Consider the following 54,227-nt stretch of genomic DNA (forward strand, 5'->3'; position numbering starts at 1 on the left):
TGCCAGCACCTCGAGCTGGGCAGACAGCGCCCATTCCGCGTTGTAGTGCCGCTCGACGATCCACTGGCTGGCGCTCCCGGTCAGGGCCTCGTCGTGCAGCAGCATCAGGTGCACGTCCAGCAAGGCCGCGAGTTCGTGGGGCGCGTCGCCTGGCAGTTCATCCCTCAACGTCTCCAGCTCCAGCACGACGGCGTCGCGTGCGCGCAGCAGTCGCCCAATCTCGGGCTGGACCTCGTCGGGCGTCACGAAATAGTGGGCGACGTCGACGCGGCTGGAGGCGATCAGCACCGCGCGACCGATGGCCACACCACGTGAGACCGCAATGCCGAACACCTGAAAACTCATCAGCACCCTCCGCAGATCAATCCCCAATGTAGCTTGAGCCACAGGGCTGCCGCGTCATGGTTTTTTCATAGGGCCTTCACCGCTGCGTCAAACCGCCGCCCCAGCATGCCGGGCATGAACCGCAGTTTGATCGTCACGCATGCACAGCCGCATGCCCCCGCCCTGCACCGCCCGGCGCGCGCCTCTTCCCCCCGCCTCAGCGTCAGCTGGGCACGCAGCGAAACGGAAGTTCGCGAAGCCCAGGCGCTGCGCTACCAGGTCTTCGCCGTCGAGATGGGCGCCCGCCTGCCCACACCCAAGGGTTCACCGGCCGGGCTGGACGTCGACCTCTTCGACGCCTATTGCGAGCATGTCCTGGTGCGCGCCGGGGGCGAGGACGACGAGCCCGGCCCTGTCGTCGGCACCTACCGCGTGCTGACGCCGTCCGCCGCCAAACGCRCCGGCGGCCTGTACAGCGACACCGAGTTCGACCTGACGCGCCTGCGCGGCCTGCGTTCCCGGGTCGCCGAGATCGGCCGCTCCTGCGTGCATGCCGACCACCGCAGCGGCGGCGCCATCATTGCGTTGTGGGGCGCGCTGGCCGAGTTCATGGCCCGCAACGGTCTGGATACCGTCATCGGCTGCGCCAGCGTCAGCATGCGCGATGGCGGCCACTTCGCGGCCAGTCTGTGGAAGCAGATCGCCGCCAACCACCTCGCGCCCATCGACTGCCGGGTGCGCCCGCGCCTGCCGCTGCCCATCGAGCACCTGCGCCAGGATCTGGTGGTGGAACCGCCGGCCTTGATCCGCGGCTATCTGCGCTGCGGCGCCAAGCTGATGGGCGAGCCGGCCTGGGACCCCGACTTCAACACCGCCGACCTGCCGCTGCTGCTGCGCACGGCCGATCTGCCGGCGCGCTTCAAGCGCATCCTCGGCTGATCACTGGCCTTCGCCGAACTTGTCGTTGACGAGGGCGGTGATCTGATCCTGCGCGGCTTGTTCGTCCTCGCCATCAGTCTCCAGTTCGACTGTCGCGCCGATGCCGGCGGCCAGCATCATGACGCCCATGATGCTCTTGGCGTTCACGCGCCGGCCGTTGCGGCTCATATAGACCTCGCACTTGAAGCTGCCGGCCAACTTGGTTAACTTGGCCGAGGCACGCGCGTGAAGACCCAGCTTGTTGCTGATGGTGAGGGTGGACTTGATCATTCGTCGGGGGGCAAGGGAGGCATGGCGACGATGCCCGTGACCGCGCCCTGCATGGCGCGCCGTGCCAGCTCGGTCAAAGGCTTCTGGCTGGCATAGCAGAGGGTGCGCCACAGCATGGGCACGCTGACACCGCTGAGCACCTGCACCTGCTCTCCCGCCAGGCGCTGAGCACCGTTGCTCGGCGTGGCGCCGAACACATCGGTCAGCACCAACCACTCGGGCTGGTCGGCCCGGGCCATCAGCGCGCGGGCAGCTGTCTCGACGTCGTCCGCGCTCATGCCAGCATCAACATCCAGCACGGTCAGCGTCGGCGCACAGTCGGGGAAGGTGTGTTCGGCCACCTGCCGCAGGGCGGAGGCCAGCGGTGCGTGGGCGATCACAAGCAGGTTGGGCATGGGGCAGGATGTTAGCGGGCGGTCTCCATGGCCAGCCCGGCACGGAAGCTTTCCCACGCGGCCGGGTCGTCCTGCGGCAGCGTCATCAGCGCCTGGTAGACACGGCCACCGTGAGCGAACACGGCCACGCGAGTGATCCCGCCCGCACCGGTCAGGCGGTACTCGGCAGCCTCCGGCAGCGGCGTCATGCCCGGCACCAGCAGCGGCTGGGCCGGCGGCAGCGGCTGGCCGAGCTTGGTGGCCAAGGCCTGGGGCATGGCCTTGAGGGCTGGGCCGGCCTGGGTCGGGTCGGGCCCATCAGCCCAGGACAGCGCGAAGCGCCCGCCGCCCGCTTCGCACTGGGCCAGGCCCATCGCACCCTGGCCGGCGTGAGCGGGGCGCTGCTCGATGTCGGGCTTGCAAGGGAAGAGGGCCACGGCGCCCGATCCGGTCGGCCTGACCTCGCGCCAGTTCAGCGTCGGCTGGCAAGCCGCCAGCAAGCTCAGCATTAGGGCAAATCCGGCAGTCGTGCGGCAGGGCATGGGCGAATTATCGACAGCGGCCCGAGGACAATTCCGCAATGCAAGAAATGCCCTCTCCCCAAGCCCCTCAGGCGCTGTCCGGCGTGCGCGTACTGGACCTGTCACGCGTGTTGGCCGGCCCCTGGTGCACGCAGACCCTGGCCGACCTCGGCGCCGACGTCATCAAGATCGAACGCCCCGGCAGCGGCGACGACACGCGCGCCTGGGGCCCGCCCTATCTGAAGGATGCCGACGGCCAGGACACGTCCGAGGCCGCCTACTTCCTCGGCGCCAACCGCAACAAGCGCTCGCTGGCCGTGGATCTGGCCATGCCCGAAGGTCAGGCCATCGTCCGCAAGCTGGCGGCCCAGGTCGATGTGCTGGTGGAGAACTTCAAGGTCGGCGACCTGGCTCGCTATGGCCTGGACGCGCAAACCCTGCTCGCCGAGCACCCCGGCCTCGTCATCTGCTCCATCACCGGCTTCGGCCAGACCGGCCCCTATGCCGAGCGCGCCGGTTATGACTACGCCGTCCAGGGCATGGGCGGGCTGATGAGCGTGACCGGCGAGCGCGACGACCTGCCCGGCGGCGGGCCGCAGAAGGTCGGCGTGGCCGTGGCCGACCTGTTCACCGGCATGTATGCCACCGTCGCCATCCTGGCCGCGCTGCGCCACCGCGATGCCACCGGCCAGGGCCAGGTCATCGACATGGCCCTGCTGGACACCCAGCTCGCCATGCTGGCCAACCTCGGCAGCAACTACCTGTGCAGCGGCAAGGCGCCGGGCCGCATGGGCAACGCCCACCAGAACATCGTGCCCTATCAGGTCTTCGAGGCCAGCGACGGCTATCTGATCCTGGCTGTCGGCAACGACCGCCAATTCGCCAAGTTCTGCGACATCGCCGGCCAGCCGGGATGGGCCACCGACCCACGCTTTGCGACCAACTCCGAGCGCGTGCGCCACCGCGCCCTCCTCGTGCCTCAGTTGGAGGAAGCCATGCGGCAGCGCCCTCGCGCCGACTGGCTCGCGGCGCTGGAGGCTGCCAAGGTGCCCTGTGGCTCGATCAACTCTATTGGTGAGGCGCTCGCCGACCCGCAAGCGCAAGCTCGCGGTGCCGTGGTTGCCATGCCCCATCCCTTGACGCCCGATCTGCGCCTCATTGCCAGCCCAATGAAGCTGTCGGCCACACCCGTGGCCTATCGGTTCGCGCCGCCGCTGCTCGGCCAGCACAGCGACGAGTTGCTGCAAGAAGCCGGCTGTTCTGCGGAAGAAATCACAAACTGGCGCAACAGTGGTGTCATTGCGTGAGGGCTAACCCACCCCCAAACCCAGGGTTTCCCCCTGGGTGGGGGATGGAGATGGCGGCGCGCTGTCCGCAGCATGCGCTCACGCACCGAGGCGGGCCAACCACCTAGAACCATCCGCCTCGGGTCCGCAGCCACCGGGTCATGTCCACACCGCCTTCTTCCGCGCCAGCAAGTGCCGCCAACGATGTCATGCCTGAGCCTTCACCGGTCCAGTGGGCGGACATCGTCCAGCAGCTGGGCGCCGAGATCGCCGGGCCGCTGAGCGCGGCGCTGGAGCAGATCCAGAACCTCGCCACCACCGGCCAGATCGACCGCCGCGGCCTGCGCCTGTTGAAGCGCAGCGTGGACGACGCTCGCACGGCCGGCATGCTGGGCCAGCAGCTCTCCCGGCTGGCCTCCGGCCGCCTGCGCCTGAACCGCGAGCGCCAGCACCTGACGCAGATGCTGCGCAGCGTGCTCGCCCAGCGCAGCCGCGAGACCCAGGCGCGCGGCGTGCAGGTTCGCCAGTCGCTCAAGCCCGTCGAGATCTGGGCCGACGGCGCCCTGCTCTTCGGCCTGCTGAATGCGCTGATGGACTGGGCGCTGGCCAATACGCACTCCTCCGTCGACCTGCGACTGGATCTGACGCCCTGGCCGGTCAAGGCGCGCCTGAGCTGCCGCTTCGCCCACCGCTCGCTGGAATTGCTCAGCGACGACGCCGACCCGCACGCACCGACGCCCGGGCTGGACTCGCTGGCCTGGCGGCTGCTGGAGCAAACGGCCATCACGCTGGGTGTGCTGCCACTGCGCGAGCAGGAGGCCGGCATCACGCTGCTGACGCTGGAGTTCAACCAGCTCGCGCCGGACGAAGCGCCGCCGCCGGACAGCACCAATGCCCGGTTGGAAGCCGAGGCCGAACGCATGGGCGGCAATTCGCGGCCGCTGGCGGGCTGCCAGTTGCTGATCGTGTCGGCCCACCGCGACATGCGCACCGAGGCCCAGGCCGCCGTGCGCCACATGGGCATGCTGGTGGATGTGGTCGGCAGCGTGGCCGAGGCCGAGCAGTTCTGCCGCGAGGGCCTGCCCCACGCCATGCTGTTCGACGCGGCGCAGATGAGCGAGCCGCTGCTGCAGCTGATCGCCGGCGTCATGCGCGACGCGCCGGACTTCGCCTTCGTCGAGATGTTCGATGGCGAGCACCGCACCCAGCTGTCCACCGCCACCGGTGACGGCGTGGCCCGCATCTCGCGCCGCCACCTGCCCGACGCCCTGCCCTCGCTGCTGATGTTCGAGCTGGCCAAAAGGGTTTAGCGGCTTCTCTAGAATCCGGGCCATGCTGACCCGCCGCGCCCTTGCCTCTGCCCTGATCTGCGCCGCCGCGCTGACGGGCTGTGCCCGCGAGCAGGCACCCGCCGTCGACTATGTGCTGCTGAACGGCCAGAAGGCCAGCTCGCGGGACTGGACCGGCAAGGTCATGCTGGTCAACTTCTGGGCCACCAGCTGCGCGACCTGCGTGAAGGAGATGCCGCAGATCGTCGCCACCCACGACAAGTTCAAGGCCCGCGGCCTGGACACTGTCGCCGTGGCCATGAGCTACGACCCACCGGCCTTCGTCGCCAAGTACGCCGAGACGCGCAAGCTGCCCTTTGGCGTGGCCATCGACAACACCGGCAGCGTCGCCCAGGCCTTTGGCTCGGTGCAGATGACGCCGACCACCTTCCTCATCAACAAGCGCGGCGAGATCGTCAAGCGCTTTGTCGGCGAACCCGACTTCGCCGCCCTGCACGGCCTCATCGAGCAGCTGCTGGCTGAGGCGTAAGCCCGTCGATGAAGACGGCCATGCGCGCCGCGATGAAATCGACCTCTTCCTCCAAAGCGAAGTGCCCCGTGTCGAGCAGATGCAGCTCGGCCTCGGGCAGGTCGCGCAGATAGGCCTCGGCGCCCGCCGCCGGGAAGAAGGCGTCGTTGCGACCCCAGACGATCAGCGCCGGCGGCCGATGTTCGCGCAGCCAGGCCTGCCAAGCCGGGTAGCGCGCCACGTTGCGGTGGTAGTCCAGCGCCAGGTCCACCTGGATGGCCTTGCGGCCGGGCAGGTCCAGGAAATGCTGGTCCAGCAGCCAGCCCTCGGGGGCGATACGCGCCGGCTCGCGGGTGCCGCCCTCGTATTGCATGCGCGTGACCTCGGCCGTCAGGATGCCCGTGACGGCTTCCACGGCACCTGGCCGGCCGGGCTGCAGCGCAACCATGTCACGTGCCATCGCGCTCAATCCCTCCTCGTAGGCATTGCCGTTCTGGATGACGAGACCGGCAATCCATTCTGGGTGGCGCTCGGCAATGCGCAGGCCGATGGGCGCGCCGAAGTCGAACAGGTAGGCGACGAAGCGGTCCAGGCCCAGCGCCTCGCAGAACCCCTCGACGACATCGGCCAGGCGGTCGAAGCTGTAGCCAAACTCGGCGGCCGGCGGCGCGTCGCTGAGGCCGAAACCCGGATAGTCGGGCGCGATGAGGTGGTAGCGATCCGCCAGCAGCTCCATCAGCTTCACGTACTGGCGCGACGATGACGGGAAGCCGTGCAGCAGCAGCAACGTCGGCGCATCCACCGGGCCGGCCTCACGGTAGAAGATGTTCAACCCGTCGATTTGGATGTTGCGATGGAAGATGGGGTGATTCATGGCGATCTCCTCTGGGATGGCTCCAGTGTGCTTTCCGGGCAGACCGCCCGGTAGCCGCGCTATGCTGCAAACACCTTGCACTTTCAGTGGAAGATGGCCATCAACGCCCTCGCCAACGTCAACCTCAACCGCCTGGCCGTCTTCGTCGCCGTCGTCGAAACCGGCTCGCTGAGCGCAGCCGCCCGCCGGCTGGGTATCGCGACGACCATGGTCAGCGCCCACATGCAGCGCCTGGAGCGCGAGGTCGGCGCCAGCCTGCTGTTGCGCACCACACGCTCCCTGCGCATGACCGAGGCGGGTGAGGGCTTTTTCGATGCTGCGCGCCAGATCGTGGCCGACACCGAGCGGGCCATCGCCGCTGCCGCCGGAAACACGGCCGAGCCACGTGGCCGGCTGCGCGTGACGGCGCCGGTGGACTATGCCGAGCGCGTGCTGGCGCCCGTCGCCGTCGCACTGACGCAGCGCCACCCGCAACTGCAGATCGATGTGCTGGCTGTCGACCGGCTGCTGGACCTTGTGGCCGAGCAGATCGACGTGGCCATCCGCATCGGCCAACTGGCCGACTCCGAGCTGCGCGCGACGCGCATCCGGTCCTTCAGCGCCTACGTCGTTGCCAGCCCGAGCCTGCTCGAGGGACGCGCCGCACCCGCTCATCCGGGCGAGCTGGCAGCCCTGCCGCTGATTGCGCTGACCGTGCTGCCCCAGCCGCTGCAATGCCGCTTCAACGCCGACGGCGAGGCCGAACAGGCGGTGCGCTTGCAGTCCGTGCTGTCCTTCAACACCGCCTCGGCGCTGCGCAGCGCGGCATTGGCGGGTGGCGGCATGGCCATGCTGCCGGACTATCTCGTTGCCGACGACCTCGCCGCCGGCCGCCTCGTGCGCCTGCTGCCGGGCTGGCATCTGCCCGAAGGCGGCATCCACGCCCTCTATCCGGCCGCCCAGCAGCCACCTCGCAAGACGCGCCTGCTCATCGAGGCGCTACGCGCCCAGGCCAGCGAATCCTGACGTTATGGACGTCCCACAAGCTCTCATGACCACCGAGGCGCCGCTGGACTGACACTGCGGCGATGCAAAAGACGCTTGCCGCCCTCGCCATATCCCTGCTGCTGGCTGGCTGCGCCCACCMGCCCCCGCCCCCGCCGCCACCCCGCATCGAGCCCACGGCCACACAGCTGGATGCCGCTCGCCGCGCCAGCCTGGACGCCACCGAACTGGCCAGCCTGCTCAACAAGCCGCTCTACCAGATGCAGCCGCGCGAGCTGGGCCGCTACCTGGCCTGGCAACAGCAGGACCAGCCGGCCCTGCGCCAGCGCATCGCGGCGCTGGCACGCAAAAACATCGGCCAGCCCTACGAGCTCTTCCTGCTGGGCGAGTTCCCCTACGAGACCTACGACGCCCAGCCGCTGTTCGACCTGAGCAAAAGTGACTGCGTCGTCTTCGTGGAACATACCTATGCGATGGCGTTGAGCGCGTCCTGGGAAGAGTTCTTCTGGATGCTGCAGCGCATCCGCTATCGCGACGGGGTCATCGGCACCGCCACGCGCAACCACTACACCGAAGCCGACTGGAATGTCGCCAACCGCTGGTTGGTGCAGGACGTCACCGCCACCCTGGGCGCGCCGACCCAGCCCTACCGCCAGCGCATCGACCGTCAGGCCTTCCTGCTCAAGCAGTTCAAGATCCGCCGCGACATCCCGGTGCAGAACTTCGACGATGTCTACGTTGCCAAGCAGGACGTGGCCGCCGTCGAGGCCCAGTTGCAGGACGGCGATTTCGTCAACGTCATCTCCAGCCGCGGCGGCGAGTCCTGGGCATCGCATGTCGGCCTCATCGTCACCGGCGCGGATGGCTCCCGTCGCCTGCTGCATTCAGCCGAGCCGCAGGTGCGCGAGGAGACGCTGCAGGGCTTCATCGCCCGCATGGCCGAACGCGATGCGCGCCAGGCGGGGCAGAACAAGGCGCAGCTGGCGGGCTTCAAGTTCCTGCGCCTGAACGAGGCGCCAGAAGTGCCGCCAATGGCGCCCCAGCCCCGCCCTGGGCGCTCCTGATCAGGCCGCCGTCGGGCTGACCGTCGGGTTCAGCGCCGCGTGGGCCTGCTCGTCCGCGTGGTAGCTGGAGCGCACCATGGCGCCGACGGCCGCGTGCGTGAAGCCCAGCTCGTAGGCTTCCTTCTCGAACTGCTTGAAGGCGTCAGGCGTCACATAGCGGCGCACCGGCAGGTGGTGACCGGACGGCGCCAGGTACTGGCCGATGGTGATCATGTCGATGTCGTGCGCCCGCATGTCGCGCATGACCTGGCGGATCTCGTCGTCCGTCTCGCCCAGGCCGACCATGATGCCGCTCTTGGTCGGCACGCCCGGCACTTCCTGCTTGAAGCGCTTGAGCAGGTCCAGGCTGAACTGGTAGTCGGAACCCGGGCGCGCTTCCTTGTACAGGCGCGGCGCGGTTTCCAGGTTGTGGTTCATCACATCCGGCGGCGCGGCCTTCAGGATGTTCAGCGCGCGATCGGCGCGGCCACGGAAGTCGGGCACCAGCACTTCAATCTGCGTCAACGGGCTCAGCTCGCGGACGCGTGTGATGCATTCGGCGAAATGGCCGGCGCCGCCGTCCTTCAGGTCGTCGCGGTCGACGCTGGTGATGACGACGTACTTGAGCTTCAGCGCCGCAATCGTCTTGGCCAGGTTCAGCGGCTCGTCGACGTCCAGCGGGTCGGGCCGGCCGTGGCCGACGTCGCAGAACGGGCAGCGGCGCGTGCACTTGTCACCCATGATCATGAAGGTGGCCGTGCCCTTGCCGAAGCATTCGCCGATATTGGGGCAGCTGGCTTCCTCGCAGACCGTGTGCAGCTTGTGCTCACGAAGGATCTGCTTGATCTCGTAGAAGCGGGTGGTCGGCGAGCCGGCCTTGACGCGGATCCAGTCTGGCTTCTTCAGCACCTCGGCCGGCACGATCTTGATCGGAATGCGCGAGGTCTTGGCCTCGGCCTTTTGCTTGATCGTCGGGTCGTAGGTGGTCGTGTCGGGCATGGTCAAGGCGTCGAGACTTCAAATTGTGCCGAGAGCCGCTCGGCGAGCCGCCCGGCCGCGGTCGACCAGTCGGTGAAAACCCCGAGTTTATCGAGGGATGTGGTTTCCAGGCCTTCGTATCCGCACGGGTTGATGCGCAGGAAGGGTTCCAGGTCCATCGCGACATTCAGCGCGAGGCCGTGATAGGTGCAGTGGCGGCTGACCTTGATGCCCAGGGCGGCGATCTTGGCCAGGCCCTTGAAGGCGTCCGCCGGATCGGCCGGGCCGGCCAGGGCCGCATGGCTGCCAGGGTCGGCCGGGCGCACATAGATGCCCGGCGCGCCGCCGACGCGCAGGCCGGTCACGCCATAGCTGCCCAGTGTCTGGATGATCGCCGTCTCCAGGCGGAAGACGTATTCCTTGACGAAGATGGCAAGGCGCCGCAGGTCGACCAGCGGATAGGCCGTCACCTGGCCGGGGCCGTGATACGTCACCTGGCCGCCGCGCTCGGTGGCGACGACGGGAATGTCGCCGGGCAGCAGCAGGTGCTCGGGCTTCCCGGCCAGGCCTTGGGTGAAGGTGGGCGGGTGCTCGCAGAGCCAGAGCTCGTCCGGCGTGTCTGCATCGCGCGCCGCCGTGAAGGCGCGCATGGCCTCCAGCGTGGGCAGGTAATCGACCCGCCCGAGGGTCTTGACGATCATGCGGGCATCATAGGCAGCCGCTGTAAGCCTTCGCTTAGCCAGGACGACTCGACCCGATGAAGACGCCACTGATTGCCGTTGCCCTGCTGCTCACCGCCTCCCTGGCCCGGGCCGCCTCACTGCCCGACGCGCTGGCCGCCTACGACGAGGGCGACCTCAAGGCCGCGGCCAAGGGCTTTGCCGAATCAGCCAGGCGCGGCGAGGCGCTCGGCCAGTTCAACCTCGCGATGATGAATCTGCGCAAGGAGCTGCCCGGCGCCAGCGACACCAAGGCCTGGCAGTGGCTGCAGCGTGCGGCGGCGCAGAAGCTGGCCCTGGCCGAGAACGCCCTGGGCGAAATGATCGAGCAGGGCCGCCATGGCAAGCCCGACCCGAAAGCCGCCTGCGGCTGGTTTGAGCGCGCGGCGGAGCAGGGCAACGGCGATGGCGCCCTCGCCACCGCCACCTGCTACTACCTCGGCCGCGGCCGGTCCCAGGACCTGGCCCAGGCCCACCGCTGGTATCTGGAAGCGGCCAAGGCAGGCAACGTCGGCGCCCAATACATCGTCGCGTCGATGTTCGAGACGGGGTCGGGCGTCGAGGCCGACGCGCGCCTGGCGCGCTATTGGTACGACATCGCCGCCAAGAACGGCGATGACGCGGCCAAGGCCAAGATCAAGGCCATGCAGGCCGGCGACGCGGCGACCTGATCAGAGCACGACCTTGACCATGGGATGCGTGGTCAGCGTGCGGTAGATCTCGTCTAGCTGCTCGCGGCTGGTGGCCGTGATGGTGATGGTCAGGCCGAGGTAGTTGCCGCCCTTGCTCGGGCGCTGCTCGATGGTGGCGGCATCAAAGGCTGGGTCGAACTGTCGCGCCACATGGGCGATGGCCTCGACGAAGCCCTCGACATGGGCGCCCATGACCTTGATCGGAAACTGCGAGGGGTATTCGATGAGCGATTGCTCGGGCGGAATGTCGGGCGGCAGGTTCATCGTGACCTCACTTGATCCACAGGCGCAGCGAATCCCAGGCACGACCGAGCAGGCCGGAGCCGGGCACGGCTTCCTGCACGATCAGCGGCACCTCGGCCACCGGCGCGCCGGCCGTCGTCGTCACGCGCAGGGTGCCGACGCGCTGGCCCTTGCTGAGCGGCGCCACCAGGRGGTCGGTGCGCTCGACCTGGGTTTGCAGCTTGGTGCCGTCGCCATGCGGCACGGCGACGAAGATGGCGTCAGCCGCACCGAGCCTGGCTTCCTTGGCCTCGCCCTTCCAGACCGGCACGGTCGCAATCGCCTTGCCGGCGTCAAAGATCTTGACCGCATCGAAGGCCGTGTAGCCCCAGTTCAGCAGCTTCTGGCTCTCGCTGGCGCGAGCTTCCTTTGACGCCGTGCCCATGACAACGGACAACAGGCGGCGCTTGCCGTTGGGGAAATCGCGGTTGGCACTGGACACCAGGCAGTAGCCGGCGGCCTCGGTGAAACCGGTCTTCATGCCATCCACCGTCGGGTCGCGACGCAGCAGCAGGTTGCGGTTGTCCTGGCGGATCTTGTTGAAGGTGTAGTCGCGCTGCGAGTAGTAGACGTAGTACTCGGGGAAGTCCGTGATGATGTGTGAAGCCACCACCGCGATGTCGCGCGCACTGCTCTTGTGGCCGGGCTCGGACGTGCCGGTCACGTTCTTGAACTCGGTGTTCTTCAGGCCCCAGGCCTGGGCCTGGCGGTTCATCAGCTGCACGAAGTTCTCGACCGAACCGGCCGCGCCTTCGGCCAGGGCCACTGCAGCGTCGTTGCCGCTCTGGATGATGAGGCCGTGCAGCAGCTCATCGACCTTGGGCGTCATCGTCGTGTCGATGAACATCAGCGAAGGATCACCCTTGCGTTCATCCCAGGCGCGCTTGGACACGGGCAGGGTCTGCTCCAGCGTCAGCTTTTTCTCCCGCAGCGCGCCGAAGACGACATAGGCCGTCATCAGCTTGGTCAGGGACGCCGGGTCATTGGCCGTGTCGGCATCACGCTCGGCCAGGGTCTTGTGCGTGGTCAGGTCGATCAGCACATAGTTGCGCGCCGCGAGTTCCGGTGGCTGGGGGGCCTGGGCCAGGGCAGTCAGCGAGAGCGCGGCGAGGAGGAAAGCAAGCAGTCGTTTCATGGATCTGTTCAGACGCAGCGACTAGATCTTCGTGGGATCGAACGCGCGCACCACAAGGGACTTGAGCAGCGGCAACTGCCCGTGGAAGAAATGGCCCACGCCGGGGACGACGGTCACGGGAAGGCTTTGCGGCCGCGCCCAGTCGAGCACGGCGGCGAGCGGCACAACGTCGTCGACCTCGCCATGGATGACCACGGTGTCGGCAGGCACCGGGGCGGTGTCAAAACGACTGGTCGCMGGGCCGACGAGGACGAGGCGCCGGGCCGGTTCGGCCAGGCGTTGGGCAGCGCGGGAGGCCACGTAGCCGCCAAAGGAGAAGCCAGACAGGATCAATGCCTCGCCGGGCGCGCGAACAGCGTCGAGCACGGCCAGCGCGTCATCAACTTCGCCACGGCCTTCGTCCCAGCCACCTGCCGATTGGCCGATGCCACGGAAGTTGAAGCGCACGGCCCGCCAGCCGAGTTGAATGAAAGCCCGCGCCAGTGTCTGCACGACCTTGTTGTCCATGGTCCCGCCCTGGGTCGGGTTGGGATGGCAGATCAGGGCCGTGCCCAGCGGCGGCGTGCCTGAATTGGAACCAGGCGGCAGGTCGATGGCAACTTCAATCTGCCCGGCCGGGCCGGGGACGAGGCGCTTCTCGGTCTGCGAATTCATCGGCCGACGGAATCCGGCAGCACCAGGCGCTCGACCACCTGGCCGTCGCGCAAATGGCGCTCAACGATCTCGTCCAGGTCGCTCTTGTCGACCCAGGAATACCAGATGGCTTCCGGGTAGACGACAGCCACCGGGCCGCCGGCGCAGCGGTCCAGGCAACCGGCCTTGTTGACGCGCACGCCACCCTTGCCGGCCAGGCCGAGTTGCTTGACGCGCGACTTGCAGTGGTCGAAGCCGCCTTGCGCGTCATGGTCAGCGCAACTGGCCTCGCCATTGGTGCGCTGGTTCAGGCAGAAGAAGACGTGGCGCTCGTAGTAACTCATCGCCGCGGATTGTCTCACTGGGGCTTTTGCACCAGCCGGGCGGCGAGCCAGACGAGGGCGATGAACGGCCAGGTCCAGGCCACCCAGCGCGTCAGCCCATAGAGGTTGATGAAGCGGCCCTGCTCCCAGGCCTGCATGTTCAAGGCCAAGTAGGGGTCGCTGGGCGCCAAGCTGATGAGGCCGATCAAGGCGCACAGCACGAACAGGCCCAGGGCCGCCGCGACACGCGAGGGCAGCAAGCAGGCCACCAAGGCCAGCACGACGCCCAGGCCCACGCCGGGGCGTGTGGCATCGCTGAGCCAGGCCCATGCATGGTCGGGCCCGAAGGCCATCGCGGTTGACGTCGCCGTGCCCAGCAGGCCCAGCAGCACCGCCCCCCCGGCCAGCGCCAGCCGGCGCAGGCCGGAGCGAGCGACGGTGATCATCAACAGCACCGGCGCCAGCAGCCCGAGGGCGATGGCCAGCGCCTCCAGGCCAGGCGGCAGCTCATGCTCGACGGTGACCGCGTCGCCCCAGTTCAGCGCCCAGGGCGTGCCGGTCAGGGCATCCAGCAACATTCCCCGCCACCAGGGCAGCCATTGACCAAGGCCGAAAGGCAGCGGCGTCGGGTACAGCAGTGCCAGCGGCCACAGCGCCAGCAGAGCGAGGGCCGGTGCGCTGCTGGCGCCAAACCAGTGGTCGCGCACGTCCTCCCAGCGCTCCAGGCCCCCGAGGGCGCTGAGCACCAGGCCCAGGGCGGCACCGAGCAGGCTGCCGGCCGAGTTCAGGACCCAGTCAGACAGGGAGGGCACGCGGCCCGGCACGAAGAACTGCAGGGTCTCCATCGCAAACGAAAGCGCCGGCCCGGGCAGCAGGCCGAGCAGCAGCCCGCCGCGCACCCCCCAGCCCGAGCGCATCGCCGCAGCAAAACCGAGCAGGCCCAGGGGGATGTAGCCAATCAGGTTGGCCTCGACGTCGAAGGCCCAGAAGCGGGCCGGCCAGGGCAGGCTGAACAACCAGGGCAGGCCCATGCCGGGCGGCCAGCGCCAGGGCCAGAAGGGGTAGAGGCTGGCATAGGTGACCAGCCCCATATGGGCCAACAACAGCCAGGTGGCGGAGCTTTGACGGCGACGCACTTCCGACCTCAGAAGGGCTTGACGGTCACCAGCACGACGATGGCCGCGAAGAGCAGCACGGCCGTCTCGTTGTAGACGCGGAACCAGCGGTGGCTGCGCTTGTTGGACAGCGTCTCGAAGCTGCGCAGCAGGCGGCGGTTCATGTGGTGGTAGCCGATCACGCCGACGACCAGCAGCATCTTGGCGTGCAGCCAGTAGCTGCCAGCGAAGCGGCTGGCGCCCCAGCCCACCAGCACCCAGACGCCGAGCAGCAGGGCCACGCCCATCAGGATGCTGCTGAAGCGGTGCAGCTTGTGCGCCATCAAAAGCAGGCGCTCACGTTCGGCATGGCTGTCGGCCGGCACCATGGCCAGGTTCACAAAGATGCGCGGCAAATAGAAAAGGCCGGCAAACCAGGCGGCGACGAAGACGATGTGAAAGGCTTTGACCCAGAGCATGCAGCCATTATGGGCAGCACCGGCGTCAAGCACGGCCGCAGCGCGGACGGGCTTGGGGGAGAGTCGGACATGGGCCGCAGGCACACCGCACGAAGGTGCGGGTTGGGTCGCTCCGCGACACAACAGTCCGGTGAACACCAAAAAAAAGCCCCGGTTCAAGACCGGGGCCGAGAAAGCCTTATCGCTGTCATCACGCTAAGGCTCCTGCTCAGGGAGGAAAAGCAGGGAACGACCACCTTGCGGCTATCATTCAAAAACAAGTTTAGCGCGCTTGAGCGGTGACGTCAGGAATAAATGACGTCTGGATGTGTCAACCATCACGCGCCGGGCCGCACCCCCCGCAGCCTGAGGATTCGACTTGGCCCGCTACGTTTTTTCTCCCTCCGCCTTCCCTGCGGCGCGCCCGCGACGCCTGCGCCGCGACGCCTTCACGCGCGCCCTGGTGCGTGAGCATGCGCTGAGTGCCAGCGACCTCATCCTCCCCGTCTTCATCCATGAGGGCGAGAACCGTCTGGACGCTGTGGCTTCCATGCCCGGCGTGTCGCGCCAGAGCCTGGACCACCTGCTGCGCACGGCCGAGCAGTGTGTCGAACTGGGCGTGCCCGTCATCGCCCTTTTCCCCGTCATCGACGCCGCGCTGAAGACGCCTGACGGCGCGGAAGCACTGAATCCGAACGGCCTGGTGCCGCGCGCGGTGCGCGAGGTAAAAAAACATTTCCCGCAACTCGGCGTGCTGACCGACGTGGCCCTGGACCCTTTCACCAGCCATGGCCAGGACGGCGTCATCGACGAGACCGGCTACATCCTCAACGACCCGACCGTCGAGATCCTTGCCAGACAGGCCCTGGTACAGGCAGATGCCGGCGTCGATATCGTTGCGCCCAGTGACATGATGGACGGCCGCATCGGCGCCATCCGCCAGGCGCTGGAAGCCGCCGGCCACATTCACACGCGCATCATGGCCTACAGCGCCAAATACGCCAGCAGCTTCTATGGCCCCTTCCGCGACGCGGTTGGCTCGGCCGCCAACCTCGGCAAGGCGGACAAGAAGACTTACCAGATGGACCCTGGCAACAGCGACGAAGCCCTGCGCGAGGTGGCCCTGGACCTGGCCGAGGGCGCCGACATGGTGATGGTCAAGCCCGGCATGCCTTACCTGGACATCGTGCGCCGCGTGAAGGACGAGTTCCGCGTGCCGACCTTTGCCTACCAGGTCAGCGGCGAATACGCGATGGTCAAGGCCGCCGCGGCCAATGGCTGGCTGGACCATGACGCCGTCATGATGGAGTCGCTGCTGGCCTTCAAGCGCGCGGGCGCCGACGGCGTGCTGAGCTATTTCGCGCTGGACGCCGCGCGGCTGCTGAAAGCGGGTTGAGCCGGTGCGGGTCTTCCACATCGAGACCGACAGTTTTCGCGAGCTTGCGGCCCTGCCCGAAGCGCTGCCGGAGCGTGGCTTCCTGTGGGTGGGCTATGGCCGGCGCGAGTTCGAAGTGGGCGAGCCGGCCGTGCAGCAGGCACTGGCGCGGTGGGGCTGCGGCAATATCGTCGACCTGCATGTGTCAGATCTGATCAACAACCAGTTGCCCTCGCATTTCGACTACACGTCCTGGTACGACATGCTGGTTTTCCGCCGCCTCGCCGCGGCGCCGGGCAGCCAGGATCTCTTCGTCGATGACGAGCACGGCACGCTGGCCTCGGCGCAGCGCGCGCTGCGGGCCATCGACACCAGTCCGGTCGGCTTCGCCGTTTTCGACCGTGTGCTGATCACTGTGCACCCCACCGACTGCCAGGTGCGCGAGTTCTTCGCCCAGAAGCTGGACCGCCTGACCGAAGGCCGCGAGAAGCGCGACGCACGCGGCGGCGCCCGCCTGCCAGCCAGCCCGGCCGACCTGATGCTGCGCATGGTCAACCACATGGTGGACAGCTATCTGGAGCTGCGGCGCCTGCTGACCCGCCAGCTCGGCACGCTGCAGCGCGTGCTGCTGGACCAGAGCAGCGAGTTCGATGACTGGCCGCTGCTGCTGGAGAGCCGCGATGCCCTGCACCGGCTGGAGGACACCTGCGAAGACCAGCGCGCCGCCATCCAGGAGTGGATAGACGCGCTGGACGAATGGCCAGTCGACGGCGACCCGCAGGTGACGCGCGAGCGTGAGCTGCTGCGGGTGCGCTCACGCGACGTGCTGGAGCATGTGGAGCGGGTGCTGACCCATGTGCGCCGGCTGGAGTCCTCGGCCGAGTCGGCCGTGCAGATGCACTTCAGCGCCCTGGGGCATCGCACCAACAGCATCATGCGCACGCTGACGGTGCTGACGGCCATCTTCCTGCCGCTGAACCTGATCACCGGCATCTTCGGCATGAATTTCGAATGGATGCCGTTGATCAAGAACGCCAATGGCTTCTGGGATGCCGCCCTGCTGATGCTGGCCGTGGCGCTCGGGCTTTGGTTCCTGTTCCGTCGCAAGCGCTACCTGAGCAGCAGCCGGTAGGTCGACCTCAGCGCAGGCGGCGGCGCGCCACCGTCAGGATGACGCCCAGGCCGCCGAGCAGCAATGCGGCCGTCTCGGGCTCGGGCACGGCTGCCACCGTTGCAAGAACGCTGGAACTTCCGCGCAGGCAGGCCGAACCGCCGGGGCACTCGGACGGATACAGCGGCGCCAGGGCGGAGAAGGAAGAACCGAGCTGCGCATCGGCCGCACCGCCACCGAACAGGGCCGCCACGCCATTGCTGTTGAAGTAGGCGTTGGCCGCGCCGCCGGCCGCCGTGTCCACATCCAGCAGGCCCGTGCTGAAGCCGGTCGGGCTGGCCGTGCCGATGCCCAGGCCGGTGGCGATAAAGGTGTTGCCTGCGGCGTCGACGGCATGGCCCATGAGGGACAGGAAGAGCGTGCCATTGGACGCTTCGGCCAGGTCACCCGCCGACCCCCCGGCGTTGCCGGTCGTGAAGTCGTTGTTGGCGCCAAAGCCGGCATAGACCTTGAGCCAGCCACCGCTGAAGCGCACTTCGCTGGCGCTGATCGACGAGACCGCGTAGCCGCCGAAGACATACGTCAGCTCGCAGCCCGAGCACAGGCCGGAGACCGCCGCAGAGTTGATGGAATCGATCTTGCCGTAGCCGCTCAGCGTGTCGCCGACGGCCAGTGGCACGTTCTGGTAGGTCTGGGTGACCGCGAAGATCTGGCCCAGCGGGATGTCAACGCCGGCAATCGACACGGCGCCCGCGCTTCCTGCGCAAATCAGCGCGGCGGCGGTCGCAAGGGCGCGGATCGACTTCAGCATGGGAGCCTCCGATGACAGGCGAAGTACAAAAATACTCGCCACCGCCGCCGGTTTCCACAGCGAAATACCCCTAGAAGGGGTTGCAGCCTCAGCCGCGTCGGTAGGGGTCGGAGAAGCCCAGGCCGATCAGGATCTCCGCCTCGCGCGCTTCCATCGCCTCGGCCTCGTCGTCGGCCTCGTGGTCATAGCCCTGGGCATGCAGGGTGCCGTGCACGAGCATGTGGGCGTAGTGGTCGAGCAGCGGGACGCCCATCTCGGCCGCCTCACGTTCGACGACCTCGGCGCAGATGACCAGGTCGGCGCCGACGACGGGCTCGTGAGCGTAGTCGAAGGTCAGCACATTGGTGGCGTAGTCCTTGCCACGGTACTCGCGGTTCAGTGCCTGCCCTTCCTCGGCGTCGACGATGCGCACGGCGATCTCGCCCGGCAGCTCCAGCGCCGCGCGGATGAATCGCTGCACCTTGTGGCGCGGCAGCAGCGCGCGGTGGCGCGGGTCGGCAAATTGCAGGGACAGGCTCAGCTCTGGTTTCATAGGTCGCGTGCTTCGCGCTTGGCGCGCGCTTCGTAGGCCTCGACGATGCGCGCCACCAGCGGGTGGCGAACGACGTCGGCGCTTGTGAAGCGTGTCATCGCAATGCCCTTGACCCGGGCCAGCACATGCTCGGCGTCGATGAGGCCGGATTGCGTTCCCCGCGGCAGATCGATCTGGCTGGTGTCGCCGGTGACGACGCAGCGGCTGCCAAAGCCGATGCGGGTCAGGAACATCTTCATCTGCTCGGGCGTCGTGTTYTGCGCYTCGTCGAGGATGACGAAGGCGTGGTTCAAGGTGCGGCCGCGCATGAAGGCCAGCGGCGCGACCTCCAGCTGCCCCTTCTCGAAGGCCTTGGTCACCCGGTCGAAGCCCAGCAGGTCATAGAGGGCGTCGTACAGGGGGCGCAGATAGGGGTCGACCTTTTGCGTCAGGTCGCCGGGCAGGAAGCCCAGGCGCTCCCCGGCCTCGACGGCGGGCCGGGTCAGGATGATGCGCTGCACCGTCGAGCGCTCCAACGCGTCCACCGCACACGCCACGGCCAGGAAAGTCTTGCCGGTGCCCGCCGGGCCGAGGCCGAAAGTGATGTCGTGCGACAGGATCTGCTGCAGGTACTGGTGCTGGCGCGGTGTGCGGGCCGACAGGTCGGCGCGGCGGGTACGCAGCACCAGCGCATCGCCGTCGCCCGGGCTGGCGGCCGAAACAGGATCTGGCGCCTTGGCCTCGACGAGGGCCAATTGCAGCGTTTCGGCTGACAGCGGCCGCCTGGCGCGCTCGTAAAGTCCTTCGAGCAGGGTCCTGGCGCGCTCGGCAGCTGTCTTGGGCCCGTCGACGCGGAACTCGGCGTCTCGGCGCGAGATCTTCACGCCGATGGCCGCCTCGATCTCACGCAGATGGGTGTCCAAGCTGCCACAGACGCGGGCCAGGCGCGTGTTGTCGACCGGTTCAAGGGTGAAGCGCAGGATCACGATGGGGCTGAAAAGAAGTGGACGGGGATTGTCGCCGGCTCCGTGCAAAGAGGCTGGCCGCTGGTGCATTCCCGGCCTGCGCAGAACAGGCGCTCACGCACAATGCCGCTCCATGACGTCACCGATTGCGCCGAGGGCCTCCAGGGCTCGGCGCCTGCCTCTTTTTTTGCTGCTTTCAGCCGCCCTGCTCTGCCCCGCCGTAGCGCAGGCTCAAGGCTTCGCCGGGCCGGACTGGACGGCCACCTTGCGCGGCTGGCTTGCTGCCATGCTGGCCCTGATGGCGACCGTCATCGGCCTCGTCTCCAGCCTGCACCACCGCGAACGGCCGGCGAGTTTTCTCATCGGCATGATGCTGAGCTGGGTCGTGCTGCGCGCCGCCGCCGCCCCCAGCGCCGCGGGCTTGCGGCCGCTGCTGCTGACCCTGCTCGTGCTGTGCGGCGTTCAATACCTGCTGCGGCAGATGAACTGGAAACGCAGCTGGATCGACCATGCGCTGTTGATCCAATGCCTCGTTGTGCCGGCCAGCCTGCTGCTCGCGGGTGGCCAGGTCGGCATCCTCGGCTCGGTCTGGCAGGCGGTGTTGAGCCTGGAGCTGGTGGCCGCCATGGGTTGGGCGCTGTGGCTGCGCCGCGAGCGCCTGAAGACGAGCGCCGACGAGGCCCTGTCGCGGGAGTTCGTGCTGATGGCCGCCCTGCTGCTGCCGACCATGGCTGCCCTGGTCGCCGAGCGGTTGCTGGCCGCTGCCAGTGAACCGCTGTGGTCATCCGCCGCACCCTGGCTGAACCTGATGCTGCCGGTGCTGATGTTGGGCCTGGGACTGCAACTGGTGAACAGCGTCGCCCATGCGCGACTGGACGCCGAGAAGCGCATCGCAGCCATCGAGCAGCGCATGTCCGAGCGCATCGCCGAGGTCGAGCGCAGCCACGCCCAGCTCGCCGAGCAAAAGCTCGAGCAGGTCACCGAGCGCGAACGCAAGCGCATCGCCGCCGATCTGCACGACGATCTCGGCGCCAAGCTGCTGACCATCGTGCACACCAGCGAGTCCGACCGTATCTCCACGCTGGCGCGCGAGGCACTGGAGGAGATGCGCCTGTCGGTGCGCGGCCTGACCGGCAAGCCGGTGCATCTCATCGACGCCCTGGGTGACTGGCGCGCGGAGGTCGTTTCACGCCTGGGCCAGGCCAATATCCTGGCCGAATGGAAGTCGCCGGCCGAGGACATCGAGCACACCTTCCAGGCCYGCTCCTACGTGCAGACGACGCGCATCCTGCGCGAGTCGGTGTCCAACATCATCAAACACAGCGGCGCCACCCATGCGACGATTTCCAGCGCGGTACAGGACGGCGATTTCATCCTGACCATCCAGGACAACGGCCAGGGCATTCCGTCCGAACTGGACGGAAGGTTGGACAGAGGCCACGGCATGGCGAGCATGAAATCACGCGCCAAGCAGATGCATGGCCAATGCCTGGTTGAATCCGGCCCTGGCTGGGGTACTGTCATCCGTCTGACGATTCCGCTCTGAATGCCGAGGCTCCCATGAACCACATCCTGCTGCTCGAAGACATCCCGGAGATCCGCGCCTGGCTCAAGGCGCTGGTCAAGCAGGTGTTCGCCAACGCCCAGATCACCGAGTGCTCGCGGGTGCAGGACGCGCTGGCCCTGGTCAATGGCCAGCGCTTCACGCTGGCCCTGTTGGACCTGGGCCTGCCCGACGGTTCGGGCGTCGAGGTCATCGCGGCGCTGCGCGAGAAGCAGCCCGAAGTGCAGTCGGTCATCGTCACCATCCACGACGACGACGAGCATCTCTTCCCTGCCTTGCAGGCCGGTGCCTTCGGCTATCTGTTGAAGGAACAGTCCCGCGAGCTGCTGGTGGAGCAGCTGCAGCGCATGAGCGGCGGCGAGCCGCCGCTGTCGCCGTCCATCGCGCGCAAGGTCATCGCCTACTTCGCGGCTCAGAAAAAGCCCAGTTCGCAGGCGTTGCTGCACGAGGTGTCGCTGACCGACCGCGAGACCGAGGTGCTGCTGCGCGTGGCCAAGGGCTACACGCTGCCGGAGATCGGCGTGCAGCTGGGCCTGAGCCGCCACACCATTGCCGACTATGTGAAGCAGATCTACCGCAAGCTCAATGTGAGCTCGCGTGCCGAGGCGGCGCTGGAAGCTCAACGACTCGGGTTGTTCGGCAGGAACTGATCGCCCTTCGGCCCAGATAATGGGCCGATGATTGGAAGACTGACAGGCGTCATCGCCGAGAAATCGCCCCCGCAGGTCGTCATCGATGTGGCGGGCGTGGGCTACGAGGTGGACGTGCCGATGAGCACCTTCTTCAACCTCGGCGGCCTGGGCGAGYGGGCCGTGCTGCTGACCCACCTGACCGTGCGCGAGGACGCGCACCAGCTGTTCGGCTTCCTCACCCACGAAGAGCGCGCCACCTTCCGCCAGCTCATCAAGATCAGTGGCGTCGGGCCGAAGATGGCCCTGGGCTTGTTGTCGGGCCTGTCGGTTTCAGAACTCGCCCAGGCCGTGTCGCGCCAGGATGCGGGTCGGCTGACCAAGGTGCCGGGCATTGGCAAGAAGACGGCCGAGCGGCTGCTGCTGGAGCTGAAGGGCAAGCTCGGCGCCGACCTGGCTCTGCCCGCCGCCGTCACCAACGACACGCAGGCCGACATCCTGCAAGCACTGGTCGCGCTGGGCTACAGCGAGAAAGACGCCGCCGCCGCGCTGAAGGTGCTGCCCCCTGATGTCGGCGTCAGCGACGGCATCAAGCTGGCGTTGAAGAAGCTGACATGAGCATCCAAACGGACAAATTCGGCGACGACTTCCCCCCGGCGCCCCGCGTCGTCAGCGCCGCGCCCGAGTCCAGCCGCGAGGAGGCGATGGAGCGTGCACTGCGGCCCAAGCATCTCGATGACTACGTCGGCCAGGTCAAGGCCCGCGAGCAGTTGGAGATCTTCATCGGCGCAGCCCGCAAGCGCCGCGAGGCGCTGGACCATGTGCTGCTGTTCGGCCCGCCGGGCCTGGGCAAGACGACGCTGTCCCACATCATCGCGGCCGAGCTGGGCGTCAACCTGCGCCAGACCTCCGGGCCGGTGCTCGAGAAGCCCAAGGACCTGGCCGCCATCCTGACCAACCTCGAGAAGAACGACGTCCTCTTCATCGACGAGATCCACCGCCTGAGCCCCGTCGTCGAGGAAATCCTCTACCCGGCGCTGGAGGACTATCAGATCGACATCATGATCGGCGAGGGCCCCGCGGCGCGCWCGATCAARCTGGACCTGCAGCCGTTCACGCTCGTGGGTGCAACGACGCGCGCCGGCATGCTGACCAACCCGCTGCGCGACCGTTTCGGCATCGTCGCGCGGCTGGAGTTCTATACGCCGGCCGAGTTGCAGCGCATCGTGACGCGGTCCGCCGGGCTGCTCGGTGCACCCATCGACKCCGACGGCGCGCTGGAGATCGCCCGCCGCTCACGCGGCACGCCGCGCATCGCCAACCGCCTTCTGCGCCGCGTGCGCGACTACGCCGAGGTCAAGGCTGACGGCCGCATCGTTGCCGGCATCGCCGACAAGGCGCTGGCCATGCTGGACGTCGATCCACAGGGCTTCGACCTGATGGACCGCAAGCTGCTGGAGGCCATCGTGCACCGCTTCGATGGTGGTCCGGTCGGTTTGGAGAACGTCGCCGCCGCCATCGGCGAAGAGGCCGGCACCATCGAGGACGTCATCGAGCCCTATCTGATCCAGCAGGGCTTTCTGCAGCGCACACCCCGCGGCCGCATCGCGACACTGGCGGCCTACCGGCATCTGGGCCTGACGCCACCGGGCGGCAAGACGGCACCCGATCTGTTCGGGGAATGAAAACGGCGCCGCAAGGCGCGAATAAAAAAGCGCCCCGAGGGGCGCTTTCTGTATTCCGGTCCCGAAGGATCAGAAGTTGTGGCGGATACCAGCAGCCAGCGAGCTGAAGTCCTGACCAGCGACGCCGGTCTGGTAGTTGCCCTTGGACTGGTTGTCGACCTTGGTCCAGAAGCCGTAGACCTTGGTGCGCTTGCTCAGGTTGTAGTTGTAGCCAACCGTCAGCTGCTTGGCGCCGTCGTCGGCCACCATCTTGTCGGCCTTGCCGAAGTTCAGGTGGAACTCGGACTGGCCCATGACGTACATACCGGAAGCGCGCCAGACGTTCCAGTCCTTCTTGCCGACGCCGGCAAAGGTGTTCTCAGCGCGCTGCACATAGCCGCCGATGACGACGGGGCCAAACTCGTACAGGCCGCGGATGGCGATCTGGGTGAAGTCACCCTTCTTTTCGTAGCCGAGGCCGGCGTGGGCGGGACCCATGTCGTAGTTCACAGCGACGTCGAAAGCGCGAGTCGTCGTGTTTTCACCTGCGGCTGCCGAAAGTTCGGCGGAGAAGCCACCAGCGGTCGGGGTGAAGTAGGAGACCTTATTGTTCGTGTAGAACTGGGTCGCGTACAGCGCATCGGCCGAGGTGCCCGTGTCGTGGTTGTGATTGCTGACGTAGTCGGCAGTCGCGAAATACGAGCCCGGGAACCACTTGCCGAGGCGGATGCCACCGAAGCCGCCTTCCAGCTGAACCCAGGAAGCGCGGTTCCAGAAAGTCGTGCCGCCAGTAGCCGCACCGGTGTCGCTGTTCAGGCCGTGTTCCAGCGAGAAGGAAGCCTTCAGGCCGCCGCCGAGGTCTTCGCTGCCCTTGAGGCCAAGGCGCGACGAGTTGTTTTGCACAACGACCTTGCGGTCTTGCGAGCCGAACTTCTGGCTTTCGACGGTGGTGTTGAGGCGGCCCCACAGGGTCACGCTTTGTGCGAAAGCCGGCGCGGCGGCGGTGGCGGCCAGAGCGGCGACGAGTGCAATCTTCTTCATCGTTTTGCCTTTGTAGAGAGGTTGGGCGGGGCCATGGGCCCTGCCTTGAAGGACCAGTGGCGGCCAGTATAGGAGCGGCTTTTACCGCGCCCGACCGCAGCGACGCGTGGATGCAACAGTGGGCCTAGGGACCTTGAAAAGCCCGCCCTGCCTGCATCAAGCCGCGATGTCGTCGGCGCTCAGCCCGGCCAGGTGGCGGTCGTCGTTCCAGCCGATCAGCGTGAATCCTTCGGCTGTTGCCAGCAATCGGTTGATGGTGGCATTGCCCAGCTGCCAGCTGCGCGGCGCGTCCAGGGCGGACCGGGTCGCAGCCCTGTAGAGGCAGTCCAGCACGCCGCCATGGGCGACGAGCGCAATGCTCTGCCCCGGGTGGGCCGCGGCGGCGCGGCGGGCCGCAGCGACGCAGCGCGCGCTAAAGACGGTCAGGCTCTCGCCGCCGCCGACGGCGAAATCGGGCTCACGACGCCGCCATCGGGCGGCATCCTCGGGATAACCCCTATCAATCTCTTCCCAGCTCAACCCCTCGAACCGGCCGAAGGCGCGCTCGCGCAGGGCGGCGTCGAAGTGGATGGCCAGGCTTTGGACGCCGGCCACGGCCTCGGCGGTCTGGCGGGCACGGCTGAGATCACTGGAATAAATGGCCGCCAACGGCTCGTCGGCCATGGCCTCGGCCAGGCGCTGAGCCTGGGCCAGACCCAGCGGGCTCAAGGGGATGTCGGTATGCCCCTGGATTCGCGTGGCGCGGTTCCAGGCAGTCTCACCGTGGCGGATCAGGATCAGTCGAGTGACTTCTTCCATCACAACTAGACACCCCAGACGACGTCGGCCTTTTCCTTCATGCTGCGCTGCATCAACTCGTGCAGCGGCCAGGCGCGCTGGCGCAGGGACACGCCCTGGCGGCGCGGCACCGCCTCGCCGGCGGCCTTGGCTTCGTCGACGCTGCGCTGGAATTGCGCCTCATCGGCCGCCACGCCGGCTTCCAGCGCCTGGATCAGGCCCGGCAGTGCAGCCACTTCGAGGATGCCTTGTTGGGCGGGTTCGCGCCCCATCAGGCGCAGCACGGCTTCGACCGAATCGGCCATCATGATGACGTCGGCGCCAGCCTTGGATTTGAAGCGGTAGAGCATGGCGGCATTGTGCGCGTGTACTTGCGCGGGCCGAGCGCCGGGCCGCTCCCAAGCCGGCCCGCCTTGGGCGATGCTTGCGGCTCGATGCCGCAAGCATCGCCGTCCCCCGGGGCTGAGGCCGGACACAACACGCCCAGTGGGCGTGTTGTGCCTGCCGAAGGGCTGCGGCACTGCCGCAGCGCGGTCTGCAAGACCGACCAGACACGCCGGCGTTCAGCAGGGCGGGACTGGGCGAGGGGTGTCGTCTCAGGCGCTGGCCAACCCGAGCCAGCCGGACACCGGCGAGTCGACAACATGGCGGCGCGGGCGCACGCGCTGCTCGAATTCGTCGGGCGGCAACGGCTTGGCAAACAGATAGCCCTGGAACTCATGACAGCCGGCCTGGGCCAGGAAGTCGCGCTGGGCCTCGGTCTCGACACCTTCGGCGATGACTTGCAGGCCCAGGGCCCGGCCCATCTGCACGATGGCGTTGGCGATGCCGACATCGCTGGCGTCGCTGGGCAGGCCCTGCACGAAACTGCGGTCGATCTTCAGGCGCTGGATGGGAAAGCGCTTGAGATAGCCCAGGGAGGAGTAGCCGGTGCCGAAGTCGTCGATGGACAGCGTGACGCCCAGCGCCGCCAGCGCGCGCATGCGCTTGAGAGCCTCCTCGGCATCGCCCAGCAGCACGCCCTCGGTCAATTCGAGCTCGAGCAGGCTGGCCGGCAGCGTGGCCTCGCGCAGGACTGCAGCCACGGTCTCGACGAAATGGGCCTGCTGGAACTGCAGGGCCGACACGTTGACGGCGACCGGCATGCGCAGGCCGCGGCCCAACCAGTAGGCGGCCTGGCCGACGGCCTCGCGCAGCACCCACTCGCCGATGGCGACAACAAAGCCACTCTCCTCGGCCAGGGGGATGAATTCGGCGGGCGAAATGTCGCCACGCTGGGGGTCTCGCCAGCGGATCAGCGCCTCGGCACCGATGACGCGGTCGCTGCCCAGCTCGACCTGGGGTTGATAGTGGAGCCGAAAGCGCCCCTCAGCCAGGGCCTGGCGCATGTCGTGGTCCAGGCGCATGCGCGACAGCAGGTCGACTTCCTTGCGCGGYACGTGGAAGCGGAAGCCCGCGCGGCCGCTTTCCTTGACCCAGTGCATGGCGCGTTCGGCGCTGGCCATCAGCTCGTCGGGCGAACTGCCGTCGCCGGGGTGCAGGGCGATGCCGCAACTGGCCGTGACGGTGAAGCTCAACGTGTCGAAGCTGAAGGGCTGGGCCAGCAGTTGCTGCACATGGCGGGCGGCGGCCTCGGCCTCGAACATCTGGGCGCCGTCGATCAGCAGCGCGAATTCATCGCCGCCCAGTCGGGCCAAGGTGTCATTGGCACCGACGGCGCCGCGCAGACGCTCGACGACCTCGCGCAGCACGCGGTCGCCATAGCTGTGGCCCAGGGTGTCGTTGATCTGCTTGAAACGGTCCAGGTCGAGATGCAGCAGCGCAAAAGTGGGAGATTCAGCAGGCGCCGGTTGGCCAGTCTCGACGGCGGCCATCTGCTGCACGATGCGGTCGGCCAGCGCGCGGCGGTTGGGCGCGCCGGTCAGCACGTCGGAACGGCCAAGCTCCTCGATGCGCTGGTGCGCAGCCAGCTTCTCGCTCAGGTCGCGGAATGAAAAGACCCGGCCGATGGGCTCGCCGCGACTCATCTGCGGCAGCGAGACCTGCTCCAGCACGCGGCCATCGGCCAGGCGCAGCATGTCGCTGGAGCGCATCAGCGGCGCGTCCAGCAGTGACTCGATGCGCAGGCGGTACTGCTCGCCGTCGCGCATGACACGCTGCAGGCTCAGCCACAGGCCGGCGTCGCCGGGCTCATGCAGCAGCCCGCCGGGCAGGCCCCAGAGCTTGGCAAAGCGGCGGTTGAAACTGCGCACGCGGCCACCCAGGTCGACGACGAGGATGCCGTCGGCGGTGGACTCCAGCGTCGCGCGCAGTTCGGCCAGCAGGGTTTCGCGTTCGGCTTCGGCGCGGCGACGGCGCGTCTGGTCATGCAGCAGCACCAGCCAGTAGCGGCCGCCGTCGGGCGTGTGGACGGGACTGATGCTGCGGCTGACCCAGCGCGGCTGGCCGTCGCTGTGAGTCAGCACCGTGTCGGAGCGGATTCGGGCGAAAGGATCGCGGGCGGCACCCTGCCAGAAGGCCTCGTCCTCCAGCGAGCCGCACAACAGGGCCGGCGGCTGGCCCAGCGCCCGTTCGGGCTTGAGACCGAGCAGGCGCAACGCGGCGCGGTTGACGGCGTTGACGGTCAGACTTTCACCATCCACCAGCCAGGCCGGCTCGGGCAGGCCTTCCAGCAGCGCACCGATCACGGACGGCGCCTCCGAGACGCGGGGCAAGGCTGAGTTCGCCTCGCGGCCGGCGTTCACGCGGCCAACTCCCCTGGTCCCGTACTCGCGGCGTCGAAGAAGTAGGCGATGCGCGCCCGGGGGCTGAGGTAGTCGAGCGAGGCTCGCGGCAGGAACTGGGGCTTGAGGCTGCGCCGGATGCCGAGGTCGGGCATCTCTTCGAGGTTGAGGATCAGCGCCTCTTCCTTGACCACCTTGACGTCATGGACCATGACGCGAGGCTTCAGCGGACGCGCCGAATTGACCGAAACGACCAGCGCATAGCGGTCATCGGTGAGCTGCACGGTGGAACCCGGCGGGTAGACACCCATCATGCGGATGAAGGCGTTCAGCATGGTCGCGTCGAAGCGATTGCGGCCCTGCGCAAACATCAGCGACAGCGCCTCGTGGGGCGTCATCGCCTTGGACGTGATCAGCGGATTGCACAAGCCATCAAAGCGGTTGACCAGCGCAACGATGCGCGCGCCGGTGCTCATGCGGTCCATGTTGATCTTTTGCGGGAAGCCGCTGCCGTCGGCATGCTCATGATGCTGGGCAACGATGAGCAGCGGGCCGGGTGCCAGGCCCATGGTCTGGGCGATGGCCACGCCCTTGACGACGTGCTGCTGGTAGGCCTGGGTCTCGGCCGCCGTGAAGCTTTCGTCGCGGTGGCGCAGGCGTGCAGCGACCTCGAGCTTGCCGACGTCGTGCAGCAGCGAGCCGACGCCCAGGTCCATCATCTCGTCGCGACCGAGGCCGAAAGCGCGGCCGAGCAGCAGGGCAATGATGCAGACGTTCAGCGCGTGGGCCGTGCTGCGGTCGCCGGCAGCTTCATTGAGCAGCCGCATATTGAGATCACCCTCGACCAGCATCTTGTCGAGCAGTGCGGCGGTCAGGCTCTCGGCCTGGGTACGGGCGGCATGGGGGTCGGGCTGGACCAGGTCCATGACACCGCGAAAGCCTTTGGCCGCCTCGCCGTACTGCTCCTCGCACAGACGCAGGGCCTCGCGTTGGGCGGCCAGAGCGCGGCGGTGGGCTTCGCGAGCCAGATCTTCAGGGCTGGGTTGCGAGGGGGCGGAACTGTCGCTTGCAGCACTGACGTCGCCGGCATCCGCAGCCACGGCGTCCTCGGACGACTGCAGGTCCAGGTCGCTCTTGGCGGGGCTCCAGCGCACCTGGGTCAAGCCAAGGCGGCGCAGGATCAGCAACTGATCGCTGGAGGCGATCTTGAAGCTCGACAAGGGGAAGGGATGCGACATCCAGCCGAGATCCAGATGAATGAACATCCCGACCGCCAACTGGCTGACATCGATCAGTGGATCGCTTGTTCTATCCTGCATTCGCTCAAAACCCGTGCGCCGGGCACCCTCGACCCGGCCCGAGCTCCGGCAGCCCTGCCGCAGTGCTCGAACCGGTCTCCTGTCATACGTCAAATCGGCCGATCGCGCCCGCTACCGGCTGGGAAAAGTACCGGCGGGGCGCAAGTCGGAGCTTAGCGCCTGAACGTGACCGATTTCCCGCCGCTTAGTCGGGGCAAACGCGGAGGAATGCATGACCGGCGGCCTGAGTGAGGCCGCGTCGAAGCCCCTCTCACCGTCGGGCGTGATGGAGGGCAACGAAGTCGCGATACCAGTGGGCGCTGTCCTTGAGCAGGCGCCGCTGGGTCTCGTAGTCGACGTGGACGAGACCGAAGCGCTTGTCGTAGCCGGAGTTCCACTCGAAGTTGTCGAGCAGGCTCCAGTAGAAATAGCCGCGCACATCGGCGCCCAGGCTCATGGCGGTGGACAACGCCTGGAGGTGGGCCGACAGGTAGGCGATGCGCTCCTTGTCGGGTACCCGGCCGTCGACGACGCGGTCGGCATTGGCCATGCCGTTCTCGGTGATGAACATCGGCGGCGGGTTGTACTCGCGCGCCAGGCGCACCAGGTGCTGGGCGAAGACCTCGGGCACGATCTCCCAGCCCATGTCGGTGAAGCCGCGCTTGCCCGGGCCCGGGACGGTCTTGCCGTCCGCGCCGAAGAGGCTGCGCGTGTAGAAATTGATGCCGAGGAAGTCCAGCGGCTGGCGGATGCGGTCCAAGTCGCCGGCTTCGACCCGTGGGGCGTCGGCACCGACGTATTCAACAGCGTCGGCCGGGTAGGCACCGCGGAAGATCGGGTCCATGTACCAGCGCACGTTGAGCCCGTCGTCGATGCGGGCGGCGCGGCGGTCGGCCTCGTTGGGCGTGGCGGGGAAGGACGGCGTGTGGTTGAGGACGATGCCGAGCTTGGTCTTGGTGACCGCGCGCATCGCGGCGATGGCTTCGCCATGGGACAACATCAGGTGGTGGGCCACCTGCAGGCTCTCGGCACGGCTGGTGCGGCCAGGCGCGAACTGTGCGGTCTCGTAGCCCAGGGTCGCCGTGCACCAGGGCTCGTTGTGCGTCGCGATGCTGGCGAGGCGGTCGCCGAAGCGGCGCGCGATCTCGGCGCCGTAGTCGGCGAAGCGGCTGACGATGCCGCGCGACAGCCAGCCACCGATGCTTTCGTCCAGGGCCTGCGGAAGGTCCCAGTGATAGAGGGTGCCGTGGGGCTGGATGCCGGCTTCGAGCAGGGCGTCGATGAGACGGTCATAGAAGGCGAAGCCGGCCTCGTTCCAGGCGCCCTCGCCCAACGGCTGCACGCGCGGCCAGCTGAAACTGAAGCGGTAGCAGTCCAGGCCCAGACCCTTCATCAGCGCGACGTCGTCGCGGAAGCGGTGGTAGTGGTCGCAGGCGACGTCGATGTTGGACGCATCCTTGATGCGACCCGGCTGGCGGCAGAAATGGTCCCAGATGGAGGCGGCCTTGCCGTCCTCGAAGGCGGCGCCCTCGATCTGCGCGGCGCTGGTGGCGACGCCCCAGAGAAAGCCGGGCGGGAAGGACTGGGCGAGTGCAGCGGGGTCGATGCGGTCGAGGTTGGCAAGGCTCATGGCGGAGAGGCAGGGGCAAAAAGCTGAGCAAGACGGCGGTGGCGCCGCGACGACGGAGCGAAGACGGGTCAGGAGGGCGGAACGGCCGAATCCGCAGGGCAGCGGCAGCGCTTCATGACGTCTCCTGTGTTGTTTGAATTGGGCGTACCGCTACCAGGCCGACCGCTTTGATGGCGGCGAGCGTCGGACCATCAAGCAGCTTGGGCAAACAGGTTTGAAGCGACACCTGCCCCCGTGGCGCCGCCATCTTGCCCGACAAATGACAACGCTGTCAATACGCGCTGTTAGCGGTAACGGCAGCGCTGCGACGGGCCGATCAAAGCAGGAGGGCCGAGGCGAAAGCGCGCCGGTTCAGCGGGCGCGCGTGGAGTCCCGCACGACAAGTTCGTGCCGCAGCACCTTGTGCAGGTCGGCCTCGTCGGCCGGCCCCGCTGAGGCGTCGGGCCGCTGACCTGCGACCAGCATTTCCACCGCCGTGCGTGCCATCTCGGCGACCGGCTGGCGCACGGTGGTCAGCGGCGGCCACACCAGGGCGGCGGTCGGCGAATCGTCGAAGCCAGCCACCGACAGGTCGTTGGGCACTGGCAGGCCCAGGCGTTGGGCAGCAGCCAACACACCCAGGGCCATGTCGTCATTGCTGGCGAACACGGCAGTCGGCCGCTGGCGGCGGCTGAGCAATTGATGGGCCGCGTCGCGGCCGCTCTCAAAAGTGAAGGCGCCGGGCTGGATCAGTTCGGGGTCGGGCTCCAGGCCATGCGCGCGCAGCGCGTTGACGAAGCCCTGGTAGCGCGCCGCGCTGGCCGACTGGTCCGGCGGCCCCTTGATGAAGGCGATGCGCTGGTGGCCCAGGCTGAGCAGCAGATTGGTGATCTCTTCGGCCGCATGCACATCGTCCATGCGCACCGAAGGCACCCCACGCAGGTCGCGCTCGGGCGACATCAGCACGCAGGGCGTGCCGTTCTCGCGCAGCGCGGCGAGCACCTCGGGGTTGTCGCACAGCGGCGGCGTCAGGATCATGCCGTCGGGGCGCAGTGCCATCACCATGCGGTCGATCTGCTGGCGCAGGTCGGGCGCATCGTTGTGAAGTGACTCGACAACGAGGTGATACCCCAGTTCGCGGCATCGCACCGTGGCGCCTTGCTGCACGCTGCCGACGAAGATCGCGCTGGGGTCGTAATAGAGCAGGCCGATCAGGAAGGACCGTCCACCTGCGAGGCTGCGCGCCGACTGCTTGGGCCGGTAGCGCAGCGCCTCCACCACCTTGAGTACCTGATCCCGGGTGCTTTCATGCACGCCGGGCTCATGGTTGAGCACGCGCGATACCGTCTTGATCGACACGCCCGCCTCGCGGGCAACGTCGACGATGGTGGGGGTGGTACCGCGCGGGGTCATGGAGCCCCTCGTCCAAGGATTACCTTGGCCGGTCTTGCAGACCGCGCTGCGGCTTGCGCCGCCGCCCTTCGGCAGGCACATCCAGCCCACTGGGCTGTATGTGTCCGGCCGAAGCCCCCGAGGGGACGGCGATGCTTGCCGGATTGACCGGCAAGCACATCGCCAGCGCGGGCCGGCTCGGGAGCGGCCCAGCGCCCGGCCCGGAAATCATCCGAGAGGGGTTCCATGCGACTGCTCTACTTACTTCTTCTTGGCCTTGGCGGCCGGCTTGGCGGCGGGCTTGGCAGCGGCCTTCTTGGCTGCAGCCTTGGGGTCCACGGCGGCCTTGAAGCCAGCGCCGGCGGTGAACTTGGGCAGCTTGGCGGCGGCGATCTTGATCTTGGCGCCGGTGCTGGGGTTCACGCCGTTGCGGGCAGCACGTGCGTGCTGCTTGAAGGAGCCGAAGCCCGGGATCGACACCGCACCACCCTTTTTGACGGTGGTGACGATGGCGTCCAGCAGGGTCTCGAGGACGCGGCCGGCTTCAGCCTTGCTCAGCTCGTGCTTGGCGGCCAGGTGTTCGATCAGATCGGTCTTGTTCATGCGGGGGGTCTCGTCCAAAAACGCGCCCGAACGGCTCGGGCGGGCGCGATTGTGGCTTATCGCGAGAGGCATACAGTCTCGGCAGAGTCCCGTATCCATCGTTGATGTCAGCCCACGTGCACTTTTCCTCTTTGCTCGATGCCCTGCCCCAGCAAGTGTGGAAGGCCGACGCGCAGGGCCGGCTGCTGTGGATGAACGCGCGCCTGGCCGAGGCGCTGAACCGCCCCGCCCTGCCGGCTGCCCTCGTCAACTGGTTGCACGAGGAGGACCGCAGCGCCTTCTCGGCTCAGTGGGCGGCGGCGCAGCGCAGCGGCCGCTTCGAGATGGAGTACCGCCTGGGCAACCAGTGGGTGCTGGCCCAGGCCCAGCGCCTGCCGGACTCGCCGCTTTGGCTGGGCACGCACACCGACATCGCCGCGCGCCGCACGGTCGAGGCGCGGCTGCGCGAGGCGGACGAGGTGTGGAAACTGGCGCTTGAGTGCAGCGGCGACGGCGTCTGGGATTGGCATGTGCAGGCCGGGATCGAATACTTCTCCGAGCGCTATCTGCGCCTCTATGGCTTCGAGCCGGGCGACGTCGACGCGACACCGGAGGCCTTCGACGCGCGCACCCATCCCGACGACCTGGCGCAGATGGACAAGGACCGCGAGGACCATTTCGCCGGCCGCACGCCGCTCTACCGCAACGAACACCGCGTGCTGGCCAAGGACGGCAGCTGGAAATGGATCCTGAGCCGCGGCATGGTCATCGCGCGGGACACGGCCGGTCGGCCGTTGCGCATGGTCGGCACGCACACCGACATCACCGATCGCAAGCGCCAGGAGGCGCTGGTCTGGCAGCAGGCGCGTGTCGACACGCTGACCGGCCTGCCCAACCGCCGCTCGCTGCGCGAACGCATCGAGCGGGCGCTGGCCCTGCGCGCGCTGCGCGGCGACGAGCTCGCCGTGATGTTCGTCGACCTCGATCATTTCAAGGAGGTCAACGACTCCCTGGGCCATGACGTCGGTGACGCGCTGCTGGTGCAGGTGGCGGGGCGGCTGCAGGAGCACATGCCCCCGGGCGGCGTGGTCGCGCGCATGGGTGGCGACGAGTTCACCGTGCTGCTGGCGACGGATCAGGCGGTGCTCGCGGCCGAGCGCGTCGGGCACGATTTGCTGGAAGCCTTGTCCGAAGCCTTCGAGGTCGCCGGCGAGCGGGTCTATGTATCGGCCAGCATCGGCGTCAGCCTGGCGCCCCGCGATGGCGTCGAGATCGAGGCCCTGTTCAAGCACGCTGATCTGGCGCTGTATGAAGCCAAGGGCGCGGGCCGCAACCGCATGAGCCTGTTCACGCCGGCCCTGCACGAGGCCGCGCAACGGCGCGCCCGGCTGGTGGCCGAGTTGCGCGAGGCGCTGCGGTTGTCGCAATTCAGCCTGGTCTATCAGCCCATCCTGTCGCTGCAAGACCCGACCGCGCCGCCGCGCAAGGCTGAGGCGCTGCTGCGCTGGTCCCACCCGCAACTGGGTGACGTCAGCCCGGCCCAGTTCATCCCGATCGCGGAGACCAGCGGCTTCATCGTCGACATCGGCGACTGGGTCTTTCGTGAGGCCGCAGCCCAGGTGCTGGCCTGGCGCGCGGCGGGGCACGAGGGCTTCCAGATCAGCGTCAACAAGTCACCGGTGCAATTTCTCGGCGAGCGCAGCCACCGTGTGCAGCCGGACTGGGTCACGCATCTGCGCGGCCTGGGATTGCCCGGCGACGCGCTGGCGGTGGAGATCACCGAAGGGCTGCTGCTGGAGCGCGATGAAGCGGTGGCCGAGCGGCTGCGGGCGCTGCGCGAGGCAGGGTTGGCGATCTCGCTGGACGACTTCGGCACCGGCTATTCGTCGCTGAGCTATCTGCAGCATCACGACATCGACACCGTCAAGATCGATCGCAGCTTTGTCGCCGGGCTGGAGAACGGCGGCAAGGCACTGGCGCTGTGCCGGGCCATCGTGACGATGGCGCATGAGCTGGGGATGGAGGTGGTGGCGGAAGGGGTGGAGACGGAGGCGCAGATGGTGGCGCTCAGGGAGATGGGATGTGATTGGGGGCAGGGGTGGTGGTTTGGGAAGGGAGTGCCGGCTGCCGAGTTTGAGGAGCGGTGGTTTGGCGCCATCACAGCGGGCTCGGTTGCCGCCACCACTCGCTAAGGCGCCCATCGAGGGCACCTCAGCGGGGACTCGGTCACCTCCGGCGACCCCGGCGGACGGCAACGCGCCAGAGGCGCGAAGCCTTCGTCGAGGCGTCGGACAAGCCGCAGGGCTTGTCCTCGGTCCACGACGACGCGCCCTTCGAGCCCTCTCCTGGGCCCAAACGCAAAAGGCCAGCACTTGCGTGCTGGCCTTTCTTGTTTGGTGCCCAGGAGAGGACTCGAACCTCCACGGAGTTACCCGCTAGTACCTGAAACTAGTGCGTCTACCAATTCCGCCACCTGGGCTTTCAGGGAGGCCGGACTATAGCCTAGTTCTCAGCCCTCCCACGACGAAGTCGACTCAGATGTCGAACTTCACCCCCTGAGCAAGAGGCAGCTCACTTGAATAGTTAACGGTGTTGGTGGTGCGGCGCATGTACGCCTTCCACGCGTCCGAACCGCTCTCGCGGCCGCCGCCGGTTTCCTTCTCGCCGCCAAACGCGCCACCGATCTCCGCACCGGACGTGCCGATGTTGACGTTGGCGATGCCGCAGTCGCTGCCCGAGGCGCTCATGAAGCGCTCGGCCTCGCGGATGTCGGTTGTGAAGATCGCGCTCGACAGGCCTTGCGGCACGCCGTTCTGCAGCTCGATGGCTTCTTCCAGCGTCTTGTACTTCAGCGTGTACAGGATGGGCGCGAAGGTCTCGTGGCACACCACTTCGGTCTGCGAAGGCATGCGCACCAGAGCCGGCACGGCGTAGTAGGCCTCGGGGAAGCGGTCGGCCAGCGCGCGCTCGCCACCTGACACAAGGCCGCCCTGCTCGCGTGCAGCGCTCAAGGCAAACTGCATCGCGTCGAAGGACTGCGCGTCGATCAGCGGACCGATCAACGTGCCCTGCTCAACCGGCGAACCGATGGGCAGCTGGGCGCGGGCGCGGTCCAGGCGCTCGACCAGGGCGTCATGGATGCTCTCGTGGGCGATGACGCGGCGCGTCGTCGTGCAGCGCTGGCCGGCCGTGCCGTAGGCGCCGAACAGGATGCCGCGCACAGCCAGCTCCAGGTCGGCGCTGGGCGTGACGATGATGGCGTTGTTGCCACCCAGCTCCAGCAGCGAACGGCCGAAGCGGGCCGCCACGCGCGGGCCAACGGCGCGGCCCATGCGGGTCGAGCCGGTGGCGGAGACGAGCGCCACACGGGCGTCGTCGACCATCGCTTCGCCGGCATCGGCGCGGCCGATGATCAGCTCGGACAGGCCGTCCGGTGCGGCGTTACCGGCGGCGCGGTAGGCCTTCAGCGCGCGCTCGAACAGGGCCTGCGTGGCCAGCGCGGTCAGCGGCGTCTTCTCGGACGGCTTCCACACGCAGGTGTCGCCGGCCACCAGCGCCAGCGCCGAGTTCCAGGCCCACACGGCCACGGGGAAGTTGAAGGCCGAGATGATGCCAACGACGCCCAGCGGCAGCCACTGTTCCATCATGCGATGGCCCGGGCGCTCGCTGGCAATGGTCAGGCCATGCAGCTGGCGCGACAGACCGACGGCGAACTCGCAGATGTCGATCATTTCCTGGACTTCGCCCAGGCCTTCGCTCGTGACCTTGCCGGCTTCGATGGAGACCAGCTGGGCCAGTTGCGCCTTGTGGGTACGCAGCTCTTCGCCGAACAAGCGGATCAGCTCGCCGCGCTTGGGGGCGGGCACGACGCGCCAGGCCTTGAAGGCTTCATGCGCACGACCCACGGCAGCCTTCATGTCGGCCGCGCTGGCCGTGGGCAGCTGGGCCAGCACGCTGCCGTCGATGGGCGAGCGCACGGTCAGGTCGCCGCCCGAGTTCGAGGTTTGCGGCAGGTGGACGCCGAGGGCGTCGAGAACGGAAAGAGTTTGTTGCTTCATGGTCCGCATTGTCCCGATCAGGAGATGGACTCGACTTGACGGGACTGTTGATACGCCGAGCCGAAGCGGTTGGCAAGGAAGTCGGGCAGGCTGACCTCTTCCTGGCGGACGAAACCCTTCTGCGGCAGCTTGCCTTCGCGGAACAGGTCGACGGCGGCGCAGATGCCGGCGGCGGTCGTGATCTGGATGGCGGAGAGCGGCTGGGCGCCGTCACGCGTGGCAAAGATCTTGCGGGCGAAGACTTCCTGCAGCAGCACACCGTTCTTCTGGCCCGACACGGTCACGAAGACGAGGACGACGTCCTGCATCGTCGCGGGCATGCTCTTGCGCATGATGTCCTTCAGCAGGTTCTGGTCGCCCTTCAGGCCCAGGTCGCCCAGCAGGAACTGCATCAGGTCGCGGTGGCCGGGGTAGCGCACGGTCTTGTAGTCGAGGTTGCGCACCTTGCCCGCCCAGGTCTCGCACAGCGTGCCCAGGCCGCCCGATGTGTTGAATGCCTCGTACTCGGTGCCGTCCAGGCTGAAGTGCTCCAGGCCTTCCAACGGCAGCGCAGAGATGGTCTCGCCTTCGTGGACGGCTTCGCAGGGGTGGCAGTACTCGTTGATGAGGCCGTCGACCGACCAGGTCAGGTTGTACTTCAGCGCGTTGGTCGGGAAGGCCGGCAGGGCACCGACGCGCATCTGCACGTCGCGCACCGAGTCGAAGCCGCTGGCCAGATGGTGGGCCACGATGCCGATGAAGCCCGGCGCCAGGCCGCACTGCGGCATGAAGGCGGTCTTGGCGCCTTGGGCCATCTTCATGATGGCCTTGGTGGCGGCGACGTCTTCGGTCAGGTCGAAGTAGTGGCAGCCGCACTCCAGGGCCAGTTCGGCAGCCGTGATGGCCAGATGGTAGGGCAGCGCGTTGACGACGGCGTCCTTGCCGCGCAGTTGGGCAGCCAGGGCGGCGCGGTTGTCGCTGTCGACCTCGGCGGTGGCGATGCCCTCGGTGGCCAGCACCTTCAGGTAGCCGGGGTTCTTGTCCAGCACCGTCACTTGATAGTCGCCAGTGGCGTGCAGCAGGCGGGCGATGGTCTGGCCGATGTGGCCGGCGCCGAGCAGGGCGATCTTCATGAGGGGCTCCAGGCAGGTGTTTGCGTTGGGCCGAACTCTAGGCAGTGGCGATGACGAAAGAAAGCGCTACTCCGACGAAAGCAATTGCTGTTTCGACGATTCGTCGCGATGATTCGTCGTTATGAATGAATCGCGGGTAAACCCGAATCCCTCGCCAGACGACCTGGACCGACGCCTGATCCTGCTGCTGCAGGCCAATGCGCGGGAGAGCACGGCGACGCTGGCGCGCAAGCTCGGCGTCGCGCGAACCACCGTCGTCGCACGGCTGGCGCGGCTGGAGGCCAGCGGCCGCATCGTCGGCTACACGGCGCGCCTGGGCGGCGATGAAGCCGGCCGCAGCGTGCAGGCCTTTGTCGGCATCACCGTCAGCCCCAAGGCCGGGCGTGAGGTCGTCAAGCGACTATCAGAACTGCCCGAGCTGCGCCAGCTCGCCTCCGTCAGTGGTGAGTTCGACTACATGGCACTGCTACGCGCCGACACTACGGCCCGACTCGACGCTCTGCTCGACGAGATCGGCGAGATCGACGGCGTGCTGCGCACCAACAGTTCGGTCGTGCTGGCTTTGCGCGTCGACCGACAAACCTGAACCAGACAGAACTGGAGACCACGATGACCTGGCTTGCCCTCGGCCTCGCCCTCTTTCTCGGCATCCACCTGATTCGCGCGCTGGCGCCGCAATGGCGCGACGCGCAAATGGCGCGGCTCGGCGAGAAGGGCTGGAAGGGCCTCTACACCCTGGTCTCCCTCATCGGCTTCGGGCTGATCCTCTGGGGCTTCTCGCAAGCGCGTCTCAATCCCATCGTGTTGTGGCCGCCCATCCACGGCATGAACCACGCGGCCGCATCGCTGATGCTCGTCGCCATGATCCTGATGGCCGCAGCCTATGTGCCGCGCAATCACATCAAGGCCAAGCTGCAACATCCGATGACGCTGTCGGTCAAGGTCTGGGCCTTTGCTCACCTGATCGCCAATAACACGCTGGCCGACGTGATGCTGTTCGGCAGCTTCCTCGTCTGGGCCATTCTGGTCTTTCGCGCCGCGCGGCGTCGGCCAGGGCCGGTGCCGGCCGCTGGCACGGTGGCCGGCACGGCGGCCACCATCGCCGTCGGCGTCGCGCTGTGGGCCTTCTTCGCCTTCTGGGCGCACGCGGCCTGGCTGGGCATCGCACCGTTGGGGTAGGCGGCGCACGCCCATGAACCTAGGTCCTCGGCGAGGTCCTGCGCGCGCAGCGGTACGCATAGACTCGAAGGTAGATGACCCGCCGCTCTTGGATGCGCTTTTGGGCCTGCCTTCTGGCCCTGACGGCAACCGTCGCCAACGCCGCAGACACCCAGGCCAAGCCCCTCACCGCCTGTGGCGAACCCGGCATCGGGCCGCCCTGGCTGTACCGCACACCGGGCCAGCCGCAGCAGCTGAACGGCTTCCTCGTCGATCTCTGGCCGCCGCTGTTTGCCAAGCTCGGTGTCGAGCTCAAGTTGATCGGCGACCTGCCGTTCAAGCGCTGCCTGCGGGCCGTCGCGTCCGGCGAGATCGATTTCGCGCTCGCGGCCTATTACGACGACGAGCGCGGCAAGCTGCTGGCTTTTTCCAAACCCTACAAGACGTTCACGCCCCAGGTCTTCTTCCGCGCAGCGCAACCGCTGCAGATTGCCGACCGCGCCGGGCTGAAGCGCTGGCGCGGCTGTGGCAAGAACGGTTCAACTTATGTCCACTACGGCCTGGGCCCGGGCGACCTGGACCAGGGGGCGCGCAACTACCAGCAGCTGATCGAGAAACTGCTGCTCGGCCGCTGCGACTACTTCGTCGAAGAGATCGAAGTCATCGAGCAATGGGAGCTCGGCAAGGTCGACCACCTGGCCACGCCGGGGCTGGCCCATGCGCCGCTGTCGGACGTCTCACCACCGGCCTTCCATGTGGTCGCCGCACGGGGGAGCGCGGCGGCGGAGCTGCTGCCACGCCTGGATGCCGCCTTCGCCGAGGCCACGCGCAAGGGTGAAGTGGCGCGCCACTGGAAGCGCCACGCAGGCAAGCTGCCCTACTGAACCTCAGGCGGCCGACTGGCCGCGGCATGCGTCCATCAACCTCGTCAACCCCAGCAACGCATCCAGCATCGGCGTCGCCACGCCCAGCTGCTGCGCCAGCTCCCGCGGCGCCGCCAGCAATGCGTCGGTCTCGATAGGCCGCCCCGCCTCGATGTCCTGCAGCATCGAGGTCTTGAAGGCCCCGAGCGAGCGCGTGATGGTGTGCCGGTCCTGCGGCGTCTGGGCGATCGGGCAGCCCATGCCTTCACCGACCTCGGCGGCCTCCGCCATGATGGCCGTCGTGAACTCGCGCACGAGGTCGTCGTCCAGGATGCGGTCCGTCGTGGCGCGGGTCAGCGCCGAGACCGGGTTGGTCGTCATATTGCCCCAGAGCTTGTACCAGGCGTCACGCTGGATGCTTTCGGCCGCCTTGGCCTCGAAGCCGGCGTCGCCGAGCAGCGCAACCAGCGCATCGACGRCCGGGCTCGTGCCGCCCGTGGCCTCGCCGATCAGCAGGCCGTTGCCCATCACGTGGTGGACCCAGCCCGGGCCGCGCAGCGCGCAGCTGGCGTGAACGACGCAGCCGATGACGCGCTCGGGCGGGATCAGCGCGGCGATGCGGCCATCGGGGTCCACGCATTTCAGCGTCAGCCCCTGCACGGGCAAGCCGGCCGTGAACCACCATGGCAGGCCGTTCAGCGCCGTGAGCACGCGCGTGWCCGGCCCGCAAAGCTGGGCGACCTGGGCCGCGACGCCGGCGATGGCCGGGCCCTTGACGGCGAGGATGACCAGGTCCTGCAGGCCGAGCTCGGCGGCGTCGCCGGTCACGCGCAGCGGCGCACGCCAGCTGTCCTCGCCACTGTCCAGCCGCAGGCCTTGCTCACGCACGGCCGCCAGCGTGTCGCCGCGCGCCAAAGCGCTGACGGCCACGCCCTCGACGCGTTGCAGATGCGCGGCCATCCAGCCGCCGATGGCCCCCAGGCCGACGATACAGACCTTAAACATGGGGGGGCCTGCTCGCCCTCAGGGGGGCGATGCGAGAGGGGCTGCGCGGGTGCAGGGCTAGGCGTGGCGCTGAAGCCCGGGCTTGCCGCCCGGGCAAGGCGCCCAACAACGCCATGCGCCCGCGCAGCCCCTCTCCCGAAGGGTTGTCACTCAAAAGCCCGCGCGCGGCGTTGCGCAGCCTCGCTGGGGACGACCCCAGCTTCGACTTCGCGCCTTGCTCGCGGGTTTTTGAGTGGCAACGCATCCGTTCCCCTGAGGGTGAGCAGGCCCCCAGTCTCGCATGCGGACTTGTCCGTGCGAAAGGCTGCGGCCATCATCCGCCGTCCTCCCGAGGAGACCACCATGGCCACCAAGACCCGCAAGCCCGCCGCTGCCAAGAAGGCCGCCGCCAATGCCGTTGCCGCGCCCAAACTGGACGCACGCCCCGATCGCCTGGACCTGCGCGATCTTGTCTACCGCTCGCCGCTGCGCTCCCTGCCGCCGCGCTGGCCGATGGACAGCGACCTGAAACGACTGCTGCCCGCCTACGTGAAAGCTGGCCGCATCCTCAACCAGGGCAATGAAGGCGCCTGCACCGGCTTCGGCCTGGCCTGCGTGACCAACTACCTCTACTGGCTGCGCCACCTCGACGCGCCGCGCAGCCGCACGCAGCCCGAAACCGTCAGCCCGCGCATGTTCTACGAGCTGGCCAAGCTCTACGACGAATGGCCCGGCCAGGACTACGAGGGCTCGTCCTGCCGCGGCGCCCTCAAGGGCTGGCACAAGCACGGCGTCTGCTCCTTCAAGCTGTGGCCCTATCCGCTGGACAAGAAGGGCAACGGCATTTTCGAGCGCCCCGCGGCGGGTTGGGACGATGACGCGACGACGCGGGCGCTCGGCGTCTACTACCGCGTCGACAAGAAGAGCGTCGTCGACATGCAGGCAGCCATCTACGAGATCGGCGCCATCTATGTCTCGGGCGACGTGCACGACGGTTGGACGCTGGACGAATCCCCAATGCCGGCCAGCCACGACAAGCTGCCGCGCATCGAGCGCATGGCCCGCAAGACCGGTGGGCACGCCTTTGCGCTGGTGGGCTACAACGAGCGCGGCTTCGTCGTGCAGAACAGCTGGGGCACCGGCTGGGGCGCCAGCGGCTTCGCCATCCTCAGCTACGAGGACTGGATCACCAACGGCACAGATGCCTGGGCCGTTGCCCTGGGCGTGCCCCAGGACCTGTCGGACATCAAGAGCCGCCAAGCCGTGGCAGCCAAGACGGCAAGAGGCGCCAAGGCCGCGCGCGTGGCCGGCGGGTTTCGCGCCATGGCTGGCCGCGGCCTGTCGGACGTTGGCGCGACGCTGCGTGTCGATGACAACCCGCGCGATGACCCCTGGCCCATCAACCACGTCTTCGCCCACAAGCCCTACCAGCCATTGCGCACCGACGAGGCCTACACCCACACCCTGGTCTCGGGCAACGACGGCCAGCTGATGGCGACCGACTTCACCCGTGCCCGCGACGACCGCGAAGGCCTGGCGCGCGAGATCGTCGTCGAGCGCCCCGCGGCCTGGTTCAAGGCCAGCAAGGGCAAGACCGTCAAGCTCGCCATCTACGCCCATGGCGGGCTGAACTCGGAGATCGGCTCCGTCCAGCGCATCCGCGTGATGGCGCCCTACTTCCTGGCCAACGGCATCTACCCGCTGTTCTTCACGTGGAAGACTGGCCCGGGCGAGACATTGACCGACATGCTCGAGGATCTCAAGCACCGCATCGTCGACTCGGCCGATGTCAGTACTGGCATGCTGGACCGCCTGCGTGAGGTCGCCGCCGAGGCTAAGGACCGCGCCATCGAGGCCGTGGGCCGCCAGTTCGCGCGCGGCATCTGGAGCGAGATGCGCGAGAACGCCGAGGGTGGCGCGACGGCCGACCATGTGCTGGACCTGGCCGCCCGCATGCTGCGCGAGCTGCGTGACGGGCTGGCCAAGAGCGGCAAGACGCTGGAAATCCATCTCATCGGTCATTCCGCCGGCTCCATCCTGATCGGCCATCTGCTCGGCCGCCTGGGTGGTGCCAACGTCGTGCAGGCCGCCAGCTGCGAGCTTTACGCCGCCGCCTGCTCCAGCGGCTTCGCCGTGCAGCACTACGGTGCGGCCGGCCAGGCTGGCGTGCTGTCGCTGGACCGCCTGCGCCTGCACGTGCTGACCGATGCCAACGAGCGCGCCGACGGCCTGCCCAACGCCGAGCGCGACATCTACGGCAAGTCCCTGCTCTACCTCGTGTCGCGCGCGCTGGACGACATCCGCAAGCAGCCCCTGCTCGGCATGGAACGCGCCCTCGTGCCGCCGGACGCGGCGTGGCTGGACGACCAGTGGGCCGGCCCGCCGAATGGCGACGTTACCGCCTGGCTCAAGCTCTGGCCCGGCGGCACCCTGCTGAACCGCGTCACGACACCCAAGGTCCGCACGACCAAGGCCGGCGACCAGATCGATGCCAGCCACGGCAGCTTCGACAACAACATCGACGTCCTGACCGGCACGCTGGAGCGCATCCGCGGCGACGCCCTCGTCGCGCCGATGGAGTGGCTGGACTACTGACGCACTGGCGACGGTTGGAGATGTCCGGTTCCGGCCGGCGCAGGGCTGGACAAGCGGCCACCATGAGCCATCACTTCAGGAGACGGCCATGGCCTCCATCCACCGCGAAATCGTTGTCGACACCCCCGCCGCCGTGCTCTGGGACGCGATGCGCGACCCCGGCGCCCTGCACACCCGCCTCGCGCCCGCCTTCGTCAGCGAGTGCAGGATGGACGGCAATACGAGTGATGAACAGGCCCGCGAGCTCCGCTTCGCCAATGGCATGACGGTGCGCGAACTCATCGTCGACATCGACGACGACCGCCGCCGCATCGCCTGGTCGGCCGTCGGCGGGCGGCTGACCCACCACAACGCCTCGACGCAGATCTTTGAGGAAGGCAGCTCACGCTGCCGCGTCGTGTGGATCGCCGATCTGCTGCCCCACGCATTGGCCCCGGCCATCGCCGGCATGATCGAGGAGGGGCTGCAGGCGATGAAGACCCACGCCGAAAGGGTGGCATCGGGCCTCTGAGCTCGGCATACTGCGCCGCCATGCGCCTGCCCAAGCTCACCTCGCCTGCCCGCTGGTATGCCGGCGTCAGCGTCATTCTGGCGCTGGCCGCTGCGGCCTACAGCGCCGTCGAATTCGGCGAGCCGGCGCCCTTGTCGACCGCCCTGCCCAACGCCGCCGTCCACGAGCGCATCCTTGCCTTCGAGGCCGATGCCCGCCCGCGCGCTCTGGACGTGACGTCCTTCGTGGGCCCAGACGACCGGCCGGTGTATCTCTTCACGCCGCTGTGCTGCGACCAGTTCAACCAGCTCTACAACGCCGAAGGCCGCTTCATCTGCGCGCCCTCCGGCGGCTTCGGCGGTGCGGGCGACGGCAAGTGCCCGGCATGGGCACATGGTCTGGAGCGCAAGCTGCGCCTGCCCAAGCCCCCGGGCGAGCAACCCCAGCCGCCGCGCTGACGGGCGGAGCGTCGAGAATCCCGCGCATGCCCGCGTTCCTGACCTGCCGCAACGCTCGCTGGCCTGACCTCGACATCTAGGCTGCCCCGGCGACCGATGGACACCTCCGCCCTCCTCTGGGGACTCCTGTTCGGCTCCATCGGCGCCGGCTTCTTCATCTATGGCAAGAAGCAGCGGGCCTGGGTGCCGCTGTGTTGCGGCCTGGCGCTGATGGTGTTCCCCTACTTCATCGCCAACCTCTGGCTGCTGGTCGGCGTGGGCGTCCTGCTCTGCAGCATCCCGTATTTCTACCGGCCCTGACGCGGGCAGCGGCCAGCCGTGAAAATGCGTGCATGAAATACCTGCACACCATGGTCCGCGTCGAAAACCTCGACGCGTCGATGCGCTTCTACCGCGACGCCCTCGGCCTGCACGAGGTCAAGCGCTCGGAGCATGCCGCCGGCCGCTTCACGCTGGTCTACCTCGCCGCGCCAGGCGACGAAGACGCCCAGGTCGAGCTGACCTACAACTGGCCGGACGCCGACGGCAAGGCAGAGACCTACACCGGCGGCCGCAACTTCGGCCACCTGGCCTACGCCGTAGACAACATCTACGCCGCCTGCCAGAAGCTGATGGACCACGGCGTGACGATCAACCGCCCGCCGCGCGACGGCCGCATGGCCTTTGTGCGCTCGCCCGACGGCATCTCCATCGAGCTGCTGCAGGCCGGCCCGGCGCTGGCGCCGGCCGAGCCCTGGGCGTCCATGCCCAACACCGGCAGTTGGTAAGCCCGCGCCGGGCGTGGTGCAGGCTGAAGCGGGCGACGCCGCGACGTTGACCGGCCTGCGGCTGGGTGCCTGGGTGCTGTGGCGGCGCATCGGCCGCGGCGGCCTCGGCGAGGTCTGGGAGGCCGAGCGCGCCGACGGCCTCTACCAGGCCAGCGCCGCCATCAAGCTGCTGCACGGCGACAGCGCGACGCCTGCCGTCGCGCGGCGCTTCCTGCGCGAGCGTGCAGCGCTGGGTCGCCTCACGCACACCGGCGTCGCCGCCCTGCTGGACGCCGGCGTGCAGGCGCCCCACGCCTACCTGGTGCTGGAGCTCGTCGACGGCCTGCCGCTGGCCGAGCATGCGCGCGCCCAGCTCCCCACCGTGGCGGACCGCGTCACGCTGCTGCTGCGCGTGGCCGAGGCGGTGGAATACGTCCATGCGCGCCTGGTCGTGCATCGCGACCTCAAGCCCGCCAACGTGATGGTCACGGCCGCGGGCCTGCCCAAGCTGCTGGACTTCGGCCTGGCGGCCTCTCCCGGCCAGGCCGTGGACGAGGCCCGTGCCGGCCTGACACCGGCCTACGCAGCCCCCGAGCTCATCGAGAGCGGCGACGCCGGCACGGCGGTGGACGTCTTCGCCCTGGGCGTCATGCTTTTCGAGCTGCTGACGGGCCGGCTGCCCTTCGGTGCGCGGGGCGACAGCCGCGCGGCGCTGGAACACGCGGTGCTGCACCAGCCTCCGCATCGCTTCGCCGCGTTGCTGGGCGCGCCCGAGGACGAGGACGGCCCCGGACGCCCGCGCGACGCGCAGCGCGCCCGCGGCGACCTCGAGGCCATCGCCGCCAAGGCCCTGCACAAGAACCCGGCCGAGCGCTATGTCGGCGTGCATGCCTTCATCGAGGACCTGCGGCGCTGGCAGACCCAGCGCCCCGTGATGGCCAGGCGCCGCCTCAGCCTGCGGCACCGCACCGCCCTGCTGCTGCGCCGCCACACGCTGCTGGCCGGCCTGTCCGTCCTGCTGCTGGCCACCCTGACGGCCGGCATCGCCGCCAGCCACTGGCAATGGCGCGAGGCCGAGTCCGCACGCCAGCGCAACGACAGCGTCGCGCGCTTCATCACGCAGCTGCTCGCCGGCGGCAGCCTGCCTCGCCAGGGCCGCATGCCCTCCGTTCTGGAACTGCTGGACGACAGCCGCGGCCGCTTGGACGAGTTCGCCGGCGACCCCGCCACGCGGCAGCGGCTGCTGGAGGTGCTGTCGCGCACCTACATGGCCCTGAACCGCTTCGACCATGCCCTGCCGCTGGGCGAGCAATGGCTGGCGCTGGCTCGCCAGCAGCATGGCGAGGACGAAGTGGCGGTGCTGCAGGCCCGGCTGAGCCTGGGCCAGGTGCACCAGATCATGGGCAACCACGACGATGCCATCGCGCTGCTGGAGCCGATCGCGGCGCCGCTGGCACGCCGTTTCGGCCCCGACAGCGAGGCGGTGCGCCAGCAGCAGTTCATCCTGGCCGCCGACTACATGCACGTCCGCCGCCTGGACGACGCCGAACGCGCGCTGGAACGCGTGCGCGTGCTGACCGACAGGCTCCACCCCGGCGACGACTACGAACGCGCCGACTACCTGCAGAACCTCGGCGTGCTGCGCCAGCGCCAGGGCCGCCTGGCCGAGGCGCTGGACCTCGTGCGGGCGACGCAGCCGATGTGGACCAGCACCGACCCGCGGTTGACGTTGCCCGTGCTGGTGCTGCGCCACAGCGAGATTTCAATGCTGACGCTGAACGCGCTGTTCGACGGCATCGACACACGCGCCGCGCCACTGCTTGCCGACATCCGCAGCAAGCTCGGCCCCGGCAACGACCTCGCGCTGCAGGCCGCCACCGGCTGGGCCGAGGCGCTGCAGCTGCAGGGCCGCCATGCCCAGGAGGTGCGCACCCGCCAGGCCCTGCTGGACGGCGCAAGTGCCGACGGCCTGGCCCCGGGCTCGCTGCTGATCTACCGCGCCGAACTGCTGCTCGCGCAGGCGCGTCTGGGCCAGCCCGACCTGAATGCCCTGCGCGCGCTGATGACCGAGGCAGCCGCGCTGGACGGCGGGCCGCGCGGCCGCTGCCTGCTGCTGGCGGCGGACGCCGCCCTGGCCGCCGGCAACCCGGCCCTGGCCGCCGAGGCCGTGCAACACGTGCGCGACAAGCCACTGTCCCCCGCCCTCGCCCTGCCCGGCAGCCGGCTGGCCAAGGTCGAGGGCCGGCTGGCCCGCGCCCGGGGCGAGCTGGCCCGCAGCGCCGAGCTGCTGAGCCAGGTGCGCGGCGTCGGGCGCGTCCATGCCTGGGGCTCGCGCCTGGATGCGGCACTGACCGCCGTGCTGCAAGGCTCGCCCGAGGCGCCTGCCCTGCTCGCCCAGGCGCGCCAGGCCCGGCCCGCCAGCCTGCCCGACAGGCACCCGCTCGACCTCGTCAGCCACTGGCTGGAGGCGCGCCAGGCCGCGGGTCGTGACGACGGCCCTGCCGTGCGTGCCGCCTGGGCGGCGCTGGCCGGCGCACGCGGCCCTGGCGCTGAAGCACCCACGCTGGGCAACCTCGGCGGGCTTTTCCCCTAGGAGTCTGCGCGGYAGAGGCGTGGCCCGCGCCGGGGCGAGTTGCGGGGCGATGCAAGGCGCCGGCGAGGCGTGGGTCGGGACCCACAACGAGCCGGCAACGCCGCAGCGCCCCGCAAATCGCCCCGGCCCTTCGGGTTGAGGCAGGCAGGGGCGCATGCGGCGTTGCTCGTCGTTGCGGGCGCGAGCCCGCGGCCTCCTCGCGCCTTGCCTGCGCCCCTGCCTGCCTCAACGCGGGCCACGCCTCTGCCGCGCAGACTCCTAGCCAAGCGCCAGCGTGTCGGCCCAGATGTTCTCGGCCCAGGCCAGCGCGATCCCAGCCTCGGCCGACGTCGCGGCCGGCGACACGCCCCCGGCACCGGGCACCGCCTTCATCGTCTTTTCTGCCGCGTCGTACTGATGGACGGAAGCCACATGCATGGCCTCGGTCGGCGTGACAAAGCTGTAGCAGGTGTTCATCACCACCGGCGCCGGGTTCACCGCCTCACCCTGGAGCAACTGCAGCACGGCCGCCGCCGCGAGCTTGGCCTGCTGGTTGGCGAGATGGCCCGACTTGGGCATGCCCGGCGCCGAGAAAATCGCGTCGCCGACGACATGCACGCCCTGCGCGGCCTGCGCCTGCATCGTCAGCCAGTCGATGCCGACCCAGCGGCGATTCACGTTGGCAAAGTCGCGCGCCAGATCGCCGGCACGCTGCGGCGGGATCAGGTTCAGCACATCGGCCTTGACGTCCTCGAACTCGAAGCGCGCCGTGCCGTCGGCCAGCACTTCCTTCAGCTCGGCATTCGGCCGGTACTCGAGCACGCCGGCATGGTGTTGCGCGAAGGCGCGCTCGAACAGGGCCTTTTTGCTCTGGATCTCTGGGTTGGCGTCCAGCACCAGCAGCTTGGCGCGCGGCTTGGCGCGACGCAGATACGAGGCGATCAGGCAGGCCCGCTCATAGGGCCCTGGCGGGCAGCGATAAGGCGCCTTGGGAATACTCATCAGCACGACACCGCCATCGGGCAGGGCTTGCAGCTGGCGGCGCAGCGCCAGCGTCTGGGCGCCGGCCTTCCAGGCATGCACGGCACGGCCGCTGTCGAAGGCGGCGGCGAGGCCGGGCACGGCGTCGTTCATGAAGTCGATGCCGGGCGACAGGATCAAGCGGTCCCAGCCCAGGGTGCCGCGGTCGGCCAGCTGCAGGGTCCTGGCCGCGGGGTCGATGCCCACGACCTCGCCGCGCAGGCGCTTGACGCCCTGCGCTTCCAGCCCGGCATAGCCGTGGCTGATGCTGAGCGGGTCCCGCACGCCACCGATGACGAGGTTGGACATCGGACAGGAGATGAAGCCCTCGTTGCGCTCGACTAGCGTCACCTCGACCGCCGCGCCACCCCAGAGCTTCAGATAGCGGGCAGCGGTCGCGCCGCCAAAGCCACCGCCCACGACGACGACTCGGGCCACCGGGCCTGATGGCGTCGCGCAACCCGCCAGCGTCAGGCCACCGGCCGCGATCAATTGGCGCCGCGCAATCATGGCTTGGCCTGCGCGGCGAAGTAGGCGGCGACCAGGCGCAGCTGCTCCTCGGTATAGCCCTTGACGATCTGCGGCATGACGGTGCCGGCTTGCCGCCCGCTGCGGTAGTCGGCGAGCAGCTCCAGCATCACGTCGGCCTTCATGCCGGCCAGCGGCGGTATCGCCTGGTTGCGTGGTCGGCCGTTGTTGGCATGGCAGTTGGCACAGGTGGCCGCAAGGCTGCGGCCGACATTGAGGTCTTGCGCCAGCGCCGGGGCGCAGAGCAACAGCAGCAACCAAGCCTTCATTCACAACTCCTCAGAGTTTGTGCGAGCGGTCTCCGCGACTGAATCCGAGCGCATCGAAAGTACCGCTCAGCGGCGCGAAGCCGATCACCTTGAACAGCTCGCCCATCTCATGCTCGGCCAGCAGGCGGTGGGCCATGGCGCGCTCGCCCAGGCTCGCCCCGTGCAGCAGATCGGCGATACCGCAGTTGAGCAGGAAATTGGCCTGGCTGGTGTAGCCCAGCACGACAAGGCCGGCGTCCTGGCCGGCCAGCGCAATGCCGGTGAAGTTGACGTGGGCCGTGATGTCCTTGTCGCCCACGGCCACCAGCGGATCGGCATCGGCGAGGTGGCCCTGATGGCACATCAGCGTGCCGCCGTGGCGCTGCGGGTGGTAGTACTCGGCTTCGGGGAAGCCGTAGTCGATGAAGAAGGCGGCGCCGCGTTTCAAGGTCCGGGCGAGGGTCGCAACGAAGGCCTCGCTCTGCGGGTGGATCTCGGTGACGGTGCCCGGCACCATGCCCGCCTCCAGCGGCGGGCGCAACATGCTGGCACGGTCTTCAAAGGCAAAGCCCTCGCCCGCCGAGACCACACCGCGCTCGCGCCAGACCTGGCCGTCGAAGGCAAGGAGCTGGACCGGCATCGCATCCAGCACCTCGTTGCCGATGACGACGGCCTCCAGTTCGGCGGGCAACGCGTCCAGCCAGTCGACGCGCCCCCCCCAATGCGAAAGGCGTTCGCGCTGGCGCTCGCGCAGTTCGGCCGACAGCTCCACTATTGCGTAGCGTGCCAGGCCCGCGCCCAATGCATCCAGCTCCGCGATCAACTGGGCCGCCAGTGCACCCGAGCCGGCACCGAACTCGATGACATCGCGGCAACCGCTGGCGTCCATGGCCTGAGCGAGCTGGCGGGCCAGCGCCCGACCGAACAGCGGCGACATCTCGGGTGCCGTGACGAAGTCCGAGCCCTCGCTGGGCATCTGGCCGAACTTGCGCCGGCCGCCGGCGTAATAGCCCAGGCCCGGCTCGTACAGGGCCATGCTCATGAAACGGTCGAAGCCCAGCCAGCCGCCGGCTGCGGCGATCTCGGCGTGGATCTTGTCGGCGAGCTTCACCGCGCCATTCATCGAGCTTTCACCCAGGCTTCGAACTCGGCCAGCGGCATCGGCGCGCCGACCAGCTCGCCCTGGAACTGCTGGCAGCCCCAGCCAGCCAGCAGCTGCCATTGGGCCGCGGTGCGCACGCCTTCGGCCGTGACGGTCAGGCCCAGGCCGACGGCCATCTGCACGATGGCCCGCGTGATGGCCTGGGCACCGACATCGTCGGGCAAGCGGGCGACGAAGCCCTGGTCGATCTTGAGCTTGTCCAGCGGCAGCTCCGTCAGGTGGGCCAGCGAGGTGTAGCCGGTGCCGAAGTCGTCGACCGACACCGTCAGCCCGAGAGCACGCAGCTGGGCCAGCGTCGCCGGTGCATGCGTGATGTCGTCGATGAGCATGCGCTCGGTCAGCTCCAGCTCCAGCCATTGGCCTTGCGCGCCGGACTCCTGCAACACGCGCTTGACCGTGTCGGCAAAGCCATCGAGATGGAACTGGATGCGCGACAGGTTGACGGCGATGCGCATGGCGCCATGGCCGCGGGTCAGGCCGTTCTCGCGCCAGCGCCGTGCCGTTGCGGCGGCTTCGCGCAGCACCCATTCGCCGAGGTTGAGCATCAGGCGGTGGCGCTCGGCAACGAAGATGAAAGCGTCCGGCGCCAGCAGGCCACGCCGCGGGTGGCGCCAGCGCAGCAGCGCCTCGGCGCCCGACAGCTGACCCGTCGTCGCCTCGACCTGGGGCTGGAAGAAGAGTTCGAACTCGTTGCGCGTCAGGCCTTGGGCCAGCTCGGCTTCGAGCACGATGTCGGCATAGGCGGCCTCGGCCAGCGAGGATTCGAAGAACTGGTAGGTCGCACGGCCACGGGCCTTGGCGAGGTACATGGCCGTGTCGGCATGCTGGATGAGGTCATCCGCCTGCCGGCCGTCGTCCGGGTAGACGGCCACGCCGATGGAGGGCGTGACCGACAACGCCCGGCCATCGGCCTTGACGGGCACTTCGACGACCGACAGCAGGGCCTCCAGCACGACGACGATGTCGGCGCGACTGGTCAGGTCGCTCAGCAGCACGATGAACTCGTCGCCACCGAAGCGGCCGACGAGGTCGCTGTCGCGCAGCGCACCGACGATGCGCTCGGACACCGTCGTCAGCACCTGGTCGCCCTCGAGATGACCCAGGGAATCGTTGACGCGCTTGAAGTTGTCCAGGTCGATGAAGAGCAGGGCCAGCATCTCGCCCTTGCGCTCGGCGCGGCGCATCTGCAGGGCCATGCGGTCCATGAAGGCCGCGCGGTTGAGCAGGCCGGTCAGGACATCGTGATGGGCCAGGTGCTGGATGCGCGCCTCGTTGGCGAGACGGTCGCTGATGTCGCGCACGACGGCCATGCGCAGCTGCTCGCCGTCGCGCTCCATCGTGCGCATGATGAGCTCGACCGGAATGCGTGAGCCGTTGCAGTGCGTGACGGCGGTCTCGTAGCGAAGCTCCTGCCCTCGCAACATGACCTCGCGGACCTTGGGCAGTTCGTCGGCGTCGACATAGGACAGCACGTGCTTGCCGATCAGTTCGTCCGCCGACCAGCCCAACATCTTGCACAGGGGCTGGTTGACGTCGGTCATGATGCCGTCGCGGTGGAAGAGGATGCCCTCCACCGTGGCCTGCATGAACTTGTCGAGCCTGGCCTCCGATTCCCGCAGCCGGCGCTCGGCCAGGCGATGGCGCGTGATGTCGTAGACCAGGACCCAGCTGCCCAGCAGCGTGCCCTGGCTGTCGAACTGCGGAATCAGGTGGATCTCGAGGAAGGACAGCTTGCCGCCGGGCTGGATCAGCTCGCGCTCGTAGACGACGGGCTTGAGGTCGCGCACCAGTTGTTCGACCGACACGCGCACGTGCTCGTAGGCCTCGGATCCGACGATCTCGCTGAAGTGCTTGCCGACGATGGAGTCCTGCGTCAGCTTGAAGGCCTCGGCATAGCCACGGTTGGCAAAGAGGCAACGATGGTCGGCGGCACCGTACAGCGCGATCCAGGCCGGCACATGATCGGCCAGCATGCGAAAGCGCGCCGCGTCCAGGGCCTGGCGCTCGAGGTCGAGTTCCCTGGGTGAGCTCACTGGTGCACCCTTCGGCCTACGGCCTGTCCCGCCAAGCGGGAGCGAGCTTGCTTGGGGCGGCCCGGCACGGCGCTCATCAGTCGTTCACCGTCCGCAGGGCCAGACAGAGGTCGTCCCAGGCGCCGGCCTTGTCCGCAGGCGAGCGCAGCAGGTAGGCCGGGTGGTAGGTGACGATGACGGGCAGGTCGCGCCAACGGTGCACGCGGCCGCGCAGCTTGCCCAGGGGTTCGGTCAGGCCAGTCAGCCGGCGCGCCGCCTGCAGGCCCATGGCCAGCACGACGCGCGGGCGCAGCAGCTCGGCCTGGCGTGCCAGCACGGCCTCGCAGGCGTCCAGCTCGCCGGGCTGGGAGGCCCGGCCGCGCGGCGGGCGGCACTTGACGATCGGGGTTACGAAGGCGGTCGCTTCATCACCCGTGCGACGTTGGCCGGCGGCGCTCAGCATGCGGTCCAGCAGGCGGCCCGTATCACCGCCGAGCGCTTCGCCGGAGGCGTCGTCGCCTTCATCGGGCGGATCGGTGACGACCAGCCATTGCGCCTGCTGCAGGGCGCCGTTGCCGAAGACGGCGTTGCGGCGCTGCTCGCACAGGCCGCATGCCCGGCAACTCGAGACGGCCTCGCGCAGCGCCGGCATATCCAGGTTGGCGAAGCTCGACGGCGCCGACGGCGCTGCCACACGCACGATGACAGGCGGCGGCGCGGCAACGACGATGGGCTCCGGCTCGGCTTCGACGACTTCGGCGGCCACTGCCGAAGCAGCCGGCAGCCGATAACCCATCTCGGCCAACATGGCCCGCTGGCGCTGGTCCCAGCTCATGCCGTCACCGAGAAACTCATCAGGATGGCATCCTCGCGCGGCCCCTGCTGCACCGGGTAATAGGCGCGGCGCCTGCCGACCTCTGCGAAGCCGTAGCGGCGGTAGACCTCGCGAGCGCGCTCGTTGCCGACGCGCACCTCCAGCCACAGCTGCGTCAGGCCGCGGCGGCGGCATTCGCCCACCAGCCGGTCCAGCATGGCCACCGCCAGGCCGCGCCCCTGCCAGGCCGGCACAACGGTGATGTTGAGCAGGTGCATCTCGTCCACGCCCGGCATGGCGACCCAATAACCGAAAAGCTCGGCGCGCGGCCCGCGCAGCACCTCGGCCGGGTAGGCAGCCGCCAGCGAGTCGACGAAATTGCCATGCGTCCACGGCACTGGGTAGGCCTGGCGCTCGACGGCGATGATCTCGGTCAGGTCGGGCACCCGCATGGCCTCGGCCTCGAAGGGCGGCAGGCTGCGCTCCAGCAATGCGCTCATGACTTGAGTTCTCGCTCGGCCGTCGTCAGCGCAACCTTGTCGCGCACGTAGACGGGCAGGGCCTCGGCTGCGTCGCGCATCTCGCCACGCTGCCAGGCGGCCAGGGCCAAGGTGCCCAGGGCTGCAGCG

At 68.4% G+C, this 54,227-nt stretch carries 57 protein-coding genes and 1 tRNA gene (1 of these 58 running past the window's edge); 23 read left to right on the forward strand and 35 right to left on the reverse strand.

All coding sequences use genetic code 11. The annotated features are described in order from the left end of the window. Positions 1-345 (reverse strand): phosphoenolpyruvate-utilizing N-terminal domain-containing protein (locus ACXJKJ_RS17800; protein WP_457391352.1); only part of this gene is annotated, 345 nt, incomplete at its 3' end. Positions 346-459: 114 nt separating this feature from the next. Between ACXJKJ_RS17800 and ACXJKJ_RS17805 the strand changes: the two genes are divergently transcribed. Then, on the forward strand, positions 460-1,263 hold the full coding sequence (locus tag ACXJKJ_RS17805) for a GNAT family N-acetyltransferase (RefSeq protein WP_457391354.1): 804 nt from the start codon (positions 460-462) through the stop codon (positions 1,261-1,263). Here the strand turns inward: ACXJKJ_RS17805 and ACXJKJ_RS17810 are convergent, their stop codons facing one another. From ACXJKJ_RS17810 to ACXJKJ_RS17820, 3 genes are read right to left on the reverse strand one after another with little or no spacing between them, the layout of a single operon-like run. Next, entirely contained in the window at positions 1,264-1,533 is a 270-nt protein-coding gene (locus tag ACXJKJ_RS17810) for an HPr family phosphocarrier protein (RefSeq protein ID WP_056194300.1), read from the reverse strand. Beyond that, the gene (locus ACXJKJ_RS17815) at positions 1,530-1,928 is read right to left on the reverse strand and encodes a PTS sugar transporter subunit IIA (RefSeq protein ID WP_157281251.1); all 399 of its coding nucleotides are present in this window, start codon (positions 1,926-1,928) and stop codon (positions 1,530-1,532) included. The genes ACXJKJ_RS17810 and ACXJKJ_RS17815 overlap by 4 nt, the downstream gene beginning before the upstream one ends. A gap of 11 nt (positions 1,929-1,939) precedes the next feature. After that, positions 1,940-2,416 carry a hypothetical protein gene (locus tag ACXJKJ_RS17820; protein ID WP_056194302.1) on the reverse strand — a complete coding sequence of 159 codons (477 nt, stop codon included), beginning with the start codon at positions 2,414-2,416 and terminating at the stop codon, positions 1,940-1,942. 80 nt (positions 2,417-2,496) lie between these two features. Between ACXJKJ_RS17820 and ACXJKJ_RS17825 the strand changes: the two genes are divergently transcribed. From ACXJKJ_RS17825 to ACXJKJ_RS17835, 3 genes are all read left to right on the forward strand, one after another. Continuing rightward, positions 2,497-3,735 (forward strand): CaiB/BaiF CoA transferase family protein, encoded by a 1,239-nt coding sequence (locus ACXJKJ_RS17825; RefSeq protein ID WP_457391355.1) that lies wholly within the window; start codon positions 2,497-2,499, stop codon positions 3,733-3,735. Between the two features lie 188 nt (positions 3,736-3,923). Further along, entirely contained in the window at positions 3,924-5,024 is a 1,101-nt protein-coding gene (locus ACXJKJ_RS17830; RefSeq protein ID WP_056194306.1) for an ATP-binding protein, read from the forward strand. Between the two features lie 22 nt (positions 5,025-5,046). After that, entirely contained in the window at positions 5,047-5,532 is a 486-nt protein-coding gene (locus ACXJKJ_RS17835; protein WP_082532494.1) for a TlpA family protein disulfide reductase, read from the forward strand. Here ACXJKJ_RS17835 and ACXJKJ_RS17840 read toward each other — a convergent pair. Then, positions 5,504-6,385 carry an alpha/beta fold hydrolase gene (locus ACXJKJ_RS17840; protein ID WP_457391357.1) on the reverse strand — a complete coding sequence of 294 codons (882 nt, stop codon included), beginning with the start codon at positions 6,383-6,385 and terminating at the stop codon, positions 5,504-5,506. The genes ACXJKJ_RS17835 and ACXJKJ_RS17840 overlap by 29 nt on opposite strands. A 99-nt stretch (positions 6,386-6,484) precedes the next feature. Here ACXJKJ_RS17840 and ACXJKJ_RS17845 point away from each other — a divergent pair, with 99 nt between their 5' ends. Both ACXJKJ_RS17845 and ACXJKJ_RS17850 read left to right on the forward strand, forming a co-directional pair. Next, positions 6,485-7,390, forward strand: coding sequence for a LysR family transcriptional regulator (locus tag ACXJKJ_RS17845; RefSeq protein WP_457391433.1), 906 nt, complete (start codon positions 6,485-6,487; stop codon positions 7,388-7,390). Positions 7,391-7,452: 62 nt separating this feature from the next. Then, positions 7,453-8,433, forward strand: a complete 981-nt coding sequence (locus ACXJKJ_RS17850) for an N-acetylmuramoyl-L-alanine amidase-like domain-containing protein (protein ID WP_457391359.1) — start codon at positions 7,453-7,455, stop codon at positions 8,431-8,433. On the opposite strand, the gene lipA is transcribed toward ACXJKJ_RS17850, so the two are convergent. Next, positions 8,434-9,411, reverse strand: a complete 978-nt coding sequence (gene lipA, locus ACXJKJ_RS17855; protein ID WP_457391361.1) for a lipoyl synthase — start codon at positions 9,409-9,411, stop codon at positions 8,434-8,436. Between the two features lie 2 nt (positions 9,412-9,413). Continuing rightward, positions 9,414-10,091 (reverse strand): lipoyl(octanoyl) transferase LipB, encoded by a 678-nt coding sequence (gene lipB / locus ACXJKJ_RS17860; protein ID WP_457356203.1) that lies wholly within the window; start codon positions 10,089-10,091, stop codon positions 9,414-9,416. Between the two features lie 56 nt (positions 10,092-10,147). On the opposite strand from lipB, the gene ACXJKJ_RS17865 reads away from it, so the two are divergent. Next, complete coding sequence (locus tag ACXJKJ_RS17865) at positions 10,148-10,780, forward strand: tetratricopeptide repeat protein (RefSeq protein ID WP_457391363.1); 633 nt, start codon at positions 10,148-10,150, stop codon at positions 10,778-10,780. Here the strand turns inward: ACXJKJ_RS17865 and ACXJKJ_RS17870 are convergent, their stop codons facing one another. Genes ACXJKJ_RS17870 through ACXJKJ_RS17895 form a run of 6 tightly spaced genes read right to left on the reverse strand, consistent with a single transcriptional unit; the run spans position 10,781 to position 14,747 of the window. Beyond that, a complete protein-coding gene (locus ACXJKJ_RS17870; RefSeq protein WP_056194323.1) occupies positions 10,781-11,065 on the reverse strand; it encodes a DUF493 family protein in 285 nt (94 codons plus the stop codon). Between the two features lie 7 nt (positions 11,066-11,072). Beyond that, the gene (locus ACXJKJ_RS17875; protein WP_457391365.1) at positions 11,073-12,218 is read right to left on the reverse strand and encodes a D-alanyl-D-alanine carboxypeptidase family protein; all 1,146 of its coding nucleotides are present in this window, start codon (positions 12,216-12,218) and stop codon (positions 11,073-11,075) included. A gap of 21 nt (positions 12,219-12,239) precedes the next feature. Beyond that, positions 12,240-12,872: an alpha/beta hydrolase gene (locus tag ACXJKJ_RS17880; RefSeq protein ID WP_457391367.1), complete on the reverse strand. Its 633-nt coding sequence runs from the start codon at positions 12,870-12,872 to the stop codon at positions 12,240-12,242. Next, complete coding sequence (locus ACXJKJ_RS17885) at positions 12,869-13,195, reverse strand: (2Fe-2S) ferredoxin domain-containing protein (RefSeq protein WP_056194333.1); 327 nt, start codon at positions 13,193-13,195, stop codon at positions 12,869-12,871. The genes ACXJKJ_RS17880 and ACXJKJ_RS17885 overlap by 4 nt, the downstream gene beginning before the upstream one ends. A 14-nt stretch (positions 13,196-13,209) precedes the next feature. Further along, positions 13,210-14,310: a VanZ family protein gene (locus tag ACXJKJ_RS17890; protein ID WP_457356199.1), complete on the reverse strand. Its 1,101-nt coding sequence runs from the start codon at positions 14,308-14,310 to the stop codon at positions 13,210-13,212. Between the two features lie 8 nt (positions 14,311-14,318). Next, positions 14,319-14,747 (reverse strand): CopD family protein, encoded by a 429-nt coding sequence (locus ACXJKJ_RS17895; protein WP_457391369.1) that lies wholly within the window; start codon positions 14,745-14,747, stop codon positions 14,319-14,321. Between the two features lie 358 nt (positions 14,748-15,105). Between ACXJKJ_RS17895 and hemB the strand changes: the two genes are divergently transcribed. Both hemB and ACXJKJ_RS17905 read left to right on the forward strand, forming a co-directional pair. Then, positions 15,106-16,122, forward strand: a complete 1,017-nt coding sequence (hemB, locus tag ACXJKJ_RS17900) for a porphobilinogen synthase (protein ID WP_457391371.1) — start codon at positions 15,106-15,108, stop codon at positions 16,120-16,122. A gap of 4 nt (positions 16,123-16,126) precedes the next feature. Next, the gene (locus ACXJKJ_RS17905; RefSeq protein ID WP_056194347.1) at positions 16,127-17,233 is read left to right on the forward strand and encodes a magnesium transporter CorA family protein; all 1,107 of its coding nucleotides are present in this window, start codon (positions 16,127-16,129) and stop codon (positions 17,231-17,233) included. 7 nt (positions 17,234-17,240) lie between these two features. Here the strand turns inward: ACXJKJ_RS17905 and ACXJKJ_RS17910 are convergent, their stop codons facing one another. The 3 genes from ACXJKJ_RS17910 to ACXJKJ_RS17920 form a co-directional block, all read right to left on the reverse strand. Next, on the reverse strand, positions 17,241-18,023 hold the full coding sequence (locus ACXJKJ_RS17910) for a PEP-CTERM sorting domain-containing protein (RefSeq protein ID WP_056194351.1): 783 nt from the start codon (positions 18,021-18,023) through the stop codon (positions 17,241-17,243). 88 nt (positions 18,024-18,111) lie between these two features. Continuing rightward, positions 18,112-18,555 carry an rRNA maturation RNase YbeY gene (gene ybeY / locus ACXJKJ_RS17915; protein ID WP_057297346.1) on the reverse strand — a complete coding sequence of 148 codons (444 nt, stop codon included), beginning with the start codon at positions 18,553-18,555 and terminating at the stop codon, positions 18,112-18,114. After that, the gene (locus tag ACXJKJ_RS17920) at positions 18,552-19,520 is read right to left on the reverse strand and encodes a PhoH family protein (RefSeq protein ID WP_056194356.1); all 969 of its coding nucleotides are present in this window, start codon (positions 19,518-19,520) and stop codon (positions 18,552-18,554) included. Before ACXJKJ_RS17920 ends, ybeY begins: the two co-directional genes overlap by 4 nt. Before the next feature lie 166 nt (positions 19,521-19,686). Here ACXJKJ_RS17920 and ACXJKJ_RS17925 point away from each other — a divergent pair, with 166 nt between their 5' ends. Genes ACXJKJ_RS17925 through ruvB form a run of 4 tightly spaced genes read left to right on the forward strand, consistent with a single transcriptional unit; the run spans position 19,687 to position 23,377 of the window. Next, positions 19,687-21,045 carry a sensor histidine kinase gene (locus ACXJKJ_RS17925; protein ID WP_457391374.1) on the forward strand — a complete coding sequence of 453 codons (1,359 nt, stop codon included), beginning with the start codon at positions 19,687-19,689 and terminating at the stop codon, positions 21,043-21,045. Positions 21,046-21,059: 14 nt separating this feature from the next. Then, the gene (locus ACXJKJ_RS17930) at positions 21,060-21,713 is read left to right on the forward strand and encodes a response regulator (RefSeq protein ID WP_056194361.1); all 654 of its coding nucleotides are present in this window, start codon (positions 21,060-21,062) and stop codon (positions 21,711-21,713) included. 27 nt (positions 21,714-21,740) lie between these two features. After that, a complete protein-coding gene (ruvA, locus tag ACXJKJ_RS17935; RefSeq protein WP_457391375.1) occupies positions 21,741-22,310 on the forward strand; it encodes a Holliday junction branch migration protein RuvA in 570 nt (189 codons plus the stop codon). Next, on the forward strand, positions 22,307-23,377 hold the full coding sequence (gene ruvB, locus ACXJKJ_RS17940; RefSeq protein WP_457391376.1) for a Holliday junction branch migration DNA helicase RuvB: 1,071 nt from the start codon (positions 22,307-22,309) through the stop codon (positions 23,375-23,377). Before ruvA ends, ruvB begins: the two co-directional genes overlap by 4 nt. A gap of 69 nt (positions 23,378-23,446) precedes the next feature. On the opposite strand, the gene ACXJKJ_RS17945 is transcribed toward ruvB, so the two are convergent. The 8 genes from ACXJKJ_RS17945 to ACXJKJ_RS17980 all read right to left on the reverse strand — a co-directional run bounded on the left by ACXJKJ_RS17945 (position 23,447) and on the right by ACXJKJ_RS17980 (position 32,799). Further along, entirely contained in the window at positions 23,447-24,397 is a 951-nt protein-coding gene (locus tag ACXJKJ_RS17945) for a porin (protein ID WP_457391378.1), read from the reverse strand. A 156-nt stretch (positions 24,398-24,553) separates the two neighbouring features. Further along, positions 24,554-25,195 (reverse strand): histidine phosphatase family protein, encoded by a 642-nt coding sequence (locus ACXJKJ_RS17950; protein WP_457391380.1) that lies wholly within the window; start codon positions 25,193-25,195, stop codon positions 24,554-24,556. Between the two features lie 5 nt (positions 25,196-25,200). Beyond that, positions 25,201-25,524 (reverse strand): DUF1840 domain-containing protein, encoded by a 324-nt coding sequence (locus tag ACXJKJ_RS17955; protein ID WP_457391382.1) that lies wholly within the window; start codon positions 25,522-25,524, stop codon positions 25,201-25,203. 246 nt (positions 25,525-25,770) lie between these two features. Next, positions 25,771-27,888 (reverse strand): putative bifunctional diguanylate cyclase/phosphodiesterase, encoded by a 2,118-nt coding sequence (locus ACXJKJ_RS17960; RefSeq protein ID WP_457391383.1) that lies wholly within the window; start codon positions 27,886-27,888, stop codon positions 25,771-25,773. Positions 27,889-27,914: 26 nt separating this feature from the next. Further along, the gene (locus tag ACXJKJ_RS17965) at positions 27,915-29,216 is read right to left on the reverse strand and encodes an HD-GYP domain-containing protein (RefSeq protein WP_457323898.1); all 1,302 of its coding nucleotides are present in this window, start codon (positions 29,214-29,216) and stop codon (positions 27,915-27,917) included. A gap of 250 nt (positions 29,217-29,466) precedes the next feature. Continuing rightward, complete coding sequence (locus ACXJKJ_RS17970; protein ID WP_457391384.1) at positions 29,467-30,825, reverse strand: GH1 family beta-glucosidase; 1,359 nt, start codon at positions 30,823-30,825, stop codon at positions 29,467-29,469. Between the two features lie 351 nt (positions 30,826-31,176). Beyond that, entirely contained in the window at positions 31,177-32,217 is a 1,041-nt protein-coding gene (locus ACXJKJ_RS17975; RefSeq protein ID WP_056194380.1) for a LacI family DNA-binding transcriptional regulator, read from the reverse strand. Positions 32,218-32,457: 240 nt separating this feature from the next. After that, positions 32,458-32,799: an HU family DNA-binding protein gene (locus ACXJKJ_RS17980; RefSeq protein ID WP_056194383.1), complete on the reverse strand. Its 342-nt coding sequence runs from the start codon at positions 32,797-32,799 to the stop codon at positions 32,458-32,460. A gap of 104 nt (positions 32,800-32,903) precedes the next feature. Between ACXJKJ_RS17980 and ACXJKJ_RS17985 the strand changes: the two genes are divergently transcribed. Then, positions 32,904-34,970 (forward strand): putative bifunctional diguanylate cyclase/phosphodiesterase, encoded by a 2,067-nt coding sequence (locus tag ACXJKJ_RS17985; protein WP_457391386.1) that lies wholly within the window; start codon positions 32,904-32,906, stop codon positions 34,968-34,970. Between the two features lie 202 nt (positions 34,971-35,172). Here ACXJKJ_RS17985 and ACXJKJ_RS17990 read toward each other — a convergent pair. The 3 genes from ACXJKJ_RS17990 to ACXJKJ_RS18000 all read right to left on the reverse strand — a co-directional run bounded on the left by ACXJKJ_RS17990 (position 35,173) and on the right by ACXJKJ_RS18000 (position 37,948). Continuing rightward, positions 35,173-35,257: transfer RNA gene (locus ACXJKJ_RS17990), tRNA-Leu, on the reverse strand. 55 nt (positions 35,258-35,312) lie between these two features. After that, entirely contained in the window at positions 35,313-36,845 is a 1,533-nt protein-coding gene (amaB, locus tag ACXJKJ_RS17995) for an L-piperidine-6-carboxylate dehydrogenase (RefSeq protein WP_457391387.1), read from the reverse strand. Positions 36,846-36,853: 8 nt separating this feature from the next. Beyond that, a complete protein-coding gene (locus tag ACXJKJ_RS18000) occupies positions 36,854-37,948 on the reverse strand; it encodes a saccharopine dehydrogenase family protein (protein WP_056194392.1) in 1,095 nt (364 codons plus the stop codon). A 121-nt stretch (positions 37,949-38,069) separates the two neighbouring features. Between ACXJKJ_RS18000 and ACXJKJ_RS18005 the strand changes: the two genes are divergently transcribed. The 3 genes from ACXJKJ_RS18005 (at position 38,070) to ACXJKJ_RS18015 (ending at position 39,990) form a co-directional block, all read left to right on the forward strand. Further along, positions 38,070-38,534, forward strand: coding sequence for an Lrp/AsnC family transcriptional regulator (locus tag ACXJKJ_RS18005; protein WP_457391389.1), 465 nt, complete (start codon positions 38,070-38,072; stop codon positions 38,532-38,534). Positions 38,535-38,557: 23 nt separating this feature from the next. Then, a complete protein-coding gene (locus ACXJKJ_RS18010) occupies positions 38,558-39,127 on the forward strand; it encodes an NnrU family protein (RefSeq protein WP_457325642.1) in 570 nt (189 codons plus the stop codon). Positions 39,128-39,201: 74 nt separating this feature from the next. Continuing rightward, complete coding sequence (locus ACXJKJ_RS18015) at positions 39,202-39,990, forward strand: substrate-binding periplasmic protein (RefSeq protein WP_457391391.1); 789 nt, start codon at positions 39,202-39,204, stop codon at positions 39,988-39,990. A gap of 3 nt (positions 39,991-39,993) precedes the next feature. Here ACXJKJ_RS18015 and ACXJKJ_RS18020 read toward each other — a convergent pair whose 3' ends face one another. Next, complete coding sequence (locus ACXJKJ_RS18020) at positions 39,994-40,974, reverse strand: 2-dehydropantoate 2-reductase (RefSeq protein WP_457391392.1); 981 nt, start codon at positions 40,972-40,974, stop codon at positions 39,994-39,996. Between the two features lie 342 nt (positions 40,975-41,316). Here ACXJKJ_RS18020 and ACXJKJ_RS18025 point away from each other — a divergent pair, with 342 nt between their 5' ends. From ACXJKJ_RS18025 to ACXJKJ_RS18050, 6 genes are all read left to right on the forward strand, one after another. Then, positions 41,317-43,548 carry a C1 family peptidase gene (locus ACXJKJ_RS18025; RefSeq protein WP_457391394.1) on the forward strand — a complete coding sequence of 744 codons (2,232 nt, stop codon included), beginning with the start codon at positions 41,317-41,319 and terminating at the stop codon, positions 43,546-43,548. Between the two features lie 88 nt (positions 43,549-43,636). After that, positions 43,637-44,059: an SRPBCC family protein gene (locus ACXJKJ_RS18030; RefSeq protein ID WP_457391395.1), complete on the forward strand. Its 423-nt coding sequence runs from the start codon at positions 43,637-43,639 to the stop codon at positions 44,057-44,059. A gap of 20 nt (positions 44,060-44,079) precedes the next feature. Continuing rightward, positions 44,080-44,496, forward strand: coding sequence for a DUF6970 domain-containing protein (locus ACXJKJ_RS18035; protein WP_457391396.1), 417 nt, complete (start codon positions 44,080-44,082; stop codon positions 44,494-44,496). Between the two features lie 96 nt (positions 44,497-44,592). Further along, positions 44,593-44,796 carry a hypothetical protein gene (locus ACXJKJ_RS18040; protein WP_457391397.1) on the forward strand — a complete coding sequence of 68 codons (204 nt, stop codon included), beginning with the start codon at positions 44,593-44,595 and terminating at the stop codon, positions 44,794-44,796. Positions 44,797-44,828: 32 nt separating this feature from the next. Beyond that, complete coding sequence (locus ACXJKJ_RS18045; RefSeq protein ID WP_457391399.1) at positions 44,829-45,263, forward strand: VOC family protein; 435 nt, start codon at positions 44,829-44,831, stop codon at positions 45,261-45,263. A gap of 13 nt (positions 45,264-45,276) precedes the next feature. Next, entirely contained in the window at positions 45,277-47,835 is a 2,559-nt protein-coding gene (locus ACXJKJ_RS18050; protein ID WP_457391401.1) for a protein kinase domain-containing protein, read from the forward strand. A gap of 258 nt (positions 47,836-48,093) precedes the next feature. Here ACXJKJ_RS18050 and ACXJKJ_RS18055 read toward each other — a convergent pair whose 3' ends face one another. The 7 genes from ACXJKJ_RS18055 to tsaB form a co-directional block, all read right to left on the reverse strand. After that, the gene (locus tag ACXJKJ_RS18055; RefSeq protein WP_457391403.1) at positions 48,094-49,344 is read right to left on the reverse strand and encodes an NAD(P)/FAD-dependent oxidoreductase; all 1,251 of its coding nucleotides are present in this window, start codon (positions 49,342-49,344) and stop codon (positions 48,094-48,096) included. Then, the gene (locus ACXJKJ_RS18060; protein ID WP_457322966.1) at positions 49,341-49,631 is read right to left on the reverse strand and encodes a c-type cytochrome; all 291 of its coding nucleotides are present in this window, start codon (positions 49,629-49,631) and stop codon (positions 49,341-49,343) included. The genes ACXJKJ_RS18055 and ACXJKJ_RS18060 overlap by 4 nt, the downstream gene beginning before the upstream one ends. A gap of 10 nt (positions 49,632-49,641) precedes the next feature. Further along, positions 49,642-50,733: a class I SAM-dependent methyltransferase gene (locus tag ACXJKJ_RS18065; RefSeq protein WP_457391405.1), complete on the reverse strand. Its 1,092-nt coding sequence runs from the start codon at positions 50,731-50,733 to the stop codon at positions 49,642-49,644. Continuing rightward, positions 50,730-52,805: a putative bifunctional diguanylate cyclase/phosphodiesterase gene (locus ACXJKJ_RS18070; protein ID WP_056194435.1), complete on the reverse strand. Its 2,076-nt coding sequence runs from the start codon at positions 52,803-52,805 to the stop codon at positions 50,730-50,732. The genes ACXJKJ_RS18065 and ACXJKJ_RS18070 overlap by 4 nt, the downstream gene beginning before the upstream one ends. 76 nt (positions 52,806-52,881) lie before the next feature. After that, entirely contained in the window at positions 52,882-53,619 is a 738-nt protein-coding gene (locus tag ACXJKJ_RS18075; protein ID WP_457391407.1) for a uracil-DNA glycosylase, read from the reverse strand. Next, a complete protein-coding gene (gene rimI / locus ACXJKJ_RS18080; RefSeq protein WP_457356178.1) occupies positions 53,616-54,098 on the reverse strand; it encodes a ribosomal protein S18-alanine N-acetyltransferase in 483 nt (160 codons plus the stop codon). Before rimI ends, ACXJKJ_RS18075 begins: the two co-directional genes overlap by 4 nt. Next, positions 54,095-54,227 carry the 3' portion of a tRNA (adenosine(37)-N6)-threonylcarbamoyltransferase complex dimerization subunit type 1 TsaB gene (gene tsaB, locus ACXJKJ_RS18085; RefSeq protein ID WP_457391409.1) on the reverse strand. 551 nt of this gene lie beyond the right edge of the window, so the window shows 133 of its 684 coding nt (coding positions 552-684); its start codon lies beyond the right edge, outside the window; it ends in the stop codon at positions 54,095-54,097. The genes rimI and tsaB overlap by 4 nt, the downstream gene beginning before the upstream one ends.

This window comes from Roseateles sp. P5_E1 (assembly GCF_054049335.1).

Excerpts from the sequence above, each read along its gene's own strand:
- ACXJKJ_RS17810 (WP_056194300.1), bottom strand. The coding sequence starts at position 1,533 with ATGATCAAGTCCACCCTCACCATCAGCAACAAGCTGGGTCTTCACGCG.
- ACXJKJ_RS17815 (WP_157281251.1), bottom strand. The coding sequence starts at position 1,928 with ATGCCCAACCTGCTTGTGATCGCCCACGCACCGCTGGCCTCCGCCCTG.
- ACXJKJ_RS17820 (WP_056194302.1), bottom strand. The coding sequence starts at position 2,416 with ATGCTGAGCTTGCTGGCGGCTTGCCAGCCGACGCTGAACTGGCGCGAG.
- ACXJKJ_RS17825 (WP_457391355.1), top strand. The coding sequence starts at position 2,497 with ATGCCCTCTCCCCAAGCCCCTCAGGCGCTGTCCGGCGTGCGCGTACTG.
- ACXJKJ_RS17830 (WP_056194306.1), top strand. The coding sequence starts at position 3,924 with ATGCCTGAGCCTTCACCGGTCCAGTGGGCGGACATCGTCCAGCAGCTG.
- ACXJKJ_RS17835 (WP_082532494.1), top strand. The coding sequence starts at position 5,047 with ATGCTGACCCGCCGCGCCCTTGCCTCTGCCCTGATCTGCGCCGCCGCG.
- ACXJKJ_RS17840 (WP_457391357.1), bottom strand. The coding sequence starts at position 6,385 with ATGAATCACCCCATCTTCCATCGCAACATCCAAATCGACGGGTTGAAC.
- lipA (WP_457391361.1), bottom strand. The coding sequence starts at position 9,411 with ATGCCCGACACGACCACCTACGACCCGACGATCAAGCAAAAGGCCGAG.
- lipB (WP_457356203.1), bottom strand. The coding sequence starts at position 10,091 with ATGATCGTCAAGACCCTCGGGCGGGTCGATTACCTGCCCACGCTGGAG.
- ACXJKJ_RS17865 (WP_457391363.1), top strand. The coding sequence starts at position 10,148 with ATGAAGACGCCACTGATTGCCGTTGCCCTGCTGCTCACCGCCTCCCTG.
- ACXJKJ_RS17870 (WP_056194323.1), bottom strand. The coding sequence starts at position 11,065 with ATGAACCTGCCGCCCGACATTCCGCCCGAGCAATCGCTCATCGAATAC.
- ACXJKJ_RS17885 (WP_056194333.1), bottom strand. The coding sequence starts at position 13,195 with ATGAGTTACTACGAGCGCCACGTCTTCTTCTGCCTGAACCAGCGCACC.
- ACXJKJ_RS17895 (WP_457391369.1), bottom strand. The coding sequence starts at position 14,747 with ATGCTCTGGGTCAAAGCCTTTCACATCGTCTTCGTCGCCGCCTGGTTT.
- ACXJKJ_RS17910 (WP_056194351.1), bottom strand. The coding sequence starts at position 18,023 with ATGCTGAAGTCGATCCGCGCCCTTGCGACCGCCGCCGCGCTGATTTGC.
- ybeY (WP_057297346.1), bottom strand. The coding sequence starts at position 18,555 with ATGAAACCAGAGCTGAGCCTGTCCCTGCAATTTGCCGACCCGCGCCAC.
- ACXJKJ_RS17930 (WP_056194361.1), top strand. The coding sequence starts at position 21,060 with ATGAACCACATCCTGCTGCTCGAAGACATCCCGGAGATCCGCGCCTGG.
- ACXJKJ_RS17945 (WP_457391378.1), bottom strand. The coding sequence starts at position 24,397 with ATGAAGAAGATTGCACTCGTCGCCGCTCTGGCCGCCACCGCCGCCGCG.
- ACXJKJ_RS17950 (WP_457391380.1), bottom strand. The coding sequence starts at position 25,195 with ATGGAAGAAGTCACTCGACTGATCCTGATCCGCCACGGTGAGACTGCC.
- ACXJKJ_RS17955 (WP_457391382.1), bottom strand. The coding sequence starts at position 25,524 with ATGCTCTACCGCTTCAAATCCAAGGCTGGCGCCGACGTCATCATGATG.
- ACXJKJ_RS17965 (WP_457323898.1), bottom strand. The coding sequence starts at position 29,216 with ATGCAGGATAGAACAAGCGATCCACTGATCGATGTCAGCCAGTTGGCG.
- ACXJKJ_RS17970 (WP_457391384.1), bottom strand. The coding sequence starts at position 30,825 with ATGAGCCTTGCCAACCTCGACCGCATCGACCCCGCTGCACTCGCCCAG.
- ACXJKJ_RS17975 (WP_056194380.1), bottom strand. The coding sequence starts at position 32,217 with ATGACCCCGCGCGGTACCACCCCCACCATCGTCGACGTTGCCCGCGAG.
- ACXJKJ_RS17980 (WP_056194383.1), bottom strand. The coding sequence starts at position 32,799 with ATGAACAAGACCGATCTGATCGAACACCTGGCCGCCAAGCACGAGCTG.
- ACXJKJ_RS17985 (WP_457391386.1), top strand. The coding sequence starts at position 32,904 with ATGTCAGCCCACGTGCACTTTTCCTCTTTGCTCGATGCCCTGCCCCAG.
- amaB (WP_457391387.1), bottom strand. The coding sequence starts at position 36,845 with ATGCGGACCATGAAGCAACAAACTCTTTCCGTTCTCGACGCCCTCGGC.
- ACXJKJ_RS18000 (WP_056194392.1), bottom strand. The coding sequence starts at position 37,948 with ATGAAGATCGCCCTGCTCGGCGCCGGCCACATCGGCCAGACCATCGCC.
- ACXJKJ_RS18005 (WP_457391389.1), top strand. The coding sequence starts at position 38,070 with ATGAATGAATCGCGGGTAAACCCGAATCCCTCGCCAGACGACCTGGAC.
- ACXJKJ_RS18010 (WP_457325642.1), top strand. The coding sequence starts at position 38,558 with ATGACCTGGCTTGCCCTCGGCCTCGCCCTCTTTCTCGGCATCCACCTG.
- ACXJKJ_RS18015 (WP_457391391.1), top strand. The coding sequence starts at position 39,202 with ATGACCCGCCGCTCTTGGATGCGCTTTTGGGCCTGCCTTCTGGCCCTG.
- ACXJKJ_RS18025 (WP_457391394.1), top strand. The coding sequence starts at position 41,317 with ATGGCCACCAAGACCCGCAAGCCCGCCGCTGCCAAGAAGGCCGCCGCC.
- ACXJKJ_RS18030 (WP_457391395.1), top strand. The coding sequence starts at position 43,637 with ATGGCCTCCATCCACCGCGAAATCGTTGTCGACACCCCCGCCGCCGTG.
- ACXJKJ_RS18035 (WP_457391396.1), top strand. The coding sequence starts at position 44,080 with ATGCGCCTGCCCAAGCTCACCTCGCCTGCCCGCTGGTATGCCGGCGTC.
- ACXJKJ_RS18040 (WP_457391397.1), top strand. The coding sequence starts at position 44,593 with ATGGACACCTCCGCCCTCCTCTGGGGACTCCTGTTCGGCTCCATCGGC.
- ACXJKJ_RS18045 (WP_457391399.1), top strand. The coding sequence starts at position 44,829 with ATGAAATACCTGCACACCATGGTCCGCGTCGAAAACCTCGACGCGTCG.
- ACXJKJ_RS18055 (WP_457391403.1), bottom strand. The coding sequence starts at position 49,344 with ATGATTGCGCGGCGCCAATTGATCGCGGCCGGTGGCCTGACGCTGGCG.
- ACXJKJ_RS18060 (WP_457322966.1), bottom strand. The coding sequence starts at position 49,631 with ATGAAGGCTTGGTTGCTGCTGTTGCTCTGCGCCCCGGCGCTGGCGCAA.
- ACXJKJ_RS18065 (WP_457391405.1), bottom strand. The coding sequence starts at position 50,733 with ATGAATGGCGCGGTGAAGCTCGCCGACAAGATCCACGCCGAGATCGCC.
- ACXJKJ_RS18075 (WP_457391407.1), bottom strand. The coding sequence starts at position 53,619 with ATGAGCTGGGACCAGCGCCAGCGGGCCATGTTGGCCGAGATGGGTTAT.
- rimI (WP_457356178.1), bottom strand. The coding sequence starts at position 54,098 with ATGAGCGCATTGCTGGAGCGCAGCCTGCCGCCCTTCGAGGCCGAGGCC.